Annotated in this window: 54 protein-coding genes and 2 pseudogenes (1 of these 56 cut by a window edge); 24 read left to right on the top strand and 32 right to left on the bottom strand. The window is 67.5% G+C overall.

Annotation, left to right across the window (positions count from 1 at the left end):
- Positions 1-243 carry the 5' end (the start) of a hypothetical protein gene (locus tag ACSQ3D_RS13475; RefSeq protein ID WP_436127254.1) on the bottom strand. Its footprint begins 324 nt before the window's first position, so the window shows 243 of its 567 coding nt (coding positions 1-243); the start codon lies at positions 241-243; its stop codon lies beyond the left edge, outside the window.
- Between the two features lie 139 nt (positions 244-382).
- Positions 383-4357 (bottom strand): WG repeat-containing protein, encoded by a 3975-nt coding sequence (locus ACSQ3D_RS13470; protein ID WP_436127253.1) that lies wholly within the window; start codon positions 4355-4357, stop codon positions 383-385.
- Positions 4358-4599: 242 nt separating this feature from the next.
- On the opposite strand from ACSQ3D_RS13470, the gene ACSQ3D_RS13465 reads away from it, so the two are divergent.
- The 5 genes from ACSQ3D_RS13465 to ACSQ3D_RS13445 all read left to right on the top strand — a co-directional run bounded on the left by ACSQ3D_RS13465 (position 4600) and on the right by ACSQ3D_RS13445 (position 8047).
- Positions 4600-5013, top strand: coding sequence for a YciI family protein (locus ACSQ3D_RS13465; RefSeq protein WP_436127252.1), 414 nt, complete (start codon positions 4600-4602; stop codon positions 5011-5013).
- Positions 5014-5042: 29 nt separating this feature from the next.
- Positions 5043-5582 carry an SRPBCC family protein gene (locus ACSQ3D_RS13460; protein ID WP_436127251.1) on the top strand — a complete coding sequence of 180 codons (540 nt, stop codon included), beginning with the start codon at positions 5043-5045 and terminating at the stop codon, positions 5580-5582.
- A 65-nt stretch (positions 5583-5647) separates the two neighbouring features.
- Positions 5648-6055 (top strand): VOC family protein, encoded by a 408-nt coding sequence (locus ACSQ3D_RS13455; RefSeq protein WP_056171573.1) that lies wholly within the window; start codon positions 5648-5650, stop codon positions 6053-6055.
- A gap of 19 nt (positions 6056-6074) precedes the next feature.
- Positions 6075-7367 carry an RNA polymerase sigma factor gene (locus tag ACSQ3D_RS13450; protein WP_436127250.1) on the top strand — a complete coding sequence of 431 codons (1293 nt, stop codon included), beginning with the start codon at positions 6075-6077 and terminating at the stop codon, positions 7365-7367.
- Between the two features lie 155 nt (positions 7368-7522).
- Entirely contained in the window at positions 7523-8047 is a 525-nt protein-coding gene (locus ACSQ3D_RS13445) for a GFA family protein (protein ID WP_436127249.1), read from the top strand.
- Positions 8048-8169: 122 nt separating this feature from the next.
- On the opposite strand, the gene ACSQ3D_RS13440 is transcribed toward ACSQ3D_RS13445, so the two are convergent.
- From ACSQ3D_RS13440 to ACSQ3D_RS13430, 3 genes are all read right to left on the bottom strand, one after another.
- Positions 8170-8673 (bottom strand): reverse transcriptase-like protein, encoded by a 504-nt coding sequence (locus ACSQ3D_RS13440; RefSeq protein ID WP_436127248.1) that lies wholly within the window; start codon positions 8671-8673, stop codon positions 8170-8172.
- Between the two features lie 48 nt (positions 8674-8721).
- Positions 8722-8991: a DUF3297 family protein gene (locus ACSQ3D_RS13435; protein ID WP_436127247.1), complete on the bottom strand. Its 270-nt coding sequence runs from the start codon at positions 8989-8991 to the stop codon at positions 8722-8724.
- A gap of 157 nt (positions 8992-9148) precedes the next feature.
- Positions 9149-9760: a 3'-5' exonuclease gene (locus ACSQ3D_RS13430; RefSeq protein ID WP_436127246.1), complete on the bottom strand. Its 612-nt coding sequence runs from the start codon at positions 9758-9760 to the stop codon at positions 9149-9151.
- Between the two features lie 227 nt (positions 9761-9987).
- Between ACSQ3D_RS13430 and ACSQ3D_RS13425 the strand changes: the two genes are divergently transcribed.
- Positions 9988-10272, top strand: a complete 285-nt coding sequence (locus ACSQ3D_RS13425) for a hypothetical protein (protein WP_436127245.1) — start codon at positions 9988-9990, stop codon at positions 10270-10272.
- 64 nt (positions 10273-10336) lie between these two features.
- Here ACSQ3D_RS13425 and ACSQ3D_RS13420 read toward each other — a convergent pair whose 3' ends face one another.
- The 7 genes from ACSQ3D_RS13420 to dinG all read right to left on the bottom strand — a co-directional run bounded on the left by ACSQ3D_RS13420 (position 10337) and on the right by dinG (position 16389).
- On the bottom strand, positions 10337-11701 hold the full coding sequence (locus tag ACSQ3D_RS13420) for an extracellular catalytic domain type 1 short-chain-length polyhydroxyalkanoate depolymerase (protein ID WP_436127244.1): 1365 nt from the start codon (positions 11699-11701) through the stop codon (positions 10337-10339).
- A gap of 38 nt (positions 11702-11739) precedes the next feature.
- The gene (locus ACSQ3D_RS13415; RefSeq protein ID WP_056171770.1) at positions 11740-12168 is read right to left on the bottom strand and encodes a hypothetical protein; all 429 of its coding nucleotides are present in this window, start codon (positions 12166-12168) and stop codon (positions 11740-11742) included.
- 176 nt (positions 12169-12344) lie between these two features.
- A complete protein-coding gene (locus ACSQ3D_RS13410; protein ID WP_370633634.1) occupies positions 12345-12608 on the bottom strand; it encodes a hypothetical protein in 264 nt (87 codons plus the stop codon).
- A 74-nt stretch (positions 12609-12682) separates the two neighbouring features.
- Entirely contained in the window at positions 12683-13189 is a 507-nt protein-coding gene (locus ACSQ3D_RS13405; RefSeq protein WP_056410764.1) for a pyridoxamine 5'-phosphate oxidase family protein, read from the bottom strand.
- A 118-nt stretch (positions 13190-13307) separates the two neighbouring features.
- Positions 13308-13793 (bottom strand): macro domain-containing protein, encoded by a 486-nt coding sequence (locus ACSQ3D_RS13400; protein WP_200926941.1) that lies wholly within the window; start codon positions 13791-13793, stop codon positions 13308-13310.
- Between the two features lie 6 nt (positions 13794-13799).
- A complete protein-coding gene (locus tag ACSQ3D_RS13395) occupies positions 13800-14159 on the bottom strand; it encodes a zinc ribbon domain-containing protein YjdM (RefSeq protein ID WP_056171551.1) in 360 nt (119 codons plus the stop codon).
- A 49-nt stretch (positions 14160-14208) separates the two neighbouring features.
- Positions 14209-16389: an ATP-dependent DNA helicase DinG gene (dinG, locus tag ACSQ3D_RS13390; protein ID WP_436127243.1), complete on the bottom strand. Its 2181-nt coding sequence runs from the start codon at positions 16387-16389 to the stop codon at positions 14209-14211.
- Positions 16390-16550: 161 nt separating this feature from the next.
- Here dinG and ACSQ3D_RS13385 point away from each other — a divergent pair, with 161 nt between their 5' ends.
- A complete protein-coding gene (locus tag ACSQ3D_RS13385; protein ID WP_056171548.1) occupies positions 16551-16838 on the top strand; it encodes a hypothetical protein in 288 nt (95 codons plus the stop codon).
- Positions 16839-17007: 169 nt separating this feature from the next.
- Here ACSQ3D_RS13385 and ACSQ3D_RS13380 read toward each other — a convergent pair whose 3' ends face one another.
- Positions 17008-17385 (bottom strand): hypothetical protein, encoded by a 378-nt coding sequence (locus ACSQ3D_RS13380; RefSeq protein ID WP_436127242.1) that lies wholly within the window; start codon positions 17383-17385, stop codon positions 17008-17010.
- Here ACSQ3D_RS13380 and ACSQ3D_RS13375 point away from each other — a divergent pair.
- Complete coding sequence (locus ACSQ3D_RS13375) at positions 17378-17881, top strand: hypothetical protein (RefSeq protein ID WP_436127241.1); 504 nt, start codon at positions 17378-17380, stop codon at positions 17879-17881. The genes ACSQ3D_RS13380 and ACSQ3D_RS13375 overlap by 8 nt on opposite strands.
- Here the strand turns inward: ACSQ3D_RS13375 and ACSQ3D_RS13370 are convergent.
- The 3 genes from ACSQ3D_RS13370 to ACSQ3D_RS13360 all read right to left on the bottom strand — a co-directional run bounded on the left by ACSQ3D_RS13370 (position 17878) and on the right by ACSQ3D_RS13360 (position 21314).
- Positions 17878-19758: a B12-binding domain-containing radical SAM protein gene (locus tag ACSQ3D_RS13370; protein ID WP_436127451.1), complete on the bottom strand. Its 1881-nt coding sequence runs from the start codon at positions 19756-19758 to the stop codon at positions 17878-17880. The genes ACSQ3D_RS13375 and ACSQ3D_RS13370 overlap by 4 nt on opposite strands.
- 239 nt (positions 19759-19997) lie before the next feature.
- On the bottom strand, positions 19998-20546 hold the full coding sequence (locus ACSQ3D_RS13365) for a gamma carbonic anhydrase family protein (protein WP_436127240.1): 549 nt from the start codon (positions 20544-20546) through the stop codon (positions 19998-20000).
- 114 nt (positions 20547-20660) lie between these two features.
- Positions 20661-21314: a TetR/AcrR family transcriptional regulator gene (locus ACSQ3D_RS13360; protein WP_436127239.1), complete on the bottom strand. Its 654-nt coding sequence runs from the start codon at positions 21312-21314 to the stop codon at positions 20661-20663.
- A gap of 139 nt (positions 21315-21453) precedes the next feature.
- Here ACSQ3D_RS13360 and ACSQ3D_RS13355 point away from each other — a divergent pair, with 139 nt between their 5' ends.
- A complete protein-coding gene (locus tag ACSQ3D_RS13355) occupies positions 21454-22530 on the top strand; it encodes an MBL fold metallo-hydrolase (protein ID WP_436127450.1) in 1077 nt (358 codons plus the stop codon).
- Positions 22531-22581: 51 nt separating this feature from the next.
- Here ACSQ3D_RS13355 and ACSQ3D_RS13350 read toward each other — a convergent pair whose 3' ends face one another.
- Together ACSQ3D_RS13350 and ACSQ3D_RS13345 are read right to left on the bottom strand one after the other, a co-directional pair.
- On the bottom strand, positions 22582-23445 hold the full coding sequence (locus ACSQ3D_RS13350; RefSeq protein ID WP_436127238.1) for a hypothetical protein: 864 nt from the start codon (positions 23443-23445) through the stop codon (positions 22582-22584).
- A gap of 161 nt (positions 23446-23606) precedes the next feature.
- Positions 23607-25151, bottom strand: a complete 1545-nt coding sequence (locus ACSQ3D_RS13345) for a PLP-dependent aminotransferase family protein (RefSeq protein WP_436127237.1) — start codon at positions 25149-25151, stop codon at positions 23607-23609.
- Positions 25152-25252: 101 nt separating this feature from the next.
- On the opposite strand from ACSQ3D_RS13345, the gene ACSQ3D_RS13340 reads away from it, so the two are divergent.
- Together ACSQ3D_RS13340 and ACSQ3D_RS13335 are read left to right on the top strand one after the other, a co-directional pair.
- A complete protein-coding gene (locus tag ACSQ3D_RS13340) occupies positions 25253-25729 on the top strand; it encodes an OsmC family protein (protein ID WP_056410786.1) in 477 nt (158 codons plus the stop codon).
- Positions 25730-25739: 10 nt separating this feature from the next.
- The gene (locus ACSQ3D_RS13335; protein WP_436127236.1) at positions 25740-26378 is read left to right on the top strand and encodes an FMN-binding negative transcriptional regulator; all 639 of its coding nucleotides are present in this window, start codon (positions 25740-25742) and stop codon (positions 26376-26378) included.
- A 246-nt stretch (positions 26379-26624) separates the two neighbouring features.
- Here the strand turns inward: ACSQ3D_RS13335 and ACSQ3D_RS13330 are convergent, their stop codons facing one another.
- The 3 genes from ACSQ3D_RS13330 to ACSQ3D_RS13320 all read right to left on the bottom strand — a co-directional run bounded on the left by ACSQ3D_RS13330 (position 26625) and on the right by ACSQ3D_RS13320 (position 30368).
- Entirely contained in the window at positions 26625-28019 is a 1395-nt protein-coding gene (locus ACSQ3D_RS13330; RefSeq protein ID WP_436127235.1) for a homoserine dehydrogenase, read from the bottom strand.
- A 144-nt stretch (positions 28020-28163) separates the two neighbouring features.
- The gene (locus ACSQ3D_RS13325; RefSeq protein ID WP_156370408.1) at positions 28164-28313 is read right to left on the bottom strand and encodes a hypothetical protein; all 150 of its coding nucleotides are present in this window, start codon (positions 28311-28313) and stop codon (positions 28164-28166) included.
- A 156-nt stretch (positions 28314-28469) separates the two neighbouring features.
- On the bottom strand, positions 28470-30368 hold the full coding sequence (locus ACSQ3D_RS13320) for a WD40/YVTN/BNR-like repeat-containing protein (protein ID WP_436127234.1): 1899 nt from the start codon (positions 30366-30368) through the stop codon (positions 28470-28472).
- 478 nt (positions 30369-30846) lie between these two features.
- Here ACSQ3D_RS13320 and ACSQ3D_RS13315 point away from each other — a divergent pair, with 478 nt between their 5' ends.
- Complete coding sequence (locus tag ACSQ3D_RS13315) at positions 30847-31167, top strand: acylphosphatase (RefSeq protein WP_436127233.1); 321 nt, start codon at positions 30847-30849, stop codon at positions 31165-31167.
- 28 nt (positions 31168-31195) lie between these two features.
- Here ACSQ3D_RS13315 and ACSQ3D_RS13310 read toward each other — a convergent pair whose 3' ends face one another.
- The 3 genes from ACSQ3D_RS13310 to ACSQ3D_RS13300 all read right to left on the bottom strand — a co-directional run bounded on the left by ACSQ3D_RS13310 (position 31196) and on the right by ACSQ3D_RS13300 (position 34159).
- Positions 31196-31996 (bottom strand): DUF72 domain-containing protein, encoded by an 801-nt coding sequence (locus ACSQ3D_RS13310; protein WP_436127232.1) that lies wholly within the window; start codon positions 31994-31996, stop codon positions 31196-31198.
- Positions 31997-32057: 61 nt separating this feature from the next.
- On the bottom strand, positions 32058-33401 hold the full coding sequence (locus ACSQ3D_RS13305) for an ATP-binding protein (RefSeq protein ID WP_436127231.1): 1344 nt from the start codon (positions 33399-33401) through the stop codon (positions 32058-32060).
- Positions 33398-34159, bottom strand: coding sequence for a response regulator (locus ACSQ3D_RS13300; RefSeq protein WP_436127230.1), 762 nt, complete (start codon positions 34157-34159; stop codon positions 33398-33400). Before ACSQ3D_RS13300 ends, ACSQ3D_RS13305 begins: the two co-directional genes overlap by 4 nt.
- Positions 34160-34338: 179 nt before the next feature.
- On the opposite strand from ACSQ3D_RS13300, the gene ACSQ3D_RS13295 reads away from it, so the two are divergent.
- The 4 genes from ACSQ3D_RS13295 (at position 34339) to ACSQ3D_RS13280 (ending at position 37634) form a co-directional block, all read left to right on the top strand.
- Positions 34339-34893: a DUF2147 domain-containing protein gene (locus ACSQ3D_RS13295; RefSeq protein ID WP_436127229.1), complete on the top strand. Its 555-nt coding sequence runs from the start codon at positions 34339-34341 to the stop codon at positions 34891-34893.
- Positions 34890-35621 (top strand): cytochrome c biogenesis CcdA family protein, encoded by a 732-nt coding sequence (locus ACSQ3D_RS13290; RefSeq protein ID WP_436127228.1) that lies wholly within the window; start codon positions 34890-34892, stop codon positions 35619-35621. Before ACSQ3D_RS13295 ends, ACSQ3D_RS13290 begins: the two co-directional genes overlap by 4 nt.
- Positions 35622-35647: 26 nt before the next feature.
- The gene (locus ACSQ3D_RS13285; protein ID WP_436127227.1) at positions 35648-36229 is read left to right on the top strand and encodes a thioredoxin family protein; all 582 of its coding nucleotides are present in this window, start codon (positions 35648-35650) and stop codon (positions 36227-36229) included.
- A gap of 82 nt (positions 36230-36311) precedes the next feature.
- On the top strand, positions 36312-37634 hold the full coding sequence (locus ACSQ3D_RS13280) for a serine hydrolase domain-containing protein (protein ID WP_436127226.1): 1323 nt from the start codon (positions 36312-36314) through the stop codon (positions 37632-37634).
- Between the two features lie 158 nt (positions 37635-37792).
- Here ACSQ3D_RS13280 and ACSQ3D_RS13275 read toward each other — a convergent pair whose 3' ends face one another.
- The 3 genes from ACSQ3D_RS13275 to ACSQ3D_RS13265 form a co-directional block, all read right to left on the bottom strand.
- The gene (locus ACSQ3D_RS13275) at positions 37793-38230 is read right to left on the bottom strand and encodes an OsmC family protein (protein WP_436127225.1); all 438 of its coding nucleotides are present in this window, start codon (positions 38228-38230) and stop codon (positions 37793-37795) included.
- Between the two features lie 140 nt (positions 38231-38370).
- A complete protein-coding gene (locus ACSQ3D_RS13270) occupies positions 38371-38622 on the bottom strand; it encodes an ATP-binding protein (RefSeq protein WP_436127224.1) in 252 nt (83 codons plus the stop codon).
- 220 nt (positions 38623-38842) lie between these two features.
- The gene (locus ACSQ3D_RS13265) at positions 38843-39256 is read right to left on the bottom strand and encodes a YkgJ family cysteine cluster protein (protein ID WP_436127223.1); all 414 of its coding nucleotides are present in this window, start codon (positions 39254-39256) and stop codon (positions 38843-38845) included.
- A gap of 214 nt (positions 39257-39470) precedes the next feature.
- Here ACSQ3D_RS13265 and ACSQ3D_RS13260 point away from each other — a divergent pair.
- Positions 39471-39795 (top strand): annotated as a pseudogene (locus ACSQ3D_RS13260) (hypothetical protein); the annotation flags it as partial.
- Positions 39796-40273: 478 nt separating this feature from the next.
- Here the strand turns inward: ACSQ3D_RS13260 and ACSQ3D_RS13255 are convergent.
- The 5 genes from ACSQ3D_RS13255 to dnaA form a co-directional block, all read right to left on the bottom strand.
- On the bottom strand, positions 40274-41275 hold the full coding sequence (locus ACSQ3D_RS13255) for an HNH endonuclease (RefSeq protein WP_436127222.1): 1002 nt from the start codon (positions 41273-41275) through the stop codon (positions 40274-40276).
- Between the two features lie 153 nt (positions 41276-41428).
- Positions 41429-42268: a DUF3883 domain-containing protein gene (locus ACSQ3D_RS13250; protein WP_436127221.1), complete on the bottom strand. Its 840-nt coding sequence runs from the start codon at positions 42266-42268 to the stop codon at positions 41429-41431.
- A gap of 129 nt (positions 42269-42397) precedes the next feature.
- The gene (gene gyrB, locus ACSQ3D_RS13245; protein WP_436127220.1) at positions 42398-45004 is read right to left on the bottom strand and encodes a DNA topoisomerase (ATP-hydrolyzing) subunit B; all 2607 of its coding nucleotides are present in this window, start codon (positions 45002-45004) and stop codon (positions 42398-42400) included.
- 182 nt (positions 45005-45186) lie between these two features.
- A complete protein-coding gene (gene dnaN / locus ACSQ3D_RS13240) occupies positions 45187-46305 on the bottom strand; it encodes a DNA polymerase III subunit beta (protein WP_056171502.1) in 1119 nt (372 codons plus the stop codon).
- Positions 46306-46472: 167 nt separating this feature from the next.
- A complete protein-coding gene (gene dnaA / locus ACSQ3D_RS13235) occupies positions 46473-47897 on the bottom strand; it encodes a chromosomal replication initiator protein DnaA (protein ID WP_436127219.1) in 1425 nt (474 codons plus the stop codon).
- Between the two features lie 488 nt (positions 47898-48385).
- Between dnaA and rpmH the strand changes: the two genes are divergently transcribed.
- The 7 genes and pseudogenes from rpmH to ACSQ3D_RS13200 all read left to right on the top strand — a co-directional run.
- Positions 48386-48520: a 50S ribosomal protein L34 gene (gene rpmH, locus ACSQ3D_RS13230; RefSeq protein ID WP_005798102.1), complete on the top strand. Its 135-nt coding sequence runs from the start codon at positions 48386-48388 to the stop codon at positions 48518-48520.
- Positions 48521-48593: 73 nt separating this feature from the next.
- Complete coding sequence (locus ACSQ3D_RS13225; protein WP_436127218.1) at positions 48594-49172, top strand: ribonuclease P protein component; 579 nt, start codon at positions 48594-48596, stop codon at positions 49170-49172.
- Entirely contained in the window at positions 49169-49471 is a 303-nt protein-coding gene (yidD, locus tag ACSQ3D_RS13220) for a membrane protein insertion efficiency factor YidD (protein WP_056171749.1), read from the top strand. Before ACSQ3D_RS13225 ends, yidD begins: the two co-directional genes overlap by 4 nt.
- The gene (gene yidC, locus ACSQ3D_RS13215; protein WP_436127217.1) at positions 49468-51183 is read left to right on the top strand and encodes a membrane protein insertase YidC; all 1716 of its coding nucleotides are present in this window, start codon (positions 49468-49470) and stop codon (positions 51181-51183) included. The genes yidD and yidC overlap by 4 nt, the downstream gene beginning before the upstream one ends.
- A 90-nt stretch (positions 51184-51273) precedes the next feature.
- The gene (gene mnmE, locus ACSQ3D_RS13210) at positions 51274-52755 is read left to right on the top strand and encodes a tRNA uridine-5-carboxymethylaminomethyl(34) synthesis GTPase MnmE (RefSeq protein WP_436127216.1); all 1482 of its coding nucleotides are present in this window, start codon (positions 51274-51276) and stop codon (positions 52753-52755) included.
- 188 nt (positions 52756-52943) lie between these two features.
- A complete protein-coding gene (locus ACSQ3D_RS13205) occupies positions 52944-53435 on the top strand; it encodes a Crp/Fnr family transcriptional regulator (protein ID WP_056171495.1) in 492 nt (163 codons plus the stop codon).
- Between the two features lie 110 nt (positions 53436-53545).
- Positions 53546-54055, top strand: a pseudogene (locus ACSQ3D_RS13200) (hypothetical protein); the annotation flags it as partial.

Genomic DNA, 54055 nt, shown 5'->3' with positions numbered 1-54055 from the left:
TCGCTGCGCATACCGGCTGTGGTGTACCTCGTCCTTGGTCCGCAGGTAGGCTCGTAGTGTTGCGGGAGTGCTGATTTCCGCCGTCGAAGGCCGTAAAAAAACCTCCGTTGAGCGGTGCGTGTCACCCGCTGACCTGGCCACGGCAGCTTGATCGCCTTGGGCTGACACTTCTGCCAGGCTGCTGGCTGCAAAGCAAACTGCAGTCAGCCATATTCTCGTGCGCGCGTTGTTCAATGAGACCATAGGAGCATCGGTTGGGGCTTGGGGCGCAAAGGATTATCCGGGCGGTGGTGTAACCCAACGCGCGGGTTGCAATGTCTTACTTGACCGTTGTCATACCAGGGCGCCACGTCCAGATATGCGGACACAGAGCGTGCCAGGGTCAGTCTTTCTCCCCCCGCGCCGCCAACGCCAGACCCACACGCCGGTACAAACGCCTCCACCCGAACACATACACCACGACCACGATGGCCGTCACGGCCAGCGGCGCGCTGGCGGGCGTGGCAAAGAGGAAGCGCCAGGCCCAGTACGCGTCGGCAAAGCCCATGAGTGCAAAGGTGAGCAGCCCCATCCACGGCCCTTCGGCGCGCCAGGCGGCCACCGACACGAAGGTGTGGCCGACCAGTGCGGCCAGGCCCAGCAGCAGGTTGGTCACCAGCGCCAGCACCGCGCGCTGCTCGAACCAGCCGGCCAGGCCGCGCAGCGTGGGCGGTTCGCTGGATCGGGCGGTCACGGCGGCCTGCACCATGAATGCGGCCACCATGCCCTTGTGCTGCAGGCGGCGTGCCGCGGTGTCCTGGCCCTTGAGGGCGGACTCGACGAGGCGGCGGCTCAGCCAGTGGCCGGCTCCGCTGGATCGGGGGCTCTCGTCGTCATCCTCCTCCCTGTCGCGCGGCAGGCGTGCGGCGGCTTCCTGGGCGTCGCTGCGCAGGGGTTCGGGCACATGCTCCAGGGCGCTGTGGCTGTCGCGCAGCGCATGGGCGCAGACCGCCACGGTGCGCAGCGCGGGCGGCACCTCGGCCAGGCGCCAGCCGCTGTCCTGCACATGCGCAATGCAGGCGTCCTCGCCCAGCATGTCGGCAGGAATCTGGTCGAACGCTTTCACGCCCTGCCGCAGGGCTGCCGCGTACCGCGCGGGCGTCATCAGGCGCTTGGGCACGAAGCGCACCGTGTCTTCGTCGGCCGCCAGGGCGGCATCGACCATGGCGTGGGTGATGCGTTCGCGCGGCACGTCGGCCAGCGTGCGCGGGTGGGAGACCAGCTGTGCGATCAGCGTGGCGTCATCGGCCGCGTGGGCCTGGGCTTGGGCTTGGGCCAGGGACTGCAGCCAGCGCGTGTCCTCATCGCTGTCCCATTGCGCGGTGTAGGGCGACTGCAGCGACAGCACGGTCGAGGCTTCCAGCGCCGCCTCCTGCGTGCGGCCCAGGGAGCGCAAGGCGCTCGCCAGGATGTAGTGCGCATGCTCTGCGTGGCGCACGCGGCCTTGGCCCAGTCGGGCGTCGCCTATCGCGCCTTCGTGGTCGCCGGCCCACAGCCGCGCCCAGGCGCGCTGCACGTGCCAGTGGCTGCCTTCGCGCGGCTCGCCATCCTGGCGCGCCTGCGCGAGGTCGTCGTCGATCAGCCGCGTGGTCACCGCCTCGCGCAGCGCATCGGGCACTGCGGGGAACATGTCCCAGCGGTCCTGCAGCGCGGCCACGCACACCTCGGTGGTGCGCAGCGGCGCAGGGATCTTGTCCAGCGACAGGCCGTTGGCGCGCGCCGACGCCAGGCACAGCGCGGGCGTGAGCATGTCGGCGGGAATGTGCTCGATCAGGCAGCCGTAGTCGTGCCGCACGGCGCGCTCGGCCAGTGCGGGCGTTATCTTGCGCGGGTCGATGTAGCTGATGTTGTAGATGTCGGCCTGCAGCGCGGCCTGCTCCACCGCATCGGTGCGCAGCCAGTGCGCCAGGTCCTTGAGCGGCGCCTGGGCGCGCACGGCCTTGAGCGCCAGCTCGGGCGTGAGCAGGCTGCCCCACACGTCGCACAGGCTGTTGTGGTCCCAGGCGGTGGGGATGCGGCTGTTGCGCTCGTCGCGCCAGTCCCACTCGGGCTGGCCGGCATACAGGCTGCGGGCCAGGGCCAGCGCTTCGGCGGTCATGCATTCGGGCGGGATGTCCGCCGCCTCGCGCAGGCCGCGGCGCACCAGGGCTGCGAGCCGCGCGGGCGTCTGCCAGGCGGGGGGCACGGACTCCAGCGCCGCGACGTTCGCGGCCAGCGCGGCGTCCACCAGGGCATCGTCCAGCCATTCAGCCGGCACGTGGGCGATGGCGTAGCGGTCGTCCTGCACAGCGCGCAGCCAGTCTTCGTGGGTCTGGGGCCGCGGCGTGTCGGGCTCGTCATCGTGCGGCTGGCTGTGCGGTAGCGCCGGGCCATCGCTGGCCGGGCCTTTACGCATGTCGCTCTGGGCGGGCAGCGCGACCGGCGTGGCGGGGGCTGCCGTGCGGGTGCGCTGCGCCAGCTGCAGCGCATCGATGCTGGGCGCGGCCATGAGCCACAGCTCCCACCACACGTCGCCGTCGCCGGAGTCCGAGTGCTTGTACAGCGTGAGCCATTGTTCGCGCGCTTCGTGCAGCGCGCCGCTGTCGCCCGGCAGCGGCTTGGCCAGCGCCACGGGCCAGGCCTGGGTGTACTCGCCCCGGCGGTGCCACGGGGCGGCGTGCTCCGGGTTGGGGTCGGCGGCGCCCAGGCGCTCGGTCAGCTGCTGCACCATGGCCACGCGGGCTTCGTCGACCGCGCGGTTGAGGTCGGTGCACAGGAATTCGTACGGCCCGTTGTGCGACTCGCTCAGGTAGGCGCGCATCACGCGGCGCACGACCACCGTGCGGTCGGCCTGTACCTGGCCGGGCTCCTGGTCTTCGTCGGAATCACCGTCGTCGCCATCGCCGTCCTCACCGTCCACGGGCCCGTCGGGCGCGAGTGCATCGCCCGCGGCCAGTCGGTGCAGCCGCGCCTCCGCGTCGGCCAGCAGGTCCAGTGCCAGGGGCACGATGCCGTCCAGCGTTTCCAGGTTTTCGAGGTGGTCGGTCAGCGGCGCGTTGAAGAACGGGCCCGGGGGCCAGCAGTTCTCGCGCACGCCGCTGCGCCACAGCGGTGTGCCGGCTGCATCGAGCAGCGCCACCTGCTGCCCGTCGTAGTGGGCGCGCCAGGTGATGGCCCCTTCGCCGTCGATGAAGGCCAGCTGCCCGTCGCGCGTGAGAAAAGGCACCAGCGGCGTGTCCGGCGGGTGCGCCACCATCCAGCCGTCGCCATCGGTCAGCGGCTCCAGCAGGTGCTCGGGCGCGGGCACGAAGCGGCCCTCGGGGTGCAGCAGGCCCCAGTGCGCCGGGGCGGTGGCACCGCTGCGGGCGGCGGCGGTGCGTGCCACGGCATAGCAGCTCTCGGTCGAAAAATCCGTGCCGTAGCTCAGCGGCGGGGTGGGAAGCGGCGTGCCGTCCGCCATGAGGAAGCTCGTGCCATCGTAGCTGTTGGCGGCCACGCCGCACGCCATGCGCGGCGAGAGGTGGCGCCCGCCCTTGACCACCACCTTGCCGCGTTCATTGAGGTAGCCGTGGCCGTTGTCCCAGGCGTTGGGTTCGTCGAAGAAGGCCAGGCCCTCGGCGTTGAAGGCGTCGATGCGCGGGTAGCGCGGCTGCAGCACACAGTGGCCCTTGGCGTCGATGAGGCCGTAGAGGTCTCCGTCCAGCGTGGCCGCGGTCGTGGCCGACTCGCCAAAGGGCCGCGCGTCGCGAAAGCGCGGCTCGATCACCCAGCGGCCCGTGCCGTCCACGAAGCCGTGGGTGCGCTCGTTGCGGGACTTCTTCCACAGCGTGGCGCGCGCCAGGCCGTTGGCACCGAAAGCGCCCAGCTCATGAAAGACCTCGTCGCAGGTGGTGCGGCCGGTGCGGTTGATGATGCGCCAGGCATCCGGCCCCACCTGCACCGCGCTCAAGCCGTGGCGAAACGGCTGGGCATTGTCGAAGGCAGGCGGGATGACCACCGCGCCGGTCAGGTCGATGAAGCCCCAGCGCCCGCCATCGCAAAAGCGCGCCAGGCCGTCTTCGGAAAAGCTGCGGGCGTTGTGCAGCGTGGGCGGCACGCGCCAGCGGCCCTCACCGTCGATATAGCCCCACAGCCCGTGGGCGGCCCGGGCCGCGCCGATCCATCCTCCGCGGCCGTCGGCCCAGAAACGCAGCACCTCGGCCAAGCCCTCGGGCGGCACCACCGCCCGGCCCGGGTGGACGATGAGCACTGCCAGGGTCTGGTGGCTGGGTTCCAGCGGAATGCTGGCCAGCCACGGGGGTGTCGGTTCGGTGTCGTTGTTGTTGCTGTCGCTGGTCATTGTTGGTGGGGGTCCCTCGCGGGGCATCCTAACGATGCATCCAGGTGCGGCCGGTAACCATTTGCACGGCTTGGCAGATACGCCACAGCAGCCCCTTGCGCAGGGGCGCGCAGAGTTTTTTTCTACGTAGAAACCCGCAATCTGCCGACAGCGTGTCGATCTGGCGCAGGTTCGTTCGTCGTGCAGATGAAGGCCGGCCATTCGCTGCGGCCCGCACCCCGAACCCTTGCCAGGAGAACCCCATGCGATTCATGATCATCGTGAAAGCCACCGCCGAGTCCGAGCGCGGCGACATGCCCACTGAACCCCTGATGGCCGCCATGGCCCGCTACCACGAGGAGCTGGCGCAGGCCGGCGTGCTGCTGGACGGCAGCGGCCTCCAACCCAGCGCGCAGGGCTGGCGCGTGCACTACGGTGCCGCCGGTGCACGGACCGTCACCGACGGCCCGTTCACCGAGACCAAGGAGCTCATCACCGGGTACACGCTGATCCAGGTGCGCAACCGCGACGAGGCGCTGGAATGGACGCGCCGCTTTCCCAACCCCCGCGGCGAGGGCCTGGCGGCCGAGATCGAGGTGCGCCCCCTGTACGAGATGGAGGACTTCGCCGCCGTGCAGGGCGTGGAGCACTTTCGCGAACTAGAAGCCCGCGGCTGACACGCCCCGCCTGCCCCGGAGCCATCACCATGATCAAGACCATCGCCCTCGTGCTGCTCGCCGCCCTGGCGCTGCTGCTGGCCTACGCTGCCACCCGCCCCGACACCTTCCGCGTGGAACGCAGCCGTGTGATCACCGCCCCGCCCGAGCGCGTCTACGCACTCATCCAGGACCTGCGCCAGTTCAACACCTGGAATCCATACGAACGCAAGGACCCCGCCATCCAGGGTGAGTACAGCGCCACCACCGCCGGCCCCGGCGCGCGCTACGCCTGGCAGGGCGACAAGGTGGGCACCGGCAGCATGGAGATCGTGGAGGCATCGGCGCCCCGCCGCGTGGGCATGAAGCTCGACTTCGTCAAGCCCTTCGAAGCCCACAACCAGGTCGAGTTCACGCTGCAGCCCGAAGGCGCGGGCGCCACCCGCGTCACCTGGGCCATGCAGGGCCCCGTGCCCTACCTCGCCAAGATCGCGCACCTGGTCTTCAACATGGACCGCATGGTGGGGCAGGACTTCGAGGACGGCCTGGCCAACCTGCAGGCCGTGGCGCTGGGCCAACCCGCAGCGTGAAACCCGCCACCCCTTTGCCAAAGCTTTCGTTTCCCTTTACCTTCACACCCCTTCAGGAACCTCTCATGCACCAACAAATCTTCGTGAACCTGCCCATCGAGAACATGGCCCGCTCGCAGGCGTTTTTTCGCGCCCTGGGCTATGAGTTCAACCCCGACTTCACCAACGAACAGGGTGCCTGCCTGGTGGTGGGCGAGAATCTTTTTGTGATGCTGCTGGTCAAGGACTTCTACCAGACCTTCACCAGCAAGGCGATCGCCGATGCGCGCACCACGTCGGAAGTGCTGCTGTGCTTCTCGTGCGATAGCCGCGAAGAGGTCGACGCCCTGGTGGCCAAGGCTGTGGCGGCCGGCGGCACCTCGCCCCGCCCGGGGCAGGACCTGGGCTTCATGTACTCGCGCAGTTTTGACGACCTCGATGGCCACAGCTGGGAATTCGTGCACATGGTGGATGCCAGCAAGGCGCTGGGCTGAGCGTTCACCGAGGCCACCGATGCACGACCCCCGCAGTCCCGATGCCGATGCCCTGCACCGCACCATCGATGCCGTCTGGCGCATCGAGGCCGCCCGCGTCATCGCCAGCGTGGCGCGCATGACGCGCGACGTGGGGCGGGCCGAAGAGCTGGCGCAGGACGCGCTGGTGGCCGCGCTGGAGCACTGGCCCGCCACCGGCCTGCCCGCCAACCCGGCGGCATGGCTCATGACCACGGCCAAGCGCCGCGCCATCGACCACCTGCGCCAGCAGGCCCTGCACGCGCGCGAGCACGAGGCGCTGGGCAAGGACCTGGAGGCGCTCGAAGCCCAGTACGCACCCGACGTGGTGGACATGCTGGTCGCCGCGCAGCAGGACGATATCGGCGACGACCTGCTGCGCCTCATCTTCACCGCCTGCCACCCGGTGCTGCCCACCGAGGCGCGCGTGGCGCTCACGCTGCGGCTGCTGGGGGGCCTGACCACGGCCGAGATCGCACGGGCGTTTCTGGTGCCCGAGCCCACGGTCGCGCAGCGCATCGTGCGGGCCAAGCGCAGCCTGTCGGCCGCCCACGTGCCCTTCGAGGTACCCGGCGAGGCCGAGCGCGCGCCGCGCCTGGCCTCGGTGCTGGAAGTCATCTACCTGGTCTTCAACGAAGGCTATGCCGCCACGGCGGGCGACGACTGGATGCGCCCCGCGCTGTGCGGTGAGGCCCAGCGCCTGGTGCGCGTGCTGGCCAGCCTGGTGCCCGACGAGCCCGAGGTGCAGGGCCTGGTGGCGCTGCTGGAGATCCAGGCCTCGCGCCTGCCCGCACGCACCGATGGCGAAGGCAAACCCGTGCTGCTGATGGACCAGGACCGCGCGCGGTGGGACCAGCTGCTGGTGCGCCGGGGCCTGGCCGCCCTGGACAAGGCCGAACAGCTGGCGCGCGCAGGCCTTGCCTGGGGGCCCTACGCCCTGCAGGGCGCCATCGCTGCGTGCCATGCGCGCGCCCGGCGCGCCGAGGACACCGACTGGGCCCACATCGTGGCGCTGTACGACGCGCTGGTGCAGGTGGCGCCCTCGCCCGTCGTGGCGCTGAACCGCGCCGTGGCCGTGGGCATGGCCGAAGGCCCGGCGGCGGCGCTGCGCCTGGTGGACGACATCGCGGCTAACCCTGTGCTGGCCCAGTACCACTGGCTGCCCAGCGTGCGCGGCGACCTGCTGGCCAAGCTGGGCCGCGTGGCCGAGGCGCGTGTGGAATTCGAGCGTGCAGCGGGCCTCACGCGCAACGCGCAGGAGAAGGCCCTGCTGCTGGCGCGCGCGGGTGGCTGACAGGCGTCGCGCCGCATGCGCCCATCCACCCGCGCTCTAACGCGCCTCGCAGGCGCTCAGCGGCCGTCGTGGCAGCGGGTGCGGGTAGCGCGTGATTTTGTGGCGCGTTTTCGCCAGAATGGGGCCATCCCGGGCCACCCCATCATCGCTGCGCCATGACACACTCCGACACCGCGTCGTTCCCCCTGGAAGGCGGCTGCGCCTGCCGACACGTCCGCTACCGCATGCTCACCGCACCGCTGTTCGTGCACTGCTGCCACTGCCGCTGGTGCCAGCGCGAGAGTGGTGCGTCGTTTGCGCTGAACGCCATGATCGAGTCCGACCGCATGGCGCTGCAGGTGGGCGCGGTCGATCTGGTGGACACACCGTCGGACAGCGGCTTCGGCCAGAAGATCGCGCGCTGCCCGCACTGCCGCGTGGCGGTGTGGAGTCATTACTCCGGCGCGGGCCCGCTGGTGGCCTTTGTGCGCGTGGGCACGCTGGACGCGCCCGACCTGTTGCCGCCCGACATCCACATCTACACCCAGTCCAAACAGCCCTGGGTGGTGCTGCCGCCCGGCACTCCCGCCGTGCCTGAGTACTACGAGCGCGACACCCACTGGCCGCCCGACAGCCTGGCACGCCGCCAGGTGCTGCTGCCGAGGATCACGGCGTACCGGGAGGCGCTGGGGCTGGATTGAGGGGGCCTGGGGTTTCGCACACAGAACGTGTCACGCGGGACTTGTCTTCACGCTCTCTTCCCTTGCGGGAGAGGGAACAAGGCAGGGGCGCGTGCAGATGGCATGCGCCAGCCCCCGGCTCCTCACCGCCGCTTCTGTCGTTTCTTCTTCGTCCGGGTGTGATGCCCCGTGGACGGCTTCGGCGCCAACCCCAGCGCGCCACGTGCCAGCGCATCGGCCTGACCGTTGCGATGGCGTGGAATCCACTGCACGCTCACATCGCCGCAGGCCTGCATCATCGCGCGCACTTCATCGAACAAGCCTGCCAGCCTGGCGATAGGCGGCACGGGCAAGCTGTTGGAGGACCGATCGGCGCCCAGCTGCTCCACCAGCACGCTGCTGTCGCTGTAGACCACCACGGCGCTGCCGGCGGCACCATCCTGGTCCTGCAGCCAGCGCAGCGCCAGGGCCAGCGCCCGCAGCTCGGCTTCGTTGTTGCAGCCGGTGAAGGTGGTGGCCTCGGACAGCTGCTGCGCCACTGTGCCATCGGGCGCGCGCACCACGGCACCTAGGCCCATGCGCCCCGGGTTAGGCACGGCGCTGCCGTCGCAATGGATCACCCAGGGGGCGGCGTTGTCGTCAGGCATGGCCAATGCGCGGCAGAGGGCAGCGCGGCGCAGTTGCCCGGGAGCATGTCACTTGTAGAAAGCCTCGACCTTGCCCTTGAGCTTGATCATCAACGGTTGGCCCTTGCGGTCCACCGTCTTGCCCGCAGGCACCTTCACCCAGCCCTCGCTGACGCAGTATTCCTCCACATCGGTGCGGTCCTTGCCGTTGAAGCGGATGCCGATGTCATGCTGGAACACCGCAGCCACGTGGTGCGGGCTGCGCGGGTCCACGCTCAGGTGGTCGGGGAGTGCGGGGCGGTCGGTGGCGGTCGTGGCGGCGGGAGTGTTGTCGGTCATGCGGTGGTCTGGTTGCAAAGCAAAAGCGCGGATTTTCCGGGATTTGGCCTGCCGCCCGGCCCGGGTGCCCCTGGAGCACGGCAGGAATATGACTAAAAATGCCGCCTGCCGCGCTCTGGTCAAGCACTGCCAGCTATCAAATATGTAGCAAATGTGTTCAGGGCGCCGCGTGCCGCGCCAGCAGCGCGCCCACCGCCGGTTTGGCGCAGCGCTGCACCAACTGCAGCAGCGCGTAGTCCGGCTCGGCCACGCGCCACTGCGTGCGCAGGTCGTACTGGATGCGCGCCAGCAGCGCGGCGGCCATCTCGGCATCGGCGAGCGCCCGGTGGGCCTGGCCGGTGCGCGGCAGGCCGTGGTAGTCCACCAGCGTCCCGAGCTTGTGGCTGGGCGCCTGGGGATACAGGCGCCGCGACAGCAGCACCGTGCACGCGAACGGGTGCGGTGCGGCCACGCCAGCGAGTGCCAATTCTGCCTGCCAGAACTTGCTGTCGAACGACGCGTTGTGCGCCACCATGGGCGCGTCGCCCACAAACCGCGCCGCGTCGGCCATGACGCCTGCGGCATCGGGCGCCGCGTTCACCATGGCGTTGGTGATGCCGGTCAGTTGCGTGATGAATGCCGGAATCCACGCGCCCGTTTTCATCAGGCTCTGAAAGCGGTCCACCACCTGGCCTTTTTCCAGCAGCACGATGGCCACTTCGGTCGCGCGTGCGCCCTGGCCGGGCGAGACGCCGGTGGTTTCAAAGTCGATGACGGCGATGGGGGGCATGGGGGTGGAGGCGAAAAGGAAGGATTGTGCCCCCGTGCTGGCTACACGTTCCGCCAGCCCATGCGTGCTTTGTGCCTAACCCCCGGATGTCTGGAGTGCGGCTTTGTGCTGGGCCCGGCGTGGCGCCGTGTAATCGCTTGTCATCGCCATTCCGATCTCGCCTGCCTACATTGGCTCTCCGGGCCTGGCACGTCGCCGGGCTTTCCTCAACTTCCAGGAGATCCTCTATGCCTATTACCGTCAACATCGCCCAAGACTCCACTCGGGAGATCGATCTTGGCAATTCCACCGGCATGCGCATTGCCGCCCCTGTCGCCCAGGCCAGCGTGCATGTGGACTACCAGCATCCAGCCGGCTCCGGCAACTACAGCAGCGCCATCAAGGGATCAGCCGGTTATGGCAATCCATTCACCGTCCTTGCTGGCGGAACCAAGAACGTTCTCAAGAGTGATCTGGAATCCGAGCATGTCAGGGTCGGCGCCCGGAATGCCAACATCACCGTGACCTATTGAGGCAGCTGCAGCCCGTCGCCAAGACGCGGCGCGCGCTCTCGCACCCGGGGCATGTGCCCCGGTGTCAACCCTGGGGCGCGAGCCGCTGCTCCAGAAAGAACCGCAGCATCTCGCCCGTGGCATCCACCCCGCGCGGATCGGTGTGGCTGCCCTGCGCGTTGCCGCCGGCCCAGGCGTGGCCCGCGCCGTGCAGCACCCAGTGCTCTGCGATCACTGCGCCGGTACCCCCTGCGCCATCCCTGGTCGTCGCACGGCGGCGGTGCACGGTGCGCGTGTAGCCCTGCCCGCTGGCAGACCGGCCTGGCTGCACGCTGGTGTCCAACGCCGCGGCACCGCCAGCCACGGCGCCCAGTGCGGCTTGCACCACCTGCTCGCCATTGCGCGCACTGACCGTGGGGTCGGCATCGCCATGGAAGACGATCACCGGTGTGACCGGCTGGCCCGGTGCTGCCGCCGCGGTGCCGCGGGGGTTGGGCTTGGCGCCCGTCTTCATGGCCGACAGTGCGCCCATCACGTTGTGTGCGGCGCCGGCCGAGAGGCCCGAGTGCACGCCCATGGCGGCGAACACGTCGGGGTACTCGCGGCCCAGCAAGGCGGCCATGGCGCCGCCGGCCGACAGGCCAGCGACGTAAACACGCGCCGCGTCCACCGGGTGGCGTGCCATCACGTCGCGCACCATGGCCACCAGCAGTGCGGGCTCGCCGCTGCCGCGGCGCTGGTCTTCGGGGCGGAACCAGTTCCAGCAGCCGTTGGGGTTGGCGCTGTTCGGCTGCGCGGGGTACAGCACCAGTGCGTTGGCGGGTGCGGCAGCGTGGTTCATGCCGGTGCCGGTGGCAAAGTCCGTGGGGTTTTGTGTACAGCCATGCAGCATCAGCACCAGGGGCATGGGCGTGCCGGTGGCCGCGCCGGGCGGCACGTACAGGTGGTAGTGGTGCAGGTTGTGCGGCGCGCCGGGGTGGCTGAAGGCCACGCGGGTGACGCTGCCCGGTGCCTCGGCGCTGGCGGAGTTGCGCGCCGGTCCAGCCTTTGAGGGGCCCGAGGGCGTTGCAAAGTGCGCAGTGGATGGAGCGCTGGCTGGGCTGGCTTGCCCGGTGCTCGCGCTCTGGTGGCCTGTGTGGTCGGTGGCGGCGCGGCCCTCGCCGGGGCGGGTCTCTCGCTCGATGACCACGGCGTCTTCCACATCCTGCGCCACGCCGGTGCGCCACGGCGTGGCGGTGCGAAAGCTGGCACCGGGCGCTGGCGGCTGCCCCGCGGTGGTGCTGGGGGCGGGGGCATTCGGTGTGCCAGGGGTGCCTTGCGCCGCGGCAGGCGCCGTCGCTGGTTGGCCCAGCGCCTGTTGAATGGCCCGGGTGGCATCCGCCAGATGGCCGGTGCGCACCAGCTGGGTGGCTTCACCCATCAGTTGCTTGAGTTTGTGGTTCCAGTCCATCGGGGTTCCTTGGGGTTGTGGGGTGGGCGGCGCTGCCGTCAGTGGATGCGCCCGGCCAGCGCCGCCTTGACGGCGGTGCTGGCATGAAAGGCACCCAGCACCGTGACGGAGGCGATGGTGGCCTCCGCCAGCGGGGCGGGTACGTCGTTATCGATGCTGACAAGGCCCAGCACGCGGATCTCCAGCACCTGCCCTGCCGCCTGCACGGCTTCCAGCTCGGCGCGGCCGAATCGCTGCAGACCGAGCACAAGCATCTTGCGGGCCACCACCTGCCGCACGGCGTCGCCCTGGGCGGTCAGCTGGTTGCGGATGGCCGTGCGGATGAAGTCCGTGCGGTTGGCATAAAAGCCTTCGGACACCAGCAGGTCGATGTGGCCCAGGTCCACGAACCCCAGGTTGATGGTGATTTTTTCCGAATCGGGGACTTTGCCGCGCACGGCCACGGGTGCAGGTGGGGTGGATGCCATGGTACTCTCGGTCGTTGAGTTACCATCCAAATGGATGTTTATTGGATGGTTTATGGATGTCATTTGGATGGCTTCGACATCTTTTCAAGAGCTCGTCCCCAAATAAAAAAGAGCCCGGAGGCTCTTTTCGTAGCGGGCCATGGAAACCCGGATGTGGAGCGCTGCGCTGCGCCGCCTCAGCCCGCGCCGCGGCTGCCGCCGCCACCGGTGCTGCCTGCGGCACCCCGGCGCGACTGCACCTGGTTGCCGCTGCCGATGTGGGCGTCGCGGTCGTGGCGGCTCTCGGGGGAGCGGCGGCCCTGGTTCAGCTGCGTAGCGGGTTTGTCGCCGGTGCTGTTGTGGGCCTGGGCGACCTTGCCGGAGCCTTCGTTGTCCTGGGTGGTGCGATCGGCGTCGGTACTCATGTCGCCATCGTCACGGCGGTTTTCCTTGCTGCTCATAAAGCCTCCTGGGTGTCGGTGCTGGATGTGGGTGTGCAGGGGTGGCGCGCCGGCGGTGCGGCAGCGCCTGCGGATCAGGACAGGGTCAGTTCCTTGTGCTCGCCCAGCTCGCGCGGGGGCTCGCCGGTGACGGCCGCCTTGGCCATCTTGAACAGCTGGACCATCTTGCTTTCCTTGACGTCCCAGTACTCGGCGTGGCGGATGCGCACGGCCAGCAGGGCCAGGTCGGCATCGTTGTAGCCGCCCGGAAACCAGGCCTTGGCCATGGGCGACCACAGCGCTTCCTTTTGCGCCAGGTCGTCGATGAAGCGGGCCTGGCCCGACAGGGAGACATAGCTGTCGTCGCCGGGGTCGGCATAGGACACGTTGACTTCGCCATCGGTCAGCAGGCGCTCGTACAGCTCGCCGGACTTGGAGATGAAGAAGTACAGCTCGTTGTGCTCATCGATGCTGCGGTTTTGCGTGGTGAGCGGGTGTGCGTGCAGCATGCCCGACGCGGTGCGGTGGGTGAGCATCCCGAAGCGGATGTCCTTGATGAGTTTCCACAGGGTGTCGTGGGCGGGTGTGCTGTTGCTAGGCATGAAAGGGCTCCAGTGCGATGAGGTATGAAGCGACTGTCGGCCCGTTGGCGTGTGCCCGGCGTCGTCTGCCTGCCCGCCTGTGCGTGGGCGCTTGTCTGACATGCGCCGCAGCCCCGCGTCAGCGCCGCGCGGTGTACTTCACGATGGTCACTGCAGCCGCGTAATCCACGCTCTCAAGACTCTGCAGCATCCACTGCAGCGCCTGGTCTGCGCGGGTGCCGCCGGTCCCGCCGCCGATGATCGGAAACGCCACCGACCCGAAGCCATGCTGCTGAACCAACGCCATGGCCGACAGCACCGACTGCTGGATGGAGCGCTGCGACGACACCCACCACAGGCTGATACCCGCCACGTGGATGATGCCCTGGTGGGGCAGCCGGCCTGCCCCCGTCAGCACGGCACCGCCCAGCGGTATGGGGCCATGGCGGGCCAGCTCGCGAAACGGCTGGTACCCGGCCCGCCGCTTGATCGCGCCCGAGACGCCCTGCGGCAGCAGCAACCACCACGGGATGATGTTGCGGTTCCAGGCATTGACGATCACGTCGGCGTGCTGGTCCAGCAGGTCGCCCTCCACCACCTTCACTGCCGCGGTGCTGCGTTGCACTGGGGCTCACGCCTTCTTCAGAAACTCGGACTTCAGCAGCATGCTGCCCAGGTCCGTCTTGCAGTCCACGTTGTGGCCGTCGGCACCGTCCACCAGGCGGATGCTCTTGATCTTGGTGCCCTTCTTGAGCGTCGATGACGAGCCCTTCACCTTGAGGTCCTTCACCAGGATCACCGCATCACCGTCGGCCAGGGGGTTGCCGTTGGCATCGCGCACGGTGGCGTCGCCTGCGTCCGCAGCCTCTTCGTCGGTGGCTGCAGCGGCCTGGGGCCACTCCAGCCCGCAGTCGGGGCACACGTACAGGCTGGCGTCGGGGTAGGTGTTCTCCTGGCCACATTGGGGGCAGGCGGGGGTGGTGTGGGGCATCGGGGTATCAGGTCAGGGAATCGGTGGATGGTCGTCGGGGCCGTTGGCGCTACAGCGGTGCACGCTGCTGCAGTGCAAAGGGCGGCAGGCCCTTGAGCAGGCGCTGGCCGTAGCTCGTACGCATCAGGCGCTTGTCGTAGCAGTACACGTGGGCCTGGTCGTCTTCGGTGCGGATGGCGCGTCCCACCCATTGCGCCAGGCGGATGGCGGTGGCGGGCACCACCAGTTCGCTGAACGGGTCGCGCCCCACGGCGCGCAGCCATTCGGCGCGGGCTTCGCCCACGGGGTCGTCGGGCGGGGCGAACGGCAGCTTGGTGATGAACACCGACTCGCACAGCCGCCCGGGCAAATCCAGCCCTTCACCGAAGGACTGCATGCCGAAGATGACCGAGGGCTCGCCGTTCTCCACCCGCTCGCGGTGGCGCTTGAGCAGCTGCGTGCGCGGCAGCGCGTTCTGCACCAGCACCACGCTGCGCATGGCGGTGGGCAGCGCATCCACGGCCTGGCGCATCTGTTCGCGCGAGGTGAACAGCACCAGCGCGCCGTATTCCACGCGGGCGATGTCGTGCAGCAGCGCATCGACCATCTCGGCCGTGAACTGCGCGGCGTTCTTGGGGTCGGCGCGCGTCTCGGCCGCGATCAGCGTGCCCTGCGCGGCGTAGTTGAAGGGGCTCGGCACCTCCAGCGTGGTCGTGGTCTCGTCGCCGTGCAGGCCCGCTTCGCGCAGGAAGAAGTCGAAATTGCCGCAGCTGTTGAGCGTGGCCGACGTGAGCACCGCGCCGCGCACCGCGTTCCACAGGTGGTTGCGCAGCGTGGTGCCCGGCAGGATGGGGCTGGCGTGCCCCTTGACCACGATGAAGTCGCCGTCGACCTCCAGCGTGAACCACTTGGCGGCCGGCACGAAGCTGCGGTCGGCGCCCGGCGGAGCATCCTGCAGCAGCAGCTGCGCGGTGGCGTGCAGCTCTTCCAGCCGCGGCGCGAGCATGCCGATCTGCGCGTACAGCGTGGACAGGCGCTTGGCCTCTTCCGGCTTGTCGCGCATTTCGGCCCGCAGGGCCTTGCTGATGGCGCGCAGGGCCTCGAGAAACCCGTCGGCGCTGGCGGCCAGCAGGCCCAGCGGTGCGATGAGCGGCTCGGGCAGCTCGCCGCGCGGCACCCGCACGCGCGCCGGGCCCCAGGTGTCCTTCTGGCTCTTGAGCGCCGCGCCGTACACGTCCATCACGATGCGCGCCAGGTCCTGCAGCGTCTGGCGCAGCTGCGCCGCGTGGCGCGGGATGTCGGCAATCTCTTCGACCTCCAGCAGCGCACCGATGCGCAGGCCCCGGCTGGAGAGGCGGTCGATCCAGGTCAGGCGCGACATGTCCATGCTGCACGCGAACTGCTGCAGCGCTGTGGCGGGCAGGTGGTGGGCTTCGTCCAGCACCAGCAGGCAGTTGTCCAGCTCGGGCAGCACGCGCGCGCCCAGCGACGACAGCAGCAGGTCGTGGTTGGCCACGATGACTTGCGCGCCCACCAGCTCCTTGCGCTTGTCGTAGTAGGTGCACTGGCTGAAGGCGGGGCAGTGCTTGCCGGTGCACGATGCGCCCTCGGCCGCCACGGGGCTCCACACCTCGGGCTCGGGCGGGGTCTCCAGGCTGTCGCGGTCGCCGTCCCACGCGCCCTTGGCCAGGGTCTGCGCCATGGCACCGTAGAACTGGATGCGCGCCTCGGTCTCCTGCCGCGGGCGCTTGGCGCGGGCGGCGGCTTCTTCTTCGGCAAACAGATCGTCGTCGTCGGATTCGTCCTCGGCCTCGCCTGTGCCCGCCAGGCGGTCGAGCTTGAGCTTGCACACATAGCGCCCGCGCCCCTTGGCCAGCGCGAACTTGAAGGGCTGGGGCATGAGCGCGGCCAGCGCGGGCAGGTCCTTGTTGACCAACTGCTCCTGCAGCGCCACGGTGGCGGTGGAGATCAGCACCCGCGTGCCGCGCGACAGCGCCAGTGCAATGGCGGGGGCGCAGTAGGCCAGCGACTTGCCCACGCCCGTGCCGGCCTGGATCACCGCGATGGCGCGCGTGGGCGCGGCGGCGTCGCCGTCTTCGCTGTCCACCTTGCCCAGCGTGGCGGAGCTGAATGTGTGCGCCACCTGCTCGGCCATGCGCCGCTGGCCGTGGCGGCTGCGAAAACCCGGGGTGGCCTGCACCACCGCATCGAACGTTTCAAGGGCCTGCGCGGCCCACACCTGTTGAGACATACAGTAGTGTCGCATGCCGCGCGGGCCGCAGATCGGTCACCGCCCCGCGCCGGGTGGGCGCACCCGCCTACATGGGCGCGCGATTGCGCTGCATAGCATGGTGCATCGGCCTCTCAGGCCGCCCCGTCGCAGCGCGACGCCCACCAGTATCCGGAGGCTCCATGGCCCAATCCCCTAGCCAAGAAAAAGACGTCACCCCATCCGCCCCCGTGCCGGCCCGCACCGAGCGCCGCACGAACACCACCAACCCGACAGAGCAGCCCGGCAGCGGCCCCGAAGACCTGGGCGGCCCCGAAGCCCGCCTGCCCCACGAACGCGACCAGTCCACCGACATGACCGACGGCGAACGCCATCCGGAGATCGAGCAGGCGTACAAGGATGTCAAACGCGGGCTGCAGGACACGGACCGCGGGGTGCCTGCGCACAACGCATACCAGAAGCAGAAGTGAGAGCCTGACGCTGAGGTGCTGCAAATTCAATAGCTGCTAGCGCAGTACAGACGAGCGGTAGGGCCGGTTTTTTATCGTTAATTGACCAATGCACTGCCTTGGGTGCAGGGGTGCAACCTGCCGAGTGGTGGCTTGGATGGTGGCTGTAGCGCTGGGGGTAGCGCTTGGGTTATTCCTGCTGCTTGTCGCTGTTGCACTGCGTGCACACCAGGAACTTGAAATCCGTACCGCACGTCAGTGTGCCGATTCCCCCCGGTCTGATCGTCCAGCGGCACTGCTGCAGCGACTGAACCAGCGTGCCTTGAACGTAGCAAGGTGCGAGGTCATGCTCGTCGTGGATGGCGCGGCTGCTGACGACTGCCGCACGGCGGAAGAAATTCTCGATGCGCGCAGGGTCAAGATTAATGTCCGACGGCTGGCACGTGGCCGGACTTTCCGTTTGGAAAGAGCCGATGTCTATCGAGTTGATACCGCTGAAAATGCTGTTGTAGAAAACGGCAACCAGCAGTGTCAAAACGGCCAGTGGCAAAGCGTATCGTGTGATCATTTTTCTAGTCGGTGTGCACCTGACGGCTTTGAACGCCTTGCCCTGCCATCCGGATTCCACGGGCAAAGAAACCAAGCTGCTTGGTAGATTTTTGAAGCAGTGGACGCGACGACCTTTGATTCTCGAACCCGAATGGAATGGGCGTGGGGCTATGGGCTGGGTTGACCGGATAAACCGTTATTTTCTCGACGCCATGGCGCGGCGCCGCACGCGCGCAGGTGTTGTTGCCAGCCCAACAATGCTACCTCTGTCGTCTGAGCTCATGCCCCAACTGCTTCGGCTCGATCTGCTCTCGCACGACGCCTTGATCGGTGAAACCTGGGTTCTGCTGGGCACGCTGGCGGACGGCAGGCAAGCCGCCATCGCAGAGACCGATGCTGGCTGGCAGGCCGTGCGGGACGCGCTCAACAGTAGCGGCCGGCTGAACGAAGCCCTGCATCTGTCAGAGCTGCGGTTGTTGGCGGACCCACACCGCAAGCCCCTGAACCTGATTTAGCCCCGCTCCCGCAGCGCCCGCTCGATCCGATCCCGCTTTACCGTCGTCTTGGGCACCTTGAACGGGAACCACATGCGCACGTCCTCTTCCACCCCGATGCCGTGCATGTAGTTGTAGATCGCCTTCTTGAGGCCCGCGCCCAGCGCATCGTGGTCCACGCCCGTGGGGTCGATGAAGGCCACGTCGTTCTTCGCAAAGTCGCCCGGCGGCAAAGGTGCCAGCGTCACGCCGTACTCTTCGGGGTTCTTGCCGACGGGTGAGTGCACCGTGCACGCAAAGCGGTGGAAGAACCCGCTCTGGATGCAGCCGTTGGCGAACAGCTGGCGCACGTATTCGAGCGCGTCCACCGTGTCCTGCACGGTCTGCGTCGGAAAGCCGTACATCAGGTACGCATGCACCAGGATGCCTGCGTCGGTGAAGGCCTTGGTCACGCGCGCCACCTGGTCCACCGACACGCCTTTTTTCATCAGCTGCAGCAGCCGGTCGGATGCGACTTCCAGGCCGCCCGATATGGCGATGCAGCCGCTGTCGGCCATGAGCTCGGCCAGGTCGGGCGTGAAGGTTTTTTCGAACCGCACATTGCCCCACCAGCTGATGCCGGCGTTGCGCGCGATCAGCTCGGTCGACAGGGCCTTCAGGGCCTTGGGCGGCGCGGCCTCGTCCACGAAGTGAAAGCCCGTCTGCCCCGTCTCGCGGACGATGGCCTCGATGCGGTCGGCCAGCACCTCGGCGCTCGCGCCCTCGTAGCGGCTGATGTAGTCCAGGCTCACGTCGCAGAAGCTGCACTTCTTCCAGTAGCAGCCGTGCGCCACGGTGAGCTTGTTCCAGCGCCCGTCGCTCCACAGCCGGTGCATGGGGTTGAGCATGTCCAGCAGCGACAGATAACGGTCCAGCGGCAGGCCGTCCCAGGTGGGCGTGCCCACTTCGGCGAAGGCCACGTCGGCTTCCATCATGTTGATGTACTGCACCGCGCCATCGCCGCCCTCGCCGTCGTTGCGCACGAAGGTGCGCACCAGGCGCTGGCGGCCGCGCTGGCCCTGCAGGTGCTCCAGCAGCGCCAGCAGCGGGCGCTCGCCCGCGTCCAGCGTCACGAAGTCGATATGGTCGAACACGCGCGGGTCGGCCAGCTCGCGCAGCTCGGTGTTCACGAAGCCGCCGCCCAGCACCGTGGCGATGTGCGGCCAGCGGGCCTTGACGGCCTGCGCGATGCGAAACGCCGCGTACACGGACCCTGGAAACGGTACCGACAGCAGCACCACCGTGGGCTGGTGGCGCTCGATGGCCTCGTGCGTAAGCTGCACCAGCAGGTCATCCACCAGCGTGGGCGGTGCGGCCAGCGCCGTGGCCAGCGGGTCGAACGTGGGCTGGCTGCCCGCGAGCGACTCGGCGTAGCGCACGAACTCGAAGCGCTCGTCCACCGCGTCGCGCAGCACATCGGCCAGGTCGTTCAGGTACAGCGTGGCCAGGTGCTTGGCCTTGTCGTGCAGTCCCAGCGCACCGAACGCCCAGCCCAGCGGGTCGCCGCCTTCGTCGTCCACGTACACGTCCAGCGTCGCAAAGCGCGGCCCCTCGGGCAGGTAGTGCCGCCCGGCGATGCGGTGCGCCAGCGTGCTGTCGCGGCCTTGCAAAAAGGCAATGGCCGGGCCGATGGTGGCCAGGTAGCGGTCCTGCTGCGCGGCAAACGACTGCACGGCCGGGCTGCGCTGCTTGGCAGGTAGGGCCGCCACGCGCGCCGCCACGTCCTTCAGGCCGTCGGGCGACAGAAGCCGCAGCACCAGGGCCAGCGCCAGGTCTTCCTGGAACGCGGTGATGCCGCGCGAGCGCAGAAAGCCCGTGAGGTACGCGGTGGACGGATAGGGCGTGTTCAGCTGCGTCATCGGCGGGATGACGGCGAGCACGCGCGTGCTGGTGGGGGAGAGGGCGGCGGCAGGCATGGTGGGGGCCGCCATGGGGCGGATGCCGATTATCGGCGCAGGCGAAAGACATTGGCTGGGTGCACACATCGCGATGCGATCGCGGAACGGGCTGGCCAGCGGCAACGCTGGCTGGTGCGGGCATCGTGATGCGTGTGGACCCGCGGGGGCGCCTGGGCGGCGGGACCCTGTCCGTCCGGTGGCTAGGTCCCCATCGCGGTGCCGCCCGCAAGGTAGTTGTTCTTCACCCGCACATAGTGCTCGGCCGAGTATTTGAGGTACGCGATCTCAACCTCGGTCAGCGCACGCTGGCGCACCGCGGGCCGGCCGATGTAGAGATAGCCGCTTTCCAGCACCTTGCCGGGCGAGACCAGGCTGCCAGCACCCAACATCACGCGGTCTTCGATCACCGCGTCGTCCATGACGATCGAGCCCATGCCGATCAGGCACTCGTCGCCGATGCGGCAGCCGTGCAGGATGACCGAATGGCCGATGGTCACGTAGTTGCCGATGACGAGCGGTGAGCCCTCGGGCTTGGCTGGATTGCGGTGCGACACATGGCCCATGGTCAGGTCCTGCACATTGCTGCATTCGCCCACCACGATGCGGTTCACGTCGCCGCGCAGCACCGCGTTGCACCACACCGAGCTGTCGCGGCCCAGGGTGACATCGCCGATGACCTGGGCGGAGTCGTGCACGAAGACGCCGGTATCGACGGTGGGGAAGGTATCGAGGTAGGGGGCGAGGGGCATGGCGGCGCTGTGGGTGAATGGAGTGAAGAGACCGGTGGAGCGGCGAGCGTACCGTCTGGCGGTATCTGCCAGGCGTGGTCACAGCGGGACCAAGGCGCGATCACGTGCGCTCTGTCACGCGGCGGCCGTGCCCTGGCGCGGCACTGCATAAAAGCCCAGGAACATGTCCACCGCATCGCCCAGTACCTGCTGCTGCTCGGGCGCGGTGAGCGGCGCGCCGCCCATGGCCAGCTGGGGCCAGAAGGCGAAGGACTTGACCATGCCGTGCAGCTGGTGGGCGGCGTACTGCGGGTCCACGCCCGCGCGCAGTGCGCCGTCCTGCTGGGCTGCGCGGATCCAGCGGGGCAGGCCCTCCTCCTTTTCGGACAGGCGCGCCACCATGGCCCGGGCGCGCTCGGGGGTGTGCATCATCTCGGCCATTGCCACGCGCGACAGGTCGATGAAGCTCGCGTCGTTCAGCAGCTCCATCTTCTGGTCCAGCACCGCCAGCAACTGCGCGCGCAGCGGCTGGTGTGCGTCGTAGGCCACGTCGGGCAGCGAATGGCTGCGGTCCCACAGGTGGTCCAGGATGGCGCCGAACAGCTCGTCCTTGCTGGGAAAGTGGTTGTACACCGTGCGCTTGGACACCTCGGCCGCCGCGGCCACGCGGTCCATGCTGGTGCCGTTGAAGCCATGTTCGCGGAACTCGCCGATGGCGGCCTGCACGATGGCCTCGCGCTTGCGGTCGGTCAGGCGGGTGGGGGCAATCACGGTGGCAGGCTCGGTCATGGCCCCATTTTACACCGGGGAGTTTACTTTTTAGAAAAGTGAACTACACTGTGCAGTGCACTTTTCGGAAAAAGCACTTATGCTTCGCCGCATCCCACGAATTCCCCGCATCTTTCTCATCCTTACCGTCGTCACCGCCATGGCCTACAGCATCCTTTCCTGCACCTCCCTGCCGGCAACATCGTATGAACAGTCGCCCCAGCAAGTCGACGGCAAGTTCCGCAACGCGGCGCCGCGCCAGGCGCCGGGGTTTGCCAAGACGATGGGCATCATGTGGCGCTTCATGACCGACAAGCCCGCCGATGCCGTGCCCGCAAAGCCGCCCCAGGTGCTGCCGCTCACGCAGGCCGACCTGCTGGCCGCGCCGGACCTGAGCCTGTGGCGCCTGGGCCACTCGACCATGCTGCTCAAGCTGCAAGGCCAGTTCTGGCTGACCGACCCGGTGTTCTCGGAGCGCGCCTCGCCGTTTTCCTTCATGGGCCCCAAGCGCTTTCATGCCCCGCCCATCGCCATCGACGAGCTGCCCCCCATCACCGGTGTGGTGCTCTCGCACGACCACTACGACCACCTGGACCACGCGGCCATCCAGCAGCTTGCGCCCAAGGTCGCGCATTTCGTCACGCCACTGGGCGTGGGCGACCGCCTCATCGCCTGGGGCGTGCCGGCGGCCAAGGTGCAGCAGTTCGACTGGTGGCAAGGCACCACCATCGCCGGCGTGAAGCTGGTGGCCACGCCCGCGCAGCACTTCTCAGGCCGCACGCTGTCGGACGGCAACCGCACGCTGTGGGCGTCGTGGGTGATGGAGGCTGGCGAAGGCACCGGTGCGACGCGTATCTTCTTCAGCGGCGACACGGGCTACTTCGACGGCTTCAAGGCCATCGGCGAGCGCTTCGGCCCGTTCGACCTGACCATGATCGAAACCGGCGCCTACGACGCGCAGTGGCCCGACGTGCACATGCAGCCCGAGGAAAGCCTGCAGGCCCACCTGGACGTGAAGGGCCGCCACCTGATGCCCATCCACAACGGCACGTTCGACCTGGCGCTGCACGCGTGGACCGACCCGTTCGACCGCATCACCGCGCTGGCCGGCAAGGCAGGCGTGCCGCTGGTGGCGCCCGTGATGGGGGAGCGGCTGGATATTCGGCAGCCTGCGCTGTCGAAGCAGTGGTGGCGCGGGGCGGCGGTGGACGCAGGCGCGGGCACTGCAGCGCGGTAGCGGGTTAACTGCGGTACTGCGATGGCTGGGCCTGGCAACCGCCCGTGGGTGTCAGGCGCCCGGTACCGGGTCGCTGATGTCGCCCTGTCGCCGTCCGTCCTTGAAGAACTGCACGTTGGGAGGCAGACCATCCTCAAGGGTGATCAGCCCGAACTGGCGCTGGGCTGTCACAGGAATGTTGGCGGGGAAAAACCCGGCGAGCAACGGTGGAGCGAAATCCACTGCCGCCCCGGAGGCGATGTACTCGTGCAGCTGGCGCCCACCCTTTTCCGTCCATGTGGTCTTGCGATCAATCTCGTGGATGTCGCCGCTGAGCACGCGCACGTCATACGTTTCGGCCAACGCCAACAGCCACCTCAGGTCTTCGGGATAGTGCTTCCAGCCGTTGATCTCCCAGCCGTTGATGGTCGAACCGCTGGCCACCAGATGCAGCGCGTTCGGATAGTCGGCCATGCGCGCCTGCATCATGGCTTTTTGCTGGGTGCCCAACAGCGTCGGCCCGTCGCGCCACGAGCGCCCGTCCGTCAGGTGCAGCACCACCGACCCGGCAAACAGCACCTGGCAGCGGTAGCCAGGCATGGCGTCGTTGAAGCGCACTTCCCCTCGCGGCACGCCGATGTTCTTGAGCACCCGCGGGTCCATCGCGGTGACTGGGAACGGCGCAACACCCGCCAATGCGTCGCGCCAGCACTGAAAAAGATTGCTGGAGTAGACCGCGTGTTCCAGGTGGCTCAAGGCCTGCTGTTGACGCGCGTCGTTCCACAGGAAGTCGTGGTCATCCCAGATCGCGTAAGTGGCCAGTCCGTCTTGCTGCAGCAGTGTCCGAAACTCGGGCACTGCCAGTTGCTTGCGGTACAGGCGGTGCACATGCGCCGCAAAATCGCCCGGGTTCAGCAATGCGGGTTCGGTGACCATGCCGTCGGGTCCTTTGGGCCAGGGGCAATCGATGTAGATCGAGTCGCCCAGCAACACCAGCACGTCGGGCTTGTGCCAGCCTATGTCTTCCCAGACGGGCTGGCGTGCGGAAAAAACCTCGGTCGACATGCACGAGGTGAACGCGATTTTCTTCAAAGTGGTCATGCCGTCTTTCTGCGGTGGCGTGGCGGGGTGGACGCCACGTTTGTATGCGGCGCGCGCACGTGTGGCAAGGACAAAGCTGCCACCACCCGCGCCGCGGCCACGATCTCGGCCTCGCTGTAGCCCGCATAGCCGAACAGCCAGCCGCGCCGGGTCGACTCCATCGCGTAGCGCGACAGGGGCGCCAGCATCACCCCGGCGGTGAGGGCGCTGCGGCTCAAGGCTTCGTCGTTGCTGCCGGGCGCGCTTTCCAGCAGCAGGTGCATGCCCCGGTCGCTGGGCGCCAGTTGCAGTGCGCCGCCGCTGGCATCGGCCAGCGCGTCGATCAGCACCTGCTGGCGATGCTGGTACAGCTCGCGCATCTGGCGCAGGTGGCGCAGCAGGTGGCCTTCGGCGATGAAGCGCGCCAGCACCGCCTGGGCGTCGCCCGGCGCGTGCCGGTCGGTGATGGCGCGGGCCATGGCAAAGGCTTCCACCAGCGCGGGCGGCACGACCACGAAGCCCAGGCGCAGCCCGGGGTGCAGGGTCTTGGAGAACGTGCCCACGTACAACACCCGCTCCGAGCCCGGCAGGCTGCACAGGGCGGGCACGCGCTGGGCCTTGCCATCGTGCTTGCCGTACTGGAATTCGCCGTCGTAGTCGTCCTCCACCACCCAGGCGTCGTGCGTGCGGGCCCACTGCAGCAGGGCCTGGCGCCGCGCCAGGTGCATGCACACGCCGGTGGGGAACTGGTGCGTGGGCGTGACCACGGCCATGCGCGCACCGGGCCACTGCGCGGCGCCCTCGGCGATGCGCAGGCCCTGCGCATCCAGCGCCACGGGCCGCGCCAGCACGCCGTGGCCCAGCAGGCTGGCGCGGATGCCGGGGTAGCCGGGGTCTTCCACCAGCACCTCGTCGCCCGCGTCCAGCAGCAGCCGGGCGATCAGATCGATGCCCTGCTGCGAGCCCGAGCACACCACCACCTGCGCCGCATCGCAGCGGATGCCGCGCGACGCCCACAGCCACAGCGCAATGGCCTGGCGCAGTTGGGGGTCGCCCGCAGGGTCCAGGTACTGCGCGCGGGCGCTGCGCTGGCCGGGGCTGGCCTGGCGGGCCAGGCGGTCCCACAGCGCGAACGGAAAGGTGTCCACCTCGGGTGCGCCGATGCGGAACGCCCGCGCCGCCACATGCGGCGGCCGCCAGCGCGCCGCCGTCTCTGCGATGAGCTGCCCGCGCTTCGACAGCCCGCGCGGCGGCGCCACCAGGCCTTGCGTGGGCGCCGTACCCGCGGCCTGCGACACATAGGTGCCGTCGCCCACACGGGCCTCCACATACCCTTCGGCCTGCAGGCGCTGCACGGCCCACAGCACGGTGTTGCGCGACACGCCCAGGCCGGCCGCATGCTCGCGCGACGGTGGCAGGCGCGTGCCTGCGGGCAGCCGCCCTTGCTCGATGGCGCTGCGCAACTGCTCATACACCTGCTGGCGCAGCAGGCCCGGGCGTGGGCTGGATGCGGCTTCTGCAGCGGCGATGGAAGTCTTGGGATTGGCTCTGGCAACCGGCATGAATTGGCCCCTTGGTTGTGGCAATGCAGCCATAAACTGAAGAACCATTTTAGAAACCATCCGGGCTGCCTGCGAGGCCCCGGACCCACAAGAAAGATCCTATGGCCGAGCACACCGCCACCATCGCCTGGTCCCGTGGCAGCGACGACTTTCTGGACAAGCGCTACCACCGCGCGCACAGCTGGCAGTTCGACGGCGGGGCGGTAGTGGCCGGGTCGTCGTCGCCGCATGTGGTGCCACTGCCCTACTCCGACGCCGCGGCCGTGGACCCGGAAGAAGCCTACGTGGCCGCACTGTCGAGCTGCCACATGCTGTGGTTCCTGGACTTCGCCTGCCGCGCCGGCTGGCGCGTGGACAGCTACACCGATGCCGCCGTGGGCACCATGGCCAAGGACGCGCAGGGCCGCCTGGTCGTCGCGCACGTGCAGCTGCGGCCCGTCACGCGCTTTGATGCCGCGCACGCACCGACCGCCGAGGTCCTGGCCGACCTGCACCACCAGGCGCATGCGGCATGCTTTTTGGCCAACTCGGTCAAGACGCAGATCGACTGCGCGCCCGTGCTGGAAGTTGAAGGGTAAGGAGCCTGACATGACCATTGCCAACCGCCAGTTCCAGGTGACCGACCCGGCCGTTCTGCACGCGCTAGTGCGCGCGCAACCTCTGGCCACCCTGGTCGTGTCGCACGAGGGCTCCCTGCACGTCAACCACGTGCCGCTGTACCTCGACCCCACGCGTAGCCCGCACGGCACGCTGGTGGGCCACGTGGGCCGTGGCAACGGCGTGTGGCCGCTGCTGCCGCAGCAGGCGGTGGCCGTGTTCCACGGCCCGCAGGCGTATGTGTCGCCGTCGTGGTATCCGTCCAAGGCCATCGACGGCAAGCAGGTTCCCACCTGGAACTACGCCACGGTGCATGCTCACGGCACGCTCAGGGCGGTGGACGGCGGCCCCGAGCGCCTGCGCGCCATCCTGCACACCCTGACCGAGGCGCATGAATCGCACCGCCCGCACCCCTGGCACGTGGACGATGCGCCTGCCGACTACCTGCACAAGCTGCTGGGCGCCATCGTGGGCGTGGAGCTGGCGGTGGAGCGGTGGGAAGGCGTCTGGAAGGTGAGCCAGAACCGCACGGACACGGACCGCGCGGGCGTCGTTCAGGGGCTGACGGCGGAAGGCACGCCGCAAGCGCTGGCCATGGCGGCGCTGGTGGAGCGAGGGACGGGCATCTAGCCACTGTTTGCTATGACATTCATAGCATTTGGCGCTTGATAGGCAAGCGATGGGGCCTGCTGGGGTCTTCAAGCACCGTCGAACCCACCCATACCGTTCGGGCTGAGCTTGTCGAAGCCTTGCGCGGCGCCACGACAGGCTCAGCGTGAACGGTGGGGGGTGGGGGTGGGTGCGGGGTGGTGATGGCAGGGCGCGACGTGCAGCTCGGCACCACCCGCGGCAACCCCTCGGCATCACCCCTCGGCATCACCCCTCCAGCATCTCCACCCGCAGCGACACCACCGGCCCGGCCACTGCCGGGTGCGCGCCCAGTGCGTGCACGGCCAGGTCCACCGTGGCCTGCGCCACCGCGTCGGTCAGCACCAGCACCTGGGGCGTACCGCCGGCGGGCAGGTGCTGCGCGCATGCCAACTGCACCTGCGCCACGGGCACGTGCTGGGCCGCCAGCCACGCGCCCACGGCCTCGATCTGCTGGGCCTGGTGCACGGGCACGCGCAAGTAGTGGCGGGTGTGCACGGCGGCGCGGGGCAGCACGGCCAGGTGGTCGTGGATGGCCGGGGCATGAAAGCCCAGGTGCGGCACGCGCTGCGCCGCGTGGGTGCCGTGAAGCCGCGCCACGTCCACCAGGTCGGCGATCACGGCCGAGGCGGTCTGCTCGGACCCTGCGCCCGCGCCGTAGTACATCGTCACGCCCGAGGCGTCGCCCTTGACCATGATGCCGTTCATCGAGCCGTTCACATGCGCCAGCAGGTGCGTGGCGGGTACCAGCGCGGGCTGCACGCGCAGTTCCACGCCGTCGGCACCATCGCCGTGCTCGCGGCGGCGGGCGACGCCCAGCAGCTTGATGCGAAAACCCAGCTGCTCAGCGCAGGCCACGTCCAGGCCCTGCAGTGCGGTGATGCCCTCCACCTGCGCGTCGGCAAAGCGCAGCGGCATGCCGAACGCGTTGGCCGCCAGCAGCGTGATCTTGTGCGCGGCGTCGATGCCTTCGATGTCGAAGGTCGGGTCGGCCTCGGCATAGCCCAGCGCCTGCGCCTGGGCCAGCGCCTGGGCAAAGCCCACGCCTTCGTCGCGCATCTTGCTCAGGATGAAGTTGGTGGTGCCGTTGATGATGCCGGCCACCCATTCGATGCGGTTGGCCGTGAGGCCCTCGCGCAGCGCCTTTACGATGGGGATGCTCACGGCCACCGCACCTTCGTACGCCACGGCCACGCCGTGCTGGCGCGCGGCGGCAAAGATCTCGTTGCCATGCTCGGCCAGCAGCGCCTTGTTGGCCGTGACCACGTGCTTGCCTGCGTGGATGGCGGCCAGCACCCATTCACGCGCGGGGCCGGTGCCGCCGGCGGCCTCCACCAGCACATCCACGTCGGGGTGCGTGGCGACCTGCAGGGGGTCGTTGGTCAGGGCTACGTCCTTGCCCACCACGCTCTCGGCGCGGGCCAGGTTGCGCGCTGCGACCACCACCACCTCGATGCCCCGGCCCGCGCGGCCCGCGATCAGCGCCTGGTTGCGCGCCAGCACGCGGAAGGTGCCCGCGCCCACGGTGCCAATGCCGATCATGCCCACGCGCAGGGGGCGCAGGGCCGCCGCTGTGGGCTGGAACGACGGGGCTTCTAGGGACTGGACGGGATCGCGGAACATGAGCTTCTCCAAACGACTGCAAAACAATCAAACGAACGAACAAACAAAAAAACCCAGCTGCCAGAGCTGGGTTTCATTCACATTCGTCTTGGGGGAGAAGAGAGCGATCACCAGGTGGCTGCCGAAACGGCCACCTGCGCGTGCTCAGGTGGCCGCGGGGGTAATGGTGGTAATCATGCGTGCACCCAGTGCCCGCTGTTCACCATTGGCCCGCATGGATGCGGGCGGCATCATGCCCATGCCCTGGAAGGCAGTGGCGCGTGCGTTGGTGAAGGGGATGGCGGTGTACGACATGAAGTGCGCAGTGTAACGCAGCCGATCCGGGGGACGTCAAGTGTGCAGTGCGGTTCGCAAGTTACGCGGCTCCCCATCCGCAGGCAACATGTTCCTGATGGCTGTGCACGTGGCTTTCCATCCAAGGGTCGCTGGCGCTCACAAGGCCTGCAAGCGTTACTGGACGGTGAATTGGGGCCCCGCCAGCACGTAGCTGATCGGCATGAAGACGCCTGCACCGACGTACTGCAGTTGCAAGGCATCCTCTTGTCCACCCGAGAGGGAGCCTGCCACGCCGGTCGTCGTCGAGGACCTGCGTGAGCCTGCGTAGAGATTGCTGCCCGAATTGCCCGCGAGCAGCGTCAAACCGTCGCTGCTGCTGGCAACCGGGTTCCAGCTTCCTGCGCTCGCAGTTGATCTCCACGTCGCGCCATAGTCCGAGGACTCGTACAGTGTTCCCCCGGAGCTGGCCGCCACCACAAAACGGCCGTCCGAAGAGGTGGCGATCCCGCGCCAGTCGCGGGTGGCTCCCGTCGGCTGCCAGGAGGTCCCGTAGTCGCTGGAAGTCCAGATGGATCCGGTGTCGACGCTGGCATACAGCCGTTGACCGTCGGCAGACGAGGCCACGCCCCACCAGAATTGGCTCGAGGCCCTGGCCACCCATGTGACGCCATAGTCGGTCGACACATACAGCAGCGCGCCGTTGGTGGCGGCTACCAAGACGCGCCCGTCGGAAGACGAGCTCACCGCGCGCCACGCGCGATTGCTGTCACGCGATGTCCAGGTGGTGCCGCCATCCGAGGAGGTCCAGAGGGTGCCCAGGTACGCCGCTGCCACAAGGCGCGAACCATCGGCGGAACTGGCTATCGCACTCCATGCCCGTGCACTGCCGTCATTCGACCAATTGGCGCCCCCATCGGTGGAGTGGTAGATGGATCCTCCATTGGTGACCGCCGCGATTTTGGTCCCGTCGGACGACATCGCCGCGCCGCTCCATGTCTGGCCCGTAAGGCGCAGTGCCCAGTTGGCACCCGAGTTGGTGGTTGTGTAGAGCTCCCCGGACGAGGAGGTCGCCACTTGCCGAGTGCCGTCGGCAGATACGGCCACAGCACTCCAGGTACCCGATGGAGCCTGCGCGGTCCACGCGATGTTCATGCCGCCTGCCACGCTGCGGGTGGCAATGCGTTGGCCCGCATTCTGCGCAATGGTCCAGCCACCGGAGCCCACGCCGGTGACCTTGATCCAGTCGCCGATGGCGGGGGCGGTGGGCAGAGTGATGACGACACGGGCGCTGGGGTTGTTGGCAAGGTAGCCGGTGTTGGACACCGCCTGTACCGCACTGGCCGTCACATTGACCCACTGTGTGTCTGCGGGCGCAGCACTGCACAGGTAGGACGTCGAGGTGACCTCTGCGACGCTGAGCACCCCGTTGTTGTCCCTGTCCAGGCCCGATTGCACCCGTTGGCCGCCATATGCGCAGTTGGCGCCGGGCAACTCGGAGGTCAGCGAGAGCAGGCTGTCGTGACCCGCGTTGCCGGCAGGCCCCGAGCCTGCGGGGGCGCCCGGCGCTCCGTTGCAGACGTAGCTGGTGCTGGTGACTTCGGCGTCTTCCAGTACCCCGTTGCGGCTGGTGTCCAGTCCCGCGAGGACGGCCGACCCGCCCTGCGCGCATTGCGCACCTGCAGGTTCCGGACGCAGGCGCACCAGCGTGGACAGCCCATTCGTACCGCCAGTGCCGGGCCCGGCGTTGGAGCCACCGGTGCCATTGCAAACGTACTGCGTGGACGACACCTCCGAGTCGGCCAGAACACCGTTGGCATCGATATCCATGCCCGACTGAATGCGCACGCCTCCCGCCGCACAGTTGCCACCCGGCGCTTCAGCCGCAATGCGCAGCAGCGTTGCGGAGCCCGTGGCTGGCGAGGACGGATTGGTACCCGTGTCCGAAGAACCCCCGCCGCAGCCGCTCAGCAAGACGGCAGAAAGCAGCGCCGTAGCGCCCAGCAGACGCTTCGGCTGGTGGGCCTTGGGGAAGACAGTGCGCGAGAGATCATCGAAAAGGCTGCAGAAATGCATGGCAGAGCGGTATGGAAGGGTAGAACAACACCTATGCCGTGCACCGTGCAGCTATGACCGACGCCCCACCCACGCTGTGGGACACGAGGCACGGCATCCTGAAGCCAATGCTGCCAAGTCCCAGCGGTGCAACAGGCGTGCCAATTTGAAGGTGAAGGGCTGTGGCAAGACACCTTCCGGGTCTCCCGGTAGCTTGCATGCGGCAGGCTGCGGTTACAACGGCGCAATAACTATATCGACTGGACATCCTTTGTCCATTCAAAAATTTTGCCGTACCAGGGCCGGGTGGCCCTGCAGCCGGGCGCAGGGATGCGCAGCGATCACCATCGCGTCGAACAGGCAACACGCAGACGGCGCACCACGCACATCCGGTGCGGGGTTGCGTACCGATGGACGAGATGGGCCTTGCGGGGCGCTGCGGGGTGGCCTGGCCTTGCGCGTATCCTTCATTCCCCTGCCGCACCCACAGCCTTCCCCCATGCCCACCACGAACGCCGATCCTCGTCCTGATGACGATGGCATCACCCGCCACCTGTTCATCCACGGCCATGTGCAAGGCGTGGGCTACCGCTGGTCCATGGTGCAGGCTGCCGAACGCCTGGGCGTGACGGGCTGGGTGCGCAACCGCCAGGATGGCCGCGTGGAGGCCTGCGCCTGGGGCCCGGCATCCGCCGTGCTGGCGCTCATCGACTGGGCCCACCAGGGCCCTGAGCATGCGCGGGTGGACCGCGTGGTGGTGGGCCATGTGCCCGATGGCGGCGAGGCGCCGCAGGGCTTTGTGCAGCGCGAGACGTCGTAGCGCCCTGCTGCCGTTGTGGCGGCTGTGGCTACCCGCGCAGGCCCAGCTGCCGCAGCAACTCCATCGCCCCTGCAGGCGCGCGCTCCTTGGCGCCATTGATGAAGTACACAAACACATCGCGGGGCCGCTCGCCGCCGGTCCAGGTGCGCACACCTTGCGCCCACTGCGCAATCGCCTCGGTGGTATAGCCCGTGCGCACACCGCTCTCGCTGCGCATTAGACGCAGGTAGGCGAAGTCGGCCTCGGCATCCGCGATGGCGGGAAACTTGCCGGAGTCGGTGTACACAGGCACGCAGCGATACCGGCGCGCCAGCGCCACAAACTCTGGCGTCGCAAAACTCGGGTGGCGCACATCCAGCGTGTGGCGCAGCGGCAGGCCATCCACCTGCTGCGGCAGCAGTGCCAGAAAGGCCTCGAAATCCCCCGGATCCAACGCCTTGCTCGGCATGAACTGCCAGACGATGGGCCCCAGCTTGTCCTTCAGTTCGGAGATGCCGCTGTCGACAAAGCGCGCGATCGAATCGCCCGCCTCCGCCAGCACGCGGCGGTTCGTCGCGAAGCGGTTGGCCTTGAGCGAGAACATGAAGCCCTCGGGCGTCTCGCCGTGCCATTTGGCGAACGTCGGCGGCTTGAAGGTGCTGTAGTACGTGCCGTTGACCTCAATCGCCGTGAGCTGGCGGCTGGCGTACTGCAGCTCTTTGCTGTGCGACAGGCCCGCGGGGTAGAAGTTGTCGCGCCAGGGCTCGAAGGTCCAGCCGCCGATACCGACGCGGATGCGCGGGTTGCCGGCGCTGATATCGCTCTGGCGGGTGCTGGCAGAGGTGTCCACGGCCTTGTCCTTTTGAGAATCCACGGAGCGGCCACTGTAGCAGCGGCATGGGCGCACATGCCTATGCCGGGCTCGCCTCCGGCAGCTCCAGCCGCGCCTGCAGTCCCTGCGCGCCATCTGTGCGTGGCCCGAGCACCAGGCGGCCGCCCAGGGCCTTGGCCAGCTCGCTCGCAATCGCCAGGCCCAGGCCGGTGCCGCCAGTGCCGCGGTTGCGCGAGTCTTCCAGCCGCACATAGGGCTGCAGCACGGCGGCCAGGTCGGCCTGCGCAATGCCGGGGCCGCGGTCCAGCACGCGCAGCAGCCACGGGCCTTGCGCCGGTGTCTGGTCCTGTTCCTGTTCGCATGCCTCCAGGCTCAGCTCGGCCGCGCCCGCGAACTTGATCGCGTTGTCCACCAGGTTGCACACCAGCCGGCGCAGCGCTTGCGGGCGCGTGTCGCAGGTGCCCGGGTCGGCGTGCAGCAGCGTCACCGGCAGGCCCGCATCGGCGTAGTCGAACGCAATGCTCTGCAGCAGCGCGCGCAGGTCCACGCGCTGCAGCGGCTCCTGCACGGCCTGGGACGAGCGTGCGTAGGCAATGCCCTCTTCCACCAGCGACTGCATCTCGGCCAGGTCCGCGTGCAGCTTGCCCTGCAGCGCGGTGTCGTCCAGAAGGTCGGCGCGCAGGCGCAGGCGGGTGATGGGCGTCTGCAGGTCGTGCGAGACAGCGGCGAGGATGCGCATGCGCTCCTCCAGGTGCGCCTGGATGCGCTGCTGCATGCGGTTGAAGGCCTGGGCAGCACGCTGCACCTCGCGCGGGCCGTCCTCGGCCAGGGGCACGGCAGGGCGGTCGGCACCCAGCGCATCGGCCGCGTCGGCCAGAGTGCGCAGGGGCCGCGTGGCCGCGCGCACCGCCCAGGCGCACAGGCCCACCAGCAGCGCCAGCTGCAGCGCCAGCGCGCCCAGCACCCAGGGCGAGACCTGCAGCCGGGGCTCGTCCATGTCCACGGCCAGTGGGGTGCCGTCGGCCAGCTGCAGCTGCAGGCGCAGCTCGGTGCCGGGCATGCGTGGGTCGATCACGCGCACCGAGCGGCCCGGTGGCAGCGTGGCGCCCACGGCGCCGGCAATCAGGCGGGCCATGGCGGACGGGTCCTCGGGTGCGTCGAGCGGCGCGGTCAGCGTGAAGCGGTAGTTGCGGCGTGCCAGCCGGTCCACCCATTGCGCGCGCTCTGCGGCGGGCAGGCGGTCCAGCATGGCCAGGGAGCTGGCCACGTCGCTCGCCAGGTACGACACCATGGCGCGGCGCATGGTCATGCTGCGCTCGGTGATGGCCAGCACGAAGGTCAGCGCATGCGCCAGCGCCAGGCCCAGCGCCAGCACCAGCAGGATGCGCCCGAACAGCGAGCGGGGCCACCAGCGCAGCGTCATGCGGCGGCCTCTTTGGGTGTTGCCGTGGGCAACACGTCGGCGCAGAACACGTAGCCCTCGTTGCGCACGGTCTTGATGTAGCGAGAGCCGCGAGCACCGTCCCCCAGCCGCTGGCGCACGCGGCTGACCAACAGGTCGATGGAGCGGTCGAACACATCGGCATCGCGCCCCTGCGTGAGCTGCAGCAACTGGTCGCGCGTGAGGATGCGCTGCGGGTGGTCCAGCAGCACGCGCAGCAGCCGGTACTCGGCGCCCGACAGCGCCACCACCGCGCCCGTGGCATCGAGCAGGTGGCGCGCCGTGGTATCGAGCCGCCAGTCGCCAAACGCGAGGTGGCGCGCGGGCTCGGCCACCGCCAGGTTGGGCGGCAGCATGCGCGTGCGCCGCAGCACCGCGTGGATGCGCGCCAGCAGCTCGCGCGCGGCAAAGGGCTTGGTCAGGTAGTCGTCTGCGCCCAGCTCCAGGCCCAGGATGCGGTCGGCTTCGTCGCTGCGTGCGGTGAGCATGATGATGGGCAGCGGCGGCGCGCCGGGGCTGCGCAGCTCGCGGCACAGGGCGATGCCGTCGGTGCCGGGCAGCATCAGGTCCAGCACCAGCAGGTCGATGCGCTGCGTGGCCAGCACCTCGCGCATCTGCCGGCCGTCGGCCGCCACGCTGACCTGCAGGCCCTGGCGCTGCAGGTACTCGGCCGCCAGCTCGCGGATGCCCGCGTCGTCATCGACGATCAGGATGTGGTCGGGCGGGGGCGTGGTCGTCATGGGCGTTGATTGTCCAGACTTTGGCGCCGCGCGGCGATGCCGCCGCAGGCCCGCCATGTATCTGAACTTGTCTGGCGCCGCTGCCGACAAGCGCGCATACCAAAAGGCCCGCGCACGACAAACCGCCGATACGTGCGCTGGCTTCAATGCAGTCTTCCTGAACTTCACGAGGACTTGCCATGAAACCCACCATCGCCATCGTTGCCGCTGCTGCGCTGGCCCTGGGCCTGGCGCAGGCTGCCAGCGCGCAAGAGGCCGCCGCGCAGCCCGCCACTCCCGGGCAGTCAGCATCGGCACTAGCCCCCCACCCCCAGGCCCCGCTGGGCCGCTGGATCACCGAAAGCGGCAACCTGGAAGTGGACGTCGCCCCGTGCGCCACCGACGCCAAAACCACCGCCACCTCCACCAGCGCCAACGCCGGTGGCAGCCCCACCCTGTGCGGCAAGGTGGTGCGTGTGCTGGCCAACCGGTCCATGAGCGCCCCCGGCACCGACATGGCCGCCGCCGACGCCCGCCCCGCGCTGGGCATGACCCTGCTGTCGGCCCTGCGCGATACCGGCGGCGGGGACTATCAGGGCGAGATCTACAACCGAGAAAACGCCAAGACCTACCGCGCCACCCTCACCCCCGCCGAGCCCGACCAGCTGCTGGTGCGCGCCTATGTCGGCATCCCGCTGTTCGGCAAGACGCAGGTGTGGCGCCGCCCGGCTGCAGAGCACGGGGGTGCGCCATGACCATGGCCGCAACCGCCGTTGCCACTTCGCCCTGGCTGGCCGTGGCCGCCGGCATGCTGACCGTGGGCGCGCCCTGCGTGCTGCCCATGCTGCCGGTGGTGCTGGGCGCGTCGGTGGCGGGCGGCCCCGCGCAGCGCACGCGCCCGCTGTTCATCGCGCTGGGCTTTGCGTTGTCGTTCGCGGCCGTGGCACTGCTGTTCAGCAGCTTTACGCAGGTGCTGGGCGTATCGCCCGAGGGTTTGCGCCGCTTCGCCGCCGTGATGCTGCTGGTGTTCGGCGTGCTCACGGTGTGGCCCCGGCCGTTCCACTGGCTCAGCCAATACGCGGGGGGCGTGCTTCACCGCGTGGGCAGTGTGGGGCTGGGTTCATCGGGCGGCAACTGGGGCGGCCTGCTGTTGGGGCTGAGCCTGGGCGCGGTGTGGACGCCCTGCGCCGGGCCGGTGCTCGCGTCCATCCTCACCCTCATCGCCACCGAGCCGCCCGGTGTGGGCACCGCCGTGCTGCTGCTGGCGTATTCCTCGGGCGCCGCGCTGCCCATGCTGGCCATCGCCTACGGCGGCCAGGCAGCGGCCAGCCACGTACGCCGCTTGTCGCGCCACGCGCACCGTGTGCAGCAGGTCTTTGGCGTGGTGGTCATCGCCGTCTCACTGGCCATGTTGCTGGAGGTCGATGGCCAGGTCACCGCCTGGCTGTCGCAGTTTTATCCATCGTTTTCTGGCGGGCTGTGAGCGGCGCGCAGCAAGGAGTTTTCACCATGACATCGCACCCCTTTTCACCCTTTGCGCTGCAGCGCCGCGCCTTCCTCGCGTCTGCCGCTGGCGTGGCCGCAGCCGTGGCGGCACCCGCCATCACCCACGCGGCAGGCCCCGCCATCCAGGCCGCCACGCTGCCCGACCTGGGCCCCGCGCCCGAGTTCACCGGCATCGAGCGCTGGCTCAACTCCGAGCCCCTCACCCTGGCCCAGCTGCGCGGCCGCGTGGTGCTGGTGGACTTCTGGACGTACGCCTGCATCAACTGCATACGCACCCTCCCCCACGTCAACCGCTGGGCCGAGCTGTACACGCCCCAGGGCCTCACCGTGGTGGGCGTGCACACGCCGGAGTTTCCGTTCGAGCGCACCACCAGCAACGTCGAGGTCGCCCTGCGCCGCCACGGCGTGAAGCACCCCGTGGCGCAAGACAACCGCTACGGCACCTGGAAGGCCTACAGCAACCAGTACTGGCCCGCCGCCTACCTCATCGATGCGCAGGGCCGCATTCGCTACAAGCACTTCGGCGAAGGCGAATACGACCGCACCGAGGCCGTGATCCGCGCGCTGCTGGGGGCGCGGGGCTAGTCCCTGCGAACCAGCAGCTCACCCTTTCTTGCCACGTCGTTGCTCTGCCCGATCCCATCCACCTTTGCAGGACTTTTGCACCATGCCCTGCCCCCGCCTTCACTTCGCCCTGGTCACGCTGGCTGCCACCGCAGCCGCTGTCTGCATGGCCTCTGCCAGCCACGCCCAGGCGCCCCAGCTGCCCCCGCCCGATGCCACCCAGCCTGCCGCGCTGCGCTTGATGCAGGGCTTTCCGCCGCCGCCCGACAAGGTCGTGCGCCTGGGCAACATCCTGCAGTACCCCAACGTGCGCTGGGCCGCGCACCACCTGCGCGAGCTGGGGCCCACGGCGGCTGTGTGGCGCGGTGCAGGCACGCCCAGCGCACTGCCCACGACAGCCCGCCCGCTGAACGACGCGCTGCCCCTGCCCGACGGCCAGGGCGGCACCACCACGCTGGCCGACTGGCAAAAGGCCACCTACACCGACGGCCTGCTGGTGCTGCACCGCGGCCAGGTGGTGTACGAGCGCCACCACACCGGCATGCAGCCCCACCAGCCGCACGTGCTGTGGTCCATGAGCAAATCGCTCACCGGACTGCTGGTGACCGAGCTCATCCACGAAGGTGTGATCGACCCGACCGCGCTGATCCCCCGCTACCTGCCCGAGCTGGCTACCAGCGCCTGGGCCGATGCCACCGTGCAGCAGACGCTGGACATGACCACCGCCGTGCAGTACGCCGAGAACTTTGCCGACCCCACGTCCGGCGTCTTCCAGTACCTGGCCGCTGCAGGCCTGCAGCCCGCGCCGCCCGGCAGCAGCGCGCCCAAAAGCATGGCCGAGTTCTTGCCCACGCTGAAGAAGGACGGCGAGCACGGGGCCGCGTTCGCTTACAAGTCGGTGGACACGGAAGTGCTGGGCTGGCTGCTGCAGCGGGTGACGGGCAAGAGCTACGCCACGCTGTTGTCCGAGCGCATCTGGTCGCGCCTGGGCGCGCAGGAAGATGGGTATGTGTTTGCCGACGCCAACGGCGGCCAGTCCACCAGCGTGGGTATGAACGCCACGCTGCGCGACCTGGGCCGCCTGGCAGACATGCTGCGCGCCAATGGCCGCTACAACGGCCAGCAGATCATCGCGCCGGCCACCATCGCAGAGCTGCGCAAGGGTGCGGACCCGGTCCGCTTCAGCAAGGCGCCCGGCACCGCCATGCGCGCGGGGTATTCGTACCACAACCAGTGGTGGGTGCCGCACGATGCGGACGGCACGCTGGAAGCCAAGGGCCTGATGGGCCAGCACATCCACATCAACCCGGCGGCGCAGCTGGTGGTGGTGAAGCTGTCCACCCACCCCGTGCCCAACACCGCCTTCACGCACGCGGTGGACCGGCAGGCGTTTGCCGCGCTGGCCGCAGCGGTGCGGGCGCGGTGACGAAGACGATCGGGAATGCAACGCAGACGGCAAAACGCAGCGACAGGCGTGTGCACCTGCGCTGCGCTAGTGGCCGATCATCACGTGGGCGTCGGATGGATATCGCGGGCCGGGGCTGGTGTGCAGACCGCGCTGCAAGCACCCCCCGCCCGGCGCCTTTACTCCACCAGCTTGGCGGTCAGCGTGATCTCTGGCACCGAAGCCAGGGCCTTGGACAGCGGGCAGTTGGCCTTGGCATCGGCTGCCAGCTTTTGAAACGCCGCATCGTCCAGCCCCGGCACCTTGGCCGTCAGCGTGAGCGCAATGCGGTCGATGACAAAGCCGTCGCCCTCCTTGGACAGGCGCACGCTGGCCGTGGTGTCCACGGTTTCGGTGGCAATGCCCGCCTTGTCCGCAGCAAACGAAAACGCCATGGTGAAGCAGGCCGCATGCGCCGCACCCACGATCTCTTCGGGGTTGGTGCCCTTGCGGTCGTCGCCAAAGCGGCTGGCAAAGCCGTAGGGATACTTGTTCAGCGCGCCGGTCTCGGTGCTGATCTGGCCTTGGCCGGCCTTGCCGGCGCCCTCCCAGTGAACGCTGGCTTTCTTTTCAGACATGGCGTGACTCCTTGTGCATGGTGCATGCAGTGGTGGTGGGTGAACGGCCGGGCCAAAACCCGGGGCCCTGAATCACACCACAGGCACCGTGCGCCGGCTGTGGGACAAAACCGCTTCGTCCATCCCCCCCCCGCTGCCTGTCAACCGTTGTGCACGCCAGGCGCAGCACCCGTGCGCACCATGCGGATCGCATCGAACGGGCAGCGCACGGCGCACAGCGCGCACCCGGTGCAGCCCGCCGCATCGTGCAGCGCAGACCGCTTGGGCCCCCAGCTGGTATCGCCCTGCACCTGCAGAGACAGCACATGCGGCGCACACACCGCCACGCACCAGCCGCAGCCCGTGCAGCGGTCGGTGTCGATGGCGGGCAGGGCTTTGCAGGGTGGGGTCATGCGGTGGGGCATTCAGGGCGTGGTTCGGTGCCTGGGCCTGTGTACAAGGCGAGTACGGTGTGCGGGTTGTGAAGGTCGTGCAGCGGGGGGCAGAGTCCACGGCTGCGCCACAGCTTACCGCGCTGCACTGCCGGGGTCGAGCTTCTGCCTTGTCGCAACGCCGGCCCACCCGCTGCCTGGGCCGGGCCAGCAAGCCCGTACATGCCGGGCCGAGTGCTGGTCAGCCCTTGCGCTTCAAGTCCCGCGCCCCGTAGGCACAGTAGCCTGGCTTGGGGCTCTTCTTCTGCGGGTGCAGGCGGCACGTCTCGGGCCGCTTGTCGTACACGGTGCACCGCCGCGTTGCGGGGTCCAGAAAGTTGCAGTCCCCGCTGGCCCGCCGCGCCATCGTGAACACCGCATTCTTGTGGTTGAAGTGGTCGATCAGCCGCGCTTTTTGCAGCCGCTTGGCAATGTGCCGCAGCTCTTCATGCTCGGCCTCGAAAGGGTCCACCAGCTCCAGCCGCACCAGGTCGGGCAGCTGCACCTCCAGCGGCATCGTGCAGCAGTTGGCCGCACAGGTATCGCACAGGCCCGCGCGGTAGCGGGCCCAGGTGTCCAGACGGTCGACGTCGACGATGGCAATGGGGGAACGCATGGGGCTGCAATTGTGCCTGGGCGGCTGTCCGCCCGGTGGGCACAGTCCACGCTGCCGTCGCGGTCAGCCGCCAGTGCCGGGTGCAGGGGCCGCCCGCGCCCCGGTCTCCAAACCTGTCGCCGCCTGTGGCGCTTGGCCTACGCCAGCGTGGCCCATTGCTGGGGAACATGAAGTTCTGGACGTATTCACGCACATCTACCCACAGGAGACCACCATGACCCATCCCCAAGACCCCAACCGCGACATGAACCTGGACCCCATCACCAAAGAACCCGGCGCCCACCCCATCGGCACGGGCATCGGTGCCGCAGGCGGCGCCGTCACGGGCGCAGCCGCTGGCTCCATCGGCGGCCCCATCGGCGCGGCTGTGGGTGCCGTGGTCGGTGCGGTGGTGGGCGGCCTGGCCGGCAAGGGCGCGGCCGAAGCCGTCAACCCCACGGATGAAGACGCCTACTGGCGCGACGCGTATGGCCGGGAGCCGTACTACTCGGATGCCTACACCTACGACGACTACGCGCCTGCATACCGCCATGGATATCAGAGCGTGATCGACGGACGCCACCGCGACTGGAACGACGCGCGGGACCATCTGCAGACGCGCTGGGACACCGACCGGGAGAGCAGCCGTTTGAACTGGAAGGATGCGGAGCCTGCAGCCAAGGCGGCTTGGGAACGGGCGGATCGGATTTGGAAGCAGACGAAGCAGGAGTAATGGCTCGGCAGGCGCATGTCGTATGCCGGTGTTCCGCGGGGCACGGATTTGTCGTAAGAAGCACGTCCCCGCCGAGCCTGGACGGATCGTCAACTATGCACTCGCATAGCGGATTCGAAGTCCTTTTGGCGCGTGGTACCTGCTGCTTTGTTGAAGCACCATGAAAATCGAAAGCGGTATTTGTGATTTTCATGGTGCCGTAGGCTGTTAGTGAAGCAATCCAGGAAGTTTCGAGCCTACTGTTGCCGTTGCGACCAGACACCTTCCTCAATACGCGCGGTGTGGACCAGCGAGGTTGAATAGTTTTAAGTCTCTTCGAGTGCGCTCCCACGCAGCCTTTCCAATCGCCATACAAGAGCTTCACGCTTAGGGACAAAGCGAGATTGGCTGGGTAGCAATAGCTTCTTACCTTTTAGAGAGGTAAGGCGCGCATGGTCAGCTATGCGTTCATCCAACATCGGACTGACGTGCCAGCACAGGTCCGGGCCAGGTGCAATGAGGTGTCGGTCCATTGCCCAATGGAAATCTGGGGTGAGCGCCAAGCCGTTGCGTGGATCGTCGTCACCTGCCTCGCTGAACGGATGTATGTGGGCTGCTTCAACCATGGTTTCGCCGGACGAAAGAATTATGCGAACGCCGCTCGCAGCGCAGCGGTAGTCATAGACCTCGGTAACCACGCGTCTGAATGCGGGATTGCGCACATACATAGGTGGCGCTGCCTCTGCTGCAGTCAGGGGATCTGACTGACGCAGCCTCTGTTCATATCGACTTACTTCGCCTGCGTGCGCCACTACTTGCCGTAGATCTTGCAAACCTCGGTCGAACCAATGGCTTGCAAGCGTAGTGGAGAGTTGCATCAACGAGTCTGGATTCTGAAGTAGCCTAAACAATTCGTCGTCCAATTCCGCCCAGGCGAAATTGCGCGTAATGTCCGCCATGCTTCGTGCCGTGGTCATGGCCCTTGCAATAGTCTCGCGGCCCGGCAGCGGTCTCAGGTGCCAGAAACTTGGCTGCCCGCTTCGCAATCGTCCACCCAAGTGAAAGTACGGAAAATATGGGTTTGCATGGTCCGTGGGCGCACGCACCGCGTCGAAGAACTGGTAATAGCGCTCCAATAGCGCGGGGCCGAAAAAAATGCGGTTCTCAGCCAGCGCTCCGGCTTTAGCTAAGTCGAAAACGGCCAGCAGCAAGCACAGCTTATGAGGGCTTGCACGCCCGTCTCGCACGTTGACGTTGAGCCGCCGCAGCGCCTCTCGATATGCCTCCAGGCTCATGGCCAGCAATTCGCTCGTTCCGGCGATATCCACAGTACCCAGACCATCGATTCTGGCAAATTTTCGTCGCACCGCCGCATCAGGCGAATGGGAAGATCAGGCACGGTCTAGCCGGTCATTGGTAAAAGATGCGGCTCTCGGGTCGAGTGCCAAACAAGCAGGGTATCGGCGCTTGCATGATTGCCGTTATCCGAAACTGGCGCGATAAGTCACCGGGTCCAGATAGCAGTGCTGCGAAATTTCTCCGGGAAGGTCAAACAGGCGTGGCTGTTTTCGAAATTCGAATAGGCGGTACAGGTGAAACTGCTCGGAGGCAGCCTTTGAAAACGTAAGCTCGTTCCGCGAGACAAAAAAAGGTGTGTCTTTCCCGAATGACGTCGTCTTCACCTCTATGTAGCGCTCTTTCCCATCGGACTCGAACGACAACACGTCGTAGCCCATTCCGTCGCCTTTCGACACAGATACGTGTTCCACTTTGTCTGCCAAGCGGCTCTGACCCAACGCATTGAGTCGCCAATGCTCGAATTGCAGGACAAACTCCTCACCAGCAAGGCCAAGAGACTGGTTTTGCGCTTCACGCTGGAGATAGTCACGTTTGATTGGACTACCGCTCCAAACGAGTAGGTCTTCCTCCGCCTTCACCTGTCTAGCAGGGGGATAAACGGAAGTCTTCGAGAAATCGTCTACAGAAGGCACTGCAGCGGGGCACTGCACTGCGGCAAGCACTGCCTGGTCTAGCAATGGAAGCGATTTCAACTGCGCAGCCACCACTTGGGCCAGCATCGCCTGGAAGTTCCACCGCGGCTGGTAACCGCGAACATTTGGACGGCCGAGCTGAATAAGGACTGCGCTGATGTTGCAGTGCTTGAATTCAATCGACCCGTCGCTGCGACCGTTCAGCTTGTGTTGAAGTTTGCGCCGATGCGCGGCCTTGCTATAGCTTTGCCCCGCGAGTTCCAGCGTGAGCATCTGCAGATGATCCGCAACGATAAGTTCAACCTCTTCGCGGGACCAATTCGAGGACATGTGTGGTGCTTTAGCTGAATAAATTCAGACCGATATCGCTGTTACTAAGTCATCCGATAAAAATTCGGGCCATACCTTTGCGATTGCACGCTACAACACGATATGTGAATGCACGGACCAGGGGGTGTGTCAAACGTCAATATTCCCCGCCCGCAGCGCATTCGTCTCAATGAAATCCCGCCGCGGCTCCACCTCATCCCCCATCAGCATCGTGAACACCCGATCCGCCTCGATCGCATCATCGATCTGCACCCGCAGCAACCGGCGCACATTCGGGTCCATCGTCGTTTCCCACAGCTGCTCAGGATTCATCTCCCCCAGCCCCTTGTAGCGCTGGCGGCTGGTGGTGCGTTCGGCTTCGGTGATGAGCCATTTCATGGCCTGGCGGAAGTCGCCGACCTTTTCTTCCTTTTGCTTCTCGCCTTCGCCGCGCAGGGCCTTGGCGCCCTCGCCCAGCAGGCCGCGGAAGGTTTCGGCGGCTTCGGCCAGGGCGGCGTAGTCGGCGCCGTGCACGAAGTCTTGCGTGATGACGCTGCTCTTGACGTTGCCGTGGTGGCGGCGGCTGATGCGCAGGATGGGTTTGTCGGTGCGCACGTCGAATTCGCCGGCCACTTCAGCGGGGGTGCCGGTGGCGTTCAGCTCGCGCAGCTTGATCTGCAGGGCCACGGCGCTGGCTTCGGCTTCGGCCACGGAGTCGAGCTTGAGGCTCACGCCGTCGGCCACGGCGCGCAGGGCTTCGGCGTCCATGAAGTTGGACAGGCGGTGGATCACGCTTTCAGCGACCTGGTGCTTGCGCGCCAGTTCGGCCAGGGTGTCGCCGGCCAGCACTTGCGGGTTGGCGCCGCCGGTGCTCACGCTGGCGTGGTTCAGCGCAATGCGCAGCAGGAAGCCGTCGAGCGCAGGGCCGTCTTTCAGGTACAGCTCTTCCTTGCCGGCCTTGACCTTGTACAGCGGTGGCTGCGCAATGTAGATGTGGCCGCGCTCGACCAGCTCGGGCATCTGGCGGTAGAAGAAGGTCAGCAGCAGGGTGCGGATATGGGCGCCGTCGACGTCGGCGTCGGTCATGATGATGATGCGGTGGTAGCGCAGCTTGGCCACATCGAAGTCATCGCCCCCGGTGGTGCCGCCGGCCTTGCCGATGCCGGTGCCCAGGGCGGTGATCAGCGTCAGGATTTCGTTGCTGGTGAGCAGTTTTTCGTAGCGGGCCTTTTCCACGTTCAGGATCTTGCCGCGCAGGGGCAGGATGGCCTGGAACTTGCGGTCGCGGCCCTGCTTGGCGGAGCCGCCGGCGGAGTCACCCTCGACGATGTAGATCTCGCACATCGCCGGGTCTTTTTCCTGGCAGTCGGCCAGTTTGCCGGGCAGACCCATGCCGTCGAGCACGCCCTTGCGGCGGGTCATTTCGCGGGCCTTGCGGGCGGCTTCGCGGGCGCGGGCGGCTTCGACGATCTTGCCGCAGATGATCTTGGCGTCGTTGGGCTTTTCCTGCAGGTAGTCGGTCAGCAGCTTGCCCACGATGTCTTCCACGGGGGCGCGCACTTCGCTGGACACCAGCTTGTCCTTGGTCTGGCTGCTGAACTTGGGCTCGGGCACCTTCACGCTCAGCACGCAGCACAGGCCTTCGCGCATGTCGTCGCCGGTCACTTCGACCTTGGCCTTCTTGGCGAACTCGTTTTCTTCGATGTACTTGTTGATGACGCGGGTCATCGCGGCGCGCAGGCCGGTCAGGTGGGTGCCGCCGTCACGCTGGGGAATGTTGTTGGTAAAGCAGAGCACCTGCTCGCTGTACGCGCTGTTCCACTGCATGGCCACTTCGACGCCGATGTGCGTGCCGGGGATGCCGCCGTAGGTCTCGGCCGGGCGCTCGCCCGCGGCGTAGAACGAGTTGGGGTGCAACACCGTCTTGCCCTTGTTGATGAACTCCACGAAGCCGCGCACGCCGCCGGCGCCCGAGAAGTCGTCTTCCTTGCCGCTGCGCTCGTCCTTCAAGCGAATGCGCACGCCGTTGTTCAGGAAGGACAGCTCGCGCAGGCGCTTGGCCAGGATCTCATAGTGGTAGTCGTTGTTCTCTTTGAAGATCTCGGTGTCGGGCAGGAAGTGCACTTCGGTGCCGCGCTTTTCGGTGTCACCGGTGACCTTCATGGGGCTGACTTCAAAGCCGTCCACGGTGTCGAGCAGGCGGTCTTGCACAAAGCCGCGCGCAAACTCGATCTGGTGCACCTTGCCTTCGCGGCGCACGGTCAGGCGCAGCCATTTGCTCAATGCGTTCACGCAGCTCACGCCCACGCCGTGCAGGCCGCCCGAGACCTTGTAGCTGTTCTGGTTGAACTTGCCGCCGGCGTGCAGCTCGGTCAGCGCGATCTCGGCGGCACTGCGCTTGGGCTCGTGCTTGTCGTCCATCTTCACGCCGGTGGGGATGCCGCGGCCGTTGTCGGTGACGCTGATGGAGTTGTCGGAGTGGATGGTGACGACGATGTCGTCGCAGTGGCCGGCCAGGGCTTCGTCGATGGAGTTGTCGACCACTTCGAACACCAGGTGGTGCAGGCCGGTGCCGTCGGACGTGTCGCCGATGTACATGCCGGGGCGCTTGCGCACGGCCTCCAGGCCTTCCAGGATGGTGATCGAGCCTTCGCCGTAGCTTTCGCTGGCGCCGGCCTGGTTGGTGTCGATCTTGTGCGGAACAGGCTCACCCGTGCCGGTAGGTTCTTGCTCGGGCAGGTTGTTGTCAGCGGTCATGGTGGGCCTTGGGATCCGTGGAGGCCGGGGTCGGCGTCCAATGTTTTCAATAGGGGTCAAATAGCGCCCTACCGCTTGTCCATCCTGCGGTAGCAGCTATCATTACAGTAGCAAAAGCGAAGCAGCCCCGTTCAGGCCATGCACCTGCACAGGGGCAAGGCACGCCGGGCCGGGGCCGATGGCTAGATGCGCATCGGCATCACCACGTACTTGAAGCTTTCGTTGTCGGGGATGGTCATCAGCGCAGAGCTGTTGCCGTCCGAGAGCTCCACCTTCACCATGTCCTGGCCCATGTTGGCCAGGGCGTCGATGAGGTAGGTCACGTTGAAGCCGATCTCGATGGTGTCACCACCGTAGTCGATGTCGAGCTCGTCCACGGCCTCTTCCTGCTCGGCGTTGTTGGACGCCACGCGCAGGGTGCCGGGCTCCAGGTTCAGGCGCACGCCCTTGAACTTGTCGCTGGTCATGATGGCGGTGCGCTGCAGGCTGGCCAGCAGCGGCGCGCGGCCCAGGGTGATGCTGTTCTTGTGGTTCTTGGGGATCACGCGGTTGTAGTCGGGGAACTTGCCCTCGACCAGCTTGGTGACGAACTCCATGCCGCCGAAGGTGAACTTCGCCTGGTTGTTGGCGAACTGCATCTCGATGTGGGGCTGGTTCTCGCCGCCGGCGTCCGACAGCAGGCGCTGCAGCTCGATCACGGTCTTGCGCGGCAGGATGACTTCCTGCTTGGGCACTTCGACGTCCAGCGTGGCGCTGGCAAAGGCCAGGCGGTGGCCGTCGGTGGCCACCAGGGACAGCTGCTTGCCCTCGGCCACGAAGAGGATGCCGTTCAGGTAGTAGCGGATGTCCTGCACGGCCATCGCGAACGACACCTGGGACAGCAGGTCCTTCAGCACCTTCTGCGGCACGCTGAACGCGGGGCCGAAGGCGGCGGATTCCTGCACCAGCGGGAAGTCCTCGGCCGGCAGGCTTTGCAGCGTGAAGCGGCTCTTGCCGCCCTTGAGGATGAGTTTGGACTGCTGCGACTCCAGGCTCACCGTCTGGTCGCTGGGCATGGTGCGCAGGATGTCGATCAGCTTGCGCGCGCCCACGGTGGTGGTGAAGTCGCCGGTGTCGCCGCCCAGCTCGGCCGTGGTGCGGATCTGGATTTCGAGGTCGCTGGTCGTCAGCTGCAGGGCATTGCCCGTCTTGCGGATCAGCACATTGGCCAGGATGGGCAGGGTGTGCCGGCGCTCGACGATGCCAGCCACGGACTGGAGTACCGCGAGAACCTTGTCTTGTGTTGCCTTCAGGACGATCATGTCATCAACCTCTTGTGGATTTTCTAAAACGGTGCGTCGGCAGCGGCACGGGTGGTGCCCCCCCTGCTGCCCAATCCGTCATTTTGCCTTGTAAGAACGTGTTTGCTGCCTCGGCATGGCAACGAACAAGTTCTTACAGAAGCGGGCCTGGCTGGACACACGGGAGTTCAGCCTTTCAGCGTCTGCTCCAGCACGTGCAGCTGCTGGTTCAACTCGGTCAACTGCTGGCGCTCGCCGGAGATCTTGCGCACGGCATGCAGCACGGTGGTGTGGTCCCGCCCGCCGAACAATTCTCCGATCTCCGGAAGGCTCTTTTGCGTCAGCTCCTTGGCCAGGTACATCGCGATCTGGCGCGGGCGGGCAATGCTGGCCGGGCGCTTCTTGCTGTACATGTCGGCGACCTTGATCTTGTAGTAGTCGGCCACCGTCTTCTGGATGTTTTCCACACTGATCTGCCGGTTCTGGATGGACAGCAGGTCGCGCAGCGCCTCACGGGCCAGCTGGATGGAGATTTCCTTCTGGTTGAAGCGCGAGTACGCGAGGATCTTGCGCAGCGCGCCTTCGAGTTCGCGAACGTTGGAGCGCACGTTCTTGGCGACGAAGAAGGCGACTTCCTCGGGCATTTCGGTGCCTTCGACGCGGGCCTTGTTGATCAGGATGGCCACGCGCATTTCGAGTTCGGGCGGCTCGATGGCCACCGTCAGGCCCGAATCGAAGCGCGAGACCAGCCGCTCGTGGATGTTGGCCAGGCCCTTCGGATACGTGTCCGACGTCATCACGATGTGCGACTTCTTGGCCAGCAGGGCCTCGAACGCGTTGAAGAATTCTTCCTGCGTGCGGTCCTTGTTGGCGAAGAACTGCACGTCGTCGATGAGCAGCAGGTCGAGCGAGTGGTAGCGCTCCTTGAACTCGTCGAAGGTGCGGCGCTGGTAGGCCTTAACCACATCCGACACGAACTGCTCGGCATGGATGTAGAGAACTTTGGCGTCGGGCTTGTCCTGCAGCAGGCGGTTACCCACAGCGTGCACCAGGTGGGTCTTGCCCAGGCCGACACCGCCGTAGATGAACAGCGGGTTGTACAGATGGCCCGGCATGCCGGCCACGTGCATCGCCGCGGAGCGCGCCATGCGGTTGGCCGTGCCCTCCACCAGGGTCTCGAAGGTGAGGGCCGCGTTCAGGCGGTTGCGGAAGGCACCGGCCGAGGCGTCGTCGCTGCTGGCGGCGGGCGATTCGGCGGGCTGCGGGGTGTTGGTCGACTCGGCTGCGGCGGGGCGAACGTAAGTGCGGGCCACGGATTCCCGCTGAGCGAGCGCTAACTCCAGCGTGACGGGCTGGCCGTACAGGCCTTCGAGCAGCGACGCGATGCGGCCCGCGTACTGCGCGCGGATCCAGTCGAGCTTGAAGCGGTTGGCCACCAGCAGGGTGACCTTGGAGAAGTCTTCGGCCACCTGGGCGGTCAGCGGCTTGATCCAGGTGTTGAACTGCTGCTCGGGCAGGTCTTGCGCCAGTTGCTCTACGCAGGCTTGCCACAGGCCCTGGCCGGCGTCGGAGCCGGACGATGGAAGGGTGCTGCGGGAGGGTTCCTCGGTCATTTCGGGGGAATTCTTGTTGTGGATAGGAGGAACGGGGCTGGGCGGGGGATTGTACCTTGTCAAGGAGTTATCCACAATTTGCGGCCTGCCCGCAGCCGGGTGATTCCCGGGGTTGAGTTTTGGCCGGGGCTGTGCTCGCTGGAGGGCTTTCGGGACCCGCTCGTCGGTGAACATATCTGTGCTTTGGCCGCGCGTTTTAGTGGGGCTCAAGGGGTACGACAACCCGCCGGCCAGCCCGGCCAGGCCTGTCTTTCAACGGCCCCGGCCAGTGCGAACAAGGCCCGTCCAGTCGAAAGGCATTGCCAGCGGCCACCAAGCCTGCGATAATTTTGGGTTTCCCTGAATGTGTTCAGGGTGATTTGACCCGGCGCGCCGTTATTTCTGCCCCGTGGGTCTGCCGCCAAGGCGCTGTTTTATATGGTGTGGCTGTGCAGATTGCAGGGGGTTCAAGAGCAGCAGTCCGGAACTGAACCTCAAGGAATAGCACCATGAAACGTACTTACCAGCCCTCCAAGACGCGCCGCGCGCGCACCCACGGTTTCCTCGTCCGCATGAAGACCCGCGGCGGCCGTGCCGTCATCAACGCACGCCGCGCCAAGGGCCGCAAGCGTCTGGCCGTCTAAGGCAGACCCGGTCTACGGCCTGCACGCCGCCTGCTCCCGGTTTGTACCGTCAGGTTCCAAACGGGGCGCTTGCATGCAACGGCTGAAAACCCGTCCGCAGTTCCAGGCCGCCATGGCGGGGGGCACCGTCTCCCGCACTGCGCATTTTGCGCTGCACCGCCTGGTACTGGGGGCCGAAGGCAGCCTCGCCGCTGCCGACTCCGCCAGTGCGGCACCCACAGGGCCCGGTTCCTTGCCTTCAACGCAAGGGCCGCAGGCCCTGTTTGCCGTGCAGGGCGTCTGGCTGGGCGCCATGGTGCCCAAGCGCTGGGCGCGCCGCGCCGTGACGCGCAACACCATCAAGCGGCAGATCTACACCGTGGGCGACACCTTCGAGGCGCGGCTGGAACAGGTCGCGCCGCAGTCCGCCCATGTGGTGCGCCTGCGCTCGGGGTTCGACCGCAAGCAGTTCGTGAGCGCCACGTCCGACCAGCTCAAGGCCGCGGTGCGCGCCGAGCTCCTGCAGCTGTTTGGCTATGCCACGCGGCGTGCGGGCGGCAGTGCGCCGGTGGCCACTGCTGCCGTCACGGCTGCGGGCGCGACGACTGTGACTGTGACTGCTGCCGCCATGGCCCCGCCCCAGCCCCCGGCCGAGGTGCCTGCGCCATGCTGATGCAGCGCCTGCTCATCGGCGTGGTCAAGGGCTACCGGCTGTTCCTCAGCCCCTGGCTGGGTTCGGCCTGCCGCTTCGAGCCGACCTGCTCGGTGTATTCGCTCAAGGCGCTGGAGTTGCACGGCGCCGGCGTGGGCAGCTATCTCACGGTGCGCAGGCTGGTACGCTGCCACCCCTGGTGTGACGGAGGCCACGATCCGGTGCCTCCGGGCCCTCACGATCTGCCGCGCAGTTTGCGGCTGTTTTCGCGGCTCTCCGATTCCAACACCCAACCATCCTCACCAAAGAAGTCTTCATGAACGACATTCGCCGCACCATCCTGTGGGTGATTTTTGGCTTTTCCATGGTTCTGCTGTGGGACAAGTGGCAACTGCACAACGGCAACAAGGCCACCTTCTTCCCCAGCACCACCGAGGCGGCGGCGCCAGCCCCGGCGGCCAACGCGTCCGGCGCAGCGGGTGCGGCCAGCGTGCCGTCTTCGTCCAGCACCCCGGTCGCGGCCACTGCGGGCGCGGCGGCAGTGCCCGGCCAGCAGGCACCCGCTGCGGTGCCCGCAGCCCCGGCCGCGCGTGAGCGCGTGCAGGTGACCACCGACGTGTACCGCCTGACGTTCGACAGCGAAGGCGGCTCGCTCACCCATGCCGAGCTGCTCAAGCACGCCGACATGGCGGACAAGGCCCGCAACTTCCTGCTGCTGGACGAGAGCGCACAGCGCGTCTACGTGGCGCAGACGGGCCTGATCGGCGGCAACTTCCCCACGCACAAGACCCCGATGACGGTGGTGCCCGGCCCGCGCGAGCTCAAGGACGGCCAGGACGAACTCAGCATCCGCTTCGAATCGCCCGACCTGGGCGGCCTGAAGCTGGCCAAGACCTGGACGATCAAGCGCGGTGTCTACGACATCGCCGTCAAGCACGAGGTGGTCAACACCGGCACCGCAGCCGTGTCGCCGCAGCTGTACTTCCAGCTGGTGCGCGACGGCAACAAGCCGCCGGGCGAGTCGTCGTTCTACTCCACCTTCACCGGCCCAGCGGTCTACACCGAAGCCAAGAAGTACCAGAAGATCGAGTTCAAGGACATCGAAAACGGCAAGGTCGACATCCCCAAGGATTCGCCCAACGGCTACGTGGCCATGGTGCAGCATTACTTCGCCACGGCCTGGCTGCTGGCCGACGGCACGCAGCGTGAGCTGTTCACCCGCAAGGTCGACACCAACCTGTACTCCGTGGGCATGCTCACGTCGCTGGGCGCCATCGAGCCCGGCGCGAGCAAGACCGTGGACGCGCGCCTGTTCGCCGGCCCGCAGGTCGAGACCATGATGGAAAAGCTGTACCCCGGCCTGGAGCTGGTCAAGGACTACGGCTGGCTGACCATCTTGTCCAAGCCGCTGTACTGGCTGCTGGACCAGCTGCACAAGCTGTTGAACAACTGGGGCTGGTCCATCGTGGCGCTGGTGCTGCTGCTCAAGATCGCGTTCTACTGGCTCAACGCCAAGGCCTACGCCAGCATGGCCAAGATGAAGGCCATCAACCCCAAGATCATGGAGATGCGCGAGCGCCTGAAGGACAAGCCGCAGCAGATGCAGCAGGAGATGATGCGCATCTACCGCGAGGAAAAGGTCAACCCGATGGGCGGCTGCTTCCCCATCATGATCCAGATCCCCGTGTTCATCGCCCTGTACTGGGTGCTGCTGTCCAGCGTGGAAATGCGCAACGCGCCCTGGATCGGCTGGATCCACGACCTGTCGGCCCCGGACCCGTTCTTCATCCTGCCGCTGCTGATGACGCTGTCGTCGCTGCTGCAAACGGCGCTGAACCCCGCGCCACCCGACCCGATGCAGGCCAAGATGATGTGGTTCATGCCGCTGATCTTCAGCGTGATGTTCTTCTTCTTCCCGGCCGGCCTGGTGCTGTACTGGCTGACCAACAACATCTTGTCGATCGCGCAGCAGTGGCTCATCAACACCCGCATGGGCGTGCCGCCGCAATTTAACTTGCCTAGCTTCAAGTGACCTTGAGTCGCTGAGACAGCACGAACCCCGAAGGCCGCGCAAGCGGCCTTTTTCATTCCACCCGCACCCCACCCTTGTAAAGTCGCCCCCATGCTTGCCCGCCACCAGGACCCCATCGTCGCCATTGCCACCGCTCCGGGCCGGGGTGCCGTCGGCATCGTGCGGGTGTCCGGCCGGGCCATCGGTGGGCTGGTGCAGGCGCTGTGCGGCCGGGCGCTCAAGCCCCGTGAGGCCACCTACCTGCCGTTTCGGGATGCGCAGGGCCAGGCCATCGACCAGGGGCTGGCGCTGTACTTCCCCGGCCCGCACAGCTACACCGGCGAGGACGTGCTGGAGCTGCAGGCCCACGGCGGCCCCGTGGTGCTGCAGCTGCTGCTGGCGCGCTGCCTGCAGGCAGGCAGCGCGCCCGACGCCGCTACCGGCCAGGCCTGCCTGCCCGGCCTGCGCGTGGCGCAACCGGGCGAGTTCACCGAACGCGCCTTCCTGAACGACAAGATCGACCTGGCCCAGGCCGAGGCCATCGCCGACCTGATCGACGCGAGCACCGAGGCGGCGGCCCGCAGCGCCAGCCGGTCGCTGACGGGCGCGTTCTCGGCCGAGATCCACGGCCTGCGCGACGCGCTCATCCACCTGCGCATGCTGGTGGAGGCCACGCTCGACTTTCCCGAAGAAGAAATCGACTTCCTGCGCAAGGCTGATGCGCACGGGCAGCTATCGAATCTGCAGCAGACGCTGGCGTCGGTGATGCAGCGCGCACGCCAGGGCGCGCTGCTGCGCGAGGGCATCAAGGTGGTCATCGCCGGCCAGCCCAATGCAGGCAAGAGCTCGCTGCTCAACGCGCTGGCGGGGGCCGAGCTGGCCATCGTCACGCCCATTGCAGGCACCACGCGCGACAAGGTGCAGCAGACCATCCAGATCGAGGGCGTGCCCCTGCACATCATCGACACCGCCGGCCTGCGCGACAGCGAGGACGAGGTGGAGCGCATCGGCATTGCCCGCGCATGGGACGAGATCGCCGGGGCCGATGCCGTGCTGTTCCTGCACGACCTGGAGCGTGCCGATGCTATTGAATACATAGCTGCTGACGCTGACATAGCAAGCGCTATCGCCCAAAGGCTGCCCGCTTCCATCCCGGTCATCGACGTCTGGAACAAGCTGGACCGTGCACCGGCCGCACCTGCCGCGACGCTGCCCGCGGACACCACGGCAGCTGCGTCCACTGCCGCTGCGGTGCCAGCTTCCGCCAATGTCGGCGCGCGGCCCAGCGTTCGCCTGTCCGCCCGCACCGGCGAGGGGCTGGACAGCCTGCGGCGCGTTCTGCTGGACGTGGCCGGGTGGCAGTCAGCGCCCGAGGGCATCTACATCGCCCGCGCCCGGCATGTCGAGGCGCTGCAGGCGGTCGGCGCCCACCTGCAGGAGGCCGCCGACCAGCTCGGCGCCCAGGGCCCGGCGCTCGACCTGCTGGCCGAAGAGCTGCGGCTGGCGCAGAACGCACTGAGCGCGATCACCGGGGAATTCACCTCCGACGACCTGCTGGGCGTGATCTTCTCAAGCTTCTGCATCGGCAAGTGAACGGCCGACCGGCCGCCTTTGGGTCTAGCCGGCCAGTGCCTACGCAGGGTCGAAAATCAGGCCGCCCCCCTTGGCCCCGCCCCGGTTTGCCCCGTAGAACAGCCCCAGCCCGCCGCCTGTCGCTAATGTTGTAAACGGACGTAAACAGCGCTTGTGTCCAACCTGTAACAAGGGTAGCTTCGCGCCCCATGAACGTTTCCTCTCCATTGGCGCCCAAGGTTGACCTGCAGGGCCTGATCGACGCCATCGCGCAGGCCAGCGCCGATGACAGCATGACCAACCCCTTGACCCCCGCGCAGTGGGAAATCCTGTCGTCGTACCTGCTGCCCGTGGTCATGCCCGCCGGGCAGGTGCTGTTCTCGCAAGGCGCGACGGACCGCACGCTGTACCTGGTGGAAAGCGGCAGCCTCAGCGTGCACTACCAGGACGAAAAAGAGCGGTTGCGCCTGGCCATCGTCGGCGCGGGCTCCGTGGTGGGCGAAGGCGCCTTCTTCTCGCACCGCTCGCGCAGCGCCACCGTGCAGGCCAGCGCGCCGTGCAAGCTGTGGAGCCTGCCGGCCCTGCGCTTCACCGAATTGACCAACCGCCAGCCCGCCATTGCGCTCGGCCTGGTGATGGCGGCCGGGGCCGTGCTGGCCAAGCGGCTGGGTAACCGCCGCCGCCGCGTTGCGGCCACCTGACAGGCGGGCGGTTCAGGCGGGCCTGCGGGCTTTTGCGGGGCGATATCGGGTGTACACCGCGTTACACTCAATTTTCGATTTCCCCGGGCGCCATCTGTAGAAAGCAAGTTATGTCCCTGTTCAGCTGGTTCAGCCGCAAACCTGCCCCTCCCAAGCCCCGCCCGGCCGCCGAGCCCTCGGGCTTGCTGAATGCCGACGCCACCGTGCCCCTGTCCCCGGGCCGCCTGGGCAAACCGCTGCTCGAACCCGTGCCCCCGGAGCATGCCGCCAACCGCAAGAACGAGCGCATGGAGCGCCGCGAGCTGCTGTACACCGTGGTGCGCGATGCGATGGTGCGTGCCGGCGTGCTGTCGGCCAGCTACAAGTTCAAGGTGCTGTCGCTGGACCAGCGCGGCCGCCAGTTCCTGGTGATGATGGACCTGGCCCGCGAATACGGCGGCGAGACCGTGCGCCTGTCCGAGATCGAAGCCCTGATCGCCCAGACCGCCAAGACCCGCTACGACATCCTGGTGACCGCCGTGTACTGGCGCATCAACGACCACGTGGCGGTGGGCATTCCGCAAAAGGGCGTGGCGCCGCTGGGCGCCTCGCTGCAGGCGGCTCCGGCGCCCGCCGTGCGC

The sequence above is a fragment of the Acidovorax sp. LjRoot117 genome (genome assembly GCF_964252695.1).
In the GTDB taxonomy this organism is placed as follows: domain Bacteria; phylum Pseudomonadota; class Gammaproteobacteria; order Burkholderiales; family Burkholderiaceae_C; genus Acidovorax.
This window is presented reverse-complemented; position numbering and strand designations above follow the sequence as displayed.

What these genes read in the sequence shown, in the direction of transcription:
- ACSQ3D_RS13470 (WP_436127253.1), bottom strand. Translation starts at nt 4,357, where the DNA reads ATGACCAGCGACAGCAACAACAACGACACCGAACCGACACCCCCGTGG.
- ACSQ3D_RS13465 (WP_436127252.1), top strand. Translation starts at nt 4,600, where the DNA reads ATGCGATTCATGATCATCGTGAAAGCCACCGCCGAGTCCGAGCGCGGC.
- ACSQ3D_RS13460 (WP_436127251.1), top strand. Translation starts at nt 5,043, where the DNA reads ATGATCAAGACCATCGCCCTCGTGCTGCTCGCCGCCCTGGCGCTGCTG.
- ACSQ3D_RS13455 (WP_056171573.1), top strand. Translation starts at nt 5,648, where the DNA reads ATGCACCAACAAATCTTCGTGAACCTGCCCATCGAGAACATGGCCCGC.
- ACSQ3D_RS13450 (WP_436127250.1), top strand. Translation starts at nt 6,075, where the DNA reads ATGCACGACCCCCGCAGTCCCGATGCCGATGCCCTGCACCGCACCATC.
- ACSQ3D_RS13445 (WP_436127249.1), top strand. Translation starts at nt 7,523, where the DNA reads ATGACACACTCCGACACCGCGTCGTTCCCCCTGGAAGGCGGCTGCGCC.
- ACSQ3D_RS13440 (WP_436127248.1), bottom strand. Translation starts at nt 8,673, where the DNA reads ATGCCTGACGACAACGCCGCCCCCTGGGTGATCCATTGCGACGGCAGC.
- ACSQ3D_RS13435 (WP_436127247.1), bottom strand. Translation starts at nt 8,991, where the DNA reads ATGACCGACAACACTCCCGCCGCCACGACCGCCACCGACCGCCCCGCA.
- ACSQ3D_RS13430 (WP_436127246.1), bottom strand. Translation starts at nt 9,760, where the DNA reads ATGCCCCCCATCGCCGTCATCGACTTTGAAACCACCGGCGTCTCGCCC.
- ACSQ3D_RS13425 (WP_436127245.1), top strand. Translation starts at nt 9,988, where the DNA reads ATGCCTATTACCGTCAACATCGCCCAAGACTCCACTCGGGAGATCGAT.
- ACSQ3D_RS13420 (WP_436127244.1), bottom strand. Translation starts at nt 11,701, where the DNA reads ATGGACTGGAACCACAAACTCAAGCAACTGATGGGTGAAGCCACCCAG.
- ACSQ3D_RS13415 (WP_056171770.1), bottom strand. Translation starts at nt 12,168, where the DNA reads ATGGCATCCACCCCACCTGCACCCGTGGCCGTGCGCGGCAAAGTCCCC.
- ACSQ3D_RS13410 (WP_370633634.1), bottom strand. Translation starts at nt 12,608, where the DNA reads ATGAGCAGCAAGGAAAACCGCCGTGACGATGGCGACATGAGTACCGAC.
- ACSQ3D_RS13405 (WP_056410764.1), bottom strand. Translation starts at nt 13,189, where the DNA reads ATGCCTAGCAACAGCACACCCGCCCACGACACCCTGTGGAAACTCATC.
- ACSQ3D_RS13395 (WP_056171551.1), bottom strand. Translation starts at nt 14,159, where the DNA reads ATGCCCCACACCACCCCCGCCTGCCCCCAATGTGGCCAGGAGAACACC.
- dinG (WP_436127243.1), bottom strand. Translation starts at nt 16,389, where the DNA reads ATGTCTCAACAGGTGTGGGCCGCGCAGGCCCTTGAAACGTTCGATGCG.
- ACSQ3D_RS13385 (WP_056171548.1), top strand. Translation starts at nt 16,551, where the DNA reads ATGGCCCAATCCCCTAGCCAAGAAAAAGACGTCACCCCATCCGCCCCC.
- ACSQ3D_RS13380 (WP_436127242.1), bottom strand. Translation starts at nt 17,385, where the DNA reads ATGATCACACGATACGCTTTGCCACTGGCCGTTTTGACACTGCTGGTT.
- ACSQ3D_RS13370 (WP_436127451.1), bottom strand. Translation starts at nt 19,758, where the DNA reads ATGACGCAGCTGAACACGCCCTATCCGTCCACCGCGTACCTCACGGGC.
- ACSQ3D_RS13365 (WP_436127240.1), bottom strand. Translation starts at nt 20,546, where the DNA reads ATGCCCCTCGCCCCCTACCTCGATACCTTCCCCACCGTCGATACCGGC.
- ACSQ3D_RS13360 (WP_436127239.1), bottom strand. Translation starts at nt 21,314, where the DNA reads ATGACCGAGCCTGCCACCGTGATTGCCCCCACCCGCCTGACCGACCGC.
- ACSQ3D_RS13355 (WP_436127450.1), top strand. Translation starts at nt 21,454, where the DNA reads ATGGCCTACAGCATCCTTTCCTGCACCTCCCTGCCGGCAACATCGTAT.
- ACSQ3D_RS13350 (WP_436127238.1), bottom strand. Translation starts at nt 23,445, where the DNA reads ATGGTCACCGAACCCGCATTGCTGAACCCGGGCGATTTTGCGGCGCAT.
- ACSQ3D_RS13345 (WP_436127237.1), bottom strand. Translation starts at nt 25,151, where the DNA reads ATGCCGGTTGCCAGAGCCAATCCCAAGACTTCCATCGCCGCTGCAGAA.
- ACSQ3D_RS13340 (WP_056410786.1), top strand. Translation starts at nt 25,253, where the DNA reads ATGGCCGAGCACACCGCCACCATCGCCTGGTCCCGTGGCAGCGACGAC.
- ACSQ3D_RS13335 (WP_436127236.1), top strand. Translation starts at nt 25,740, where the DNA reads ATGACCATTGCCAACCGCCAGTTCCAGGTGACCGACCCGGCCGTTCTG.
- ACSQ3D_RS13330 (WP_436127235.1), bottom strand. Translation starts at nt 28,019, where the DNA reads ATGTTCCGCGATCCCGTCCAGTCCCTAGAAGCCCCGTCGTTCCAGCCC.
- ACSQ3D_RS13325 (WP_156370408.1), bottom strand. Translation starts at nt 28,313, where the DNA reads ATGTCGTACACCGCCATCCCCTTCACCAACGCACGCGCCACTGCCTTC.
- ACSQ3D_RS13320 (WP_436127234.1), bottom strand. Translation starts at nt 30,368, where the DNA reads ATGCATTTCTGCAGCCTTTTCGATGATCTCTCGCGCACTGTCTTCCCC.
- ACSQ3D_RS13315 (WP_436127233.1), top strand. Translation starts at nt 30,847, where the DNA reads ATGCCCACCACGAACGCCGATCCTCGTCCTGATGACGATGGCATCACC.
- ACSQ3D_RS13305 (WP_436127231.1), bottom strand. Translation starts at nt 33,401, where the DNA reads ATGACGCTGCGCTGGTGGCCCCGCTCGCTGTTCGGGCGCATCCTGCTG.
- ACSQ3D_RS13300 (WP_436127230.1), bottom strand. Translation starts at nt 34,159, where the DNA reads ATGACGACCACGCCCCCGCCCGACCACATCCTGATCGTCGATGACGAC.
- ACSQ3D_RS13295 (WP_436127229.1), top strand. Translation starts at nt 34,339, where the DNA reads ATGAAACCCACCATCGCCATCGTTGCCGCTGCTGCGCTGGCCCTGGGC.
- ACSQ3D_RS13290 (WP_436127228.1), top strand. Translation starts at nt 34,890, where the DNA reads ATGACCATGGCCGCAACCGCCGTTGCCACTTCGCCCTGGCTGGCCGTG.
- ACSQ3D_RS13285 (WP_436127227.1), top strand. Translation starts at nt 35,648, where the DNA reads ATGACATCGCACCCCTTTTCACCCTTTGCGCTGCAGCGCCGCGCCTTC.
- ACSQ3D_RS13280 (WP_436127226.1), top strand. Translation starts at nt 36,312, where the DNA reads ATGCCCTGCCCCCGCCTTCACTTCGCCCTGGTCACGCTGGCTGCCACC.
- ACSQ3D_RS13275 (WP_436127225.1), bottom strand. Translation starts at nt 38,230, where the DNA reads ATGTCTGAAAAGAAAGCCAGCGTTCACTGGGAGGGCGCCGGCAAGGCC.
- ACSQ3D_RS13270 (WP_436127224.1), bottom strand. Translation starts at nt 38,622, where the DNA reads ATGACCCCACCCTGCAAAGCCCTGCCCGCCATCGACACCGACCGCTGC.
- ACSQ3D_RS13265 (WP_436127223.1), bottom strand. Translation starts at nt 39,256, where the DNA reads ATGCGTTCCCCCATTGCCATCGTCGACGTCGACCGTCTGGACACCTGG.
- ACSQ3D_RS13250 (WP_436127221.1), bottom strand. Translation starts at nt 42,268, where the DNA reads ATGTCCTCGAATTGGTCCCGCGAAGAGGTTGAACTTATCGTTGCGGAT.
- gyrB (WP_436127220.1), bottom strand. Translation starts at nt 45,004, where the DNA reads ATGACCGCTGACAACAACCTGCCCGAGCAAGAACCTACCGGCACGGGT.
- dnaN (WP_056171502.1), bottom strand. Translation starts at nt 46,305, where the DNA reads ATGATCGTCCTGAAGGCAACACAAGACAAGGTTCTCGCGGTACTCCAG.
- dnaA (WP_436127219.1), bottom strand. Translation starts at nt 47,897, where the DNA reads ATGACCGAGGAACCCTCCCGCAGCACCCTTCCATCGTCCGGCTCCGAC.
- rpmH (WP_005798102.1), top strand. Translation starts at nt 48,386, where the DNA reads ATGAAACGTACTTACCAGCCCTCCAAGACGCGCCGCGCGCGCACCCAC.
- ACSQ3D_RS13225 (WP_436127218.1), top strand. Translation starts at nt 48,594, where the DNA reads ATGCAACGGCTGAAAACCCGTCCGCAGTTCCAGGCCGCCATGGCGGGG.
- yidC (WP_436127217.1), top strand. Translation starts at nt 49,468, where the DNA reads ATGAACGACATTCGCCGCACCATCCTGTGGGTGATTTTTGGCTTTTCC.
- mnmE (WP_436127216.1), top strand. Translation starts at nt 51,274, where the DNA reads ATGCTTGCCCGCCACCAGGACCCCATCGTCGCCATTGCCACCGCTCCG.
- ACSQ3D_RS13205 (WP_056171495.1), top strand. Translation starts at nt 52,944, where the DNA reads ATGAACGTTTCCTCTCCATTGGCGCCCAAGGTTGACCTGCAGGGCCTG.